Source organism: Acetivibrio sp. MSJd-27 (assembly GCF_018918095.1).
GTDB lineage: Bacteria > Bacillota > Clostridia > UMGS1840 > HGM11507 > HGM11507.
In genome coordinates, this window is record NZ_JAHLPV010000010.1 from 1 (window position 1) to 57,671 (window position 57,671).

Genomic DNA, 57,671 nt, shown 5'->3' on the forward strand with positions numbered 1-57,671 from the left:
ATTGATTACTACAACAACGAACGGATTGTTTCTAAATTGAAAATGAGTCCGGTACAATTCCGAACTCATTCTCTTGAAAGTTAATATTTATTTTTGTCTAATCTTTGGGGGGCACTTCAGCTTCCGTCCCTTTTATCTTATTCTATATAACTATTTCACAATTTTCGGCAGGCTCGCTGCAGCCGCAGACTGGCCTACACGTCTTGTCTTTTCATCCGGCACATGCAACTCTGCTTTCTTGGCCAGTTCCGGATATTCTTCGTTAAGAACCTTCTCGGCAAAGCGAATGATAATATCGCCGCCTTTTCCGGACATGACACGTCCCAGCAGAAGCAAATGCTTCAGATCATAGAAATCTGCATAGTATGCAATGGTATGACCAAGGTATACACCGATGGATTCATAGACCTTGACAGCTCTCTCATCGTCTTTTTCCATCAGTCCCTGAACAACCTTCAGCTTATTCGCAGGAGTGTCCTTTTCATCCAGCTCAATGCCTGCACGGGGAGCCAGCTTGTTGACGCTGTCCTGGGAAAAGTATTTACATCCCACGCCGATATCACCGGACCATTCGTCCACCATAGCTTCCCGCTGTGCGTCTACCGGTGCAAAGGCAAGTTCGTTCAGCCAGCCGGTGATGTTGCCGTTACCGTCAACATAGCCAACCGCTTCGGAGGTTCCCATAGCAATTCCCAAAACGTTGGTGTCCTCCAAGCTCATCGCACCTGCCAGTGCAGTTACGTCGCCATCATTTGCCACTTCAAAAGGAATATCACCAAACTCTTTGCAGGCACGAATATAGATATCTTTTACATGTTTGTTGAAGTCATCTTCCGGCACAGCCAAGAACAGGGAAGCAACCATTGTCCGATTGTCCACATAGATACCCGCGCTGCTGATACCGATCGCATCCACTCTGGGCATTTTCGCCGCCGCCTTTTTCATGGAATCCAGGATCCCCTGAAAATGATATTCCGGATCCTCGGTCACCTTCGGCAGCCAAACCGTCTCATCGCTGTAAACACATTCGCCGTCGATCACCGCCGAAACCTTTCTGTCGCTTCCACCAGCGTCGAAGCCGATCCGGCAGCCGTCAAAGTTTCTTCCCACCGATTTGGACTGAATCTTTTCTTCCGGCGTTTCAGAGAGCTCCCGGTAGAGCACTTCAAAGTCTTTTTCATAAACCTTGCTCATAAAGTCAAAATCAAAGGCGCGTTTTCCGTCCTTGGCATATTCTTTTTTGATGTGCTCGTAAATCTTTTTGTCTCCGCAGATATATACTTTATACCCGCCCATGGCCCACAGAAGGAATTTTACCATTCTTTCCGCATAAAAGCAGTCGGCCTCAAACATTTCTTCTGTGCCGTGAATTTTTGTTTTGAACACAGATGTGTAGCCTGCATTTCTTTCCACAGCGATATTCAACTCTTTTGTCGCTGTTTTCAAAAACGCCGTGTTAAACGCGTGCATCGGAATGAAGCCTTCATCCAGAACAGGCATGTTCTGAACGTCAAATTCAATCCCTAAAAAGTTAATGTGTTTCATAGGATTACCTCCAATATATTTAAAATCTTTTGTTGCCTTTTTTCAGAGCACACCGGGATTCTAAATATATCGCCGGCGTCTCCTTACTGTATCATTTCTTTTAAGCGGAGAAAACTCTGCTTTGTCTCCTCATAGACATCTTCCCCATCGCCTTCATACTCCAGTGAAATGTAGCCTTCAAATTTCTTTTTGGAGAGAAAGCCGATAATTTCTTTCAGCGGGACTTCCCCCTCTCCGATAACCGTACCGTTATACTGGGTTCCGTTCACCGAAGTATAGGTTCCGCTTTGTACCTCTATAAAATCTTTGAAGTGCACATGGGCAACATACTCATTGACCTTCTGTACCGCTTCAAATGGATCTTCATTGACCAGCATGAAATTTCCGGTATCGGTTACAGCCCTTAAATAGTCTGAGCCGACCGATTCAATAATATGACGGATTTGATCGCTTTTTCCTGCAAACAGCCCATGATTTTCCAAAACCAAAGTGACCTTTTTTTCTTCCGCATAGGGCATAACTTTTCGGAAACCCTCGATAATCCAGTCTCTTCCCTGTTCGTAGGAGATACCCTCCTTCACATTGCCGGAAAACACGCGGCACAGACCGGACTCGAAGAATACCGCGTCATCAATTGCTTCTTTGACCTTTTCCGCCGCCGCTTCCCGCTCGGCAGGCTCTGCGGACACGAAATCATTCCCGCCGGAAAAGCAGGCTGCCTTTACGCCCTTTCCCCGCATGTATGCTCTGACATCCTCTTTTTCAGCCCTGTCCGCAAACAACATGTAAACCAGTTCAGCATCTGCTCCCAGCGACGCACATAAATCAATAAAATCCCGATTGGTGGACAATCCGGCGCGCAGAGATCTCTGAACACACCAGTTACTGACAGAAAGTTTCATTGGGCACCTCCTACAGTTCCACTTCGCGTTTCTGTTCCGCAGACCGGTAGACAGCGTCCAGAATCTTCATCAGTTCCACCCCGTCTTCCACAGGGTTCCTGCACATCGTCCCATTTTCGATACAGTCGATAAAATGGGCGGTTTCCGCCTTGAAGTTATCCTCAAAGGGATCTTTGGGAATCGTGTATTTTGGTGTCAAATCCATCAGATAATCTTCCATTTTGGAATAGATCACTAAATTGGGCTCCAGCATTGCGCCGGCTTTTGTCCCCTGCAGTTCAACGGACAGAACGTCCTCTTTGATGTGCTCGTTAAAGCTGGCTTCTACATGCATCACCGCTCCGTTGTCAAAACGGATAATGGCAGTGGCAAAATCCTCCACAGAACACTCTTTGCTGGGATCCGCAGGATTATACCGGTTGTAGGCTTTTACTTCCAGCTCCGGGCCGATATTATCAAAAACAGCGCCTGAAACCGTTACCGCTTTCGGCTTGCCCATCAGATATCTGGCCAGATCAATGACATGTACGCCCAGATCAATCAGTGGTCCGCCGCCGGAACGGCTCTTGTCGGAAAACCAACCGCAAGGATTCCCGCAGCGGCGGCGGCATACTGCTTTCACATAATTAATCTGTCCCAGATAATCCTTGTCTATAAAATCCTTGAGAATATTGGCGTTTGCGCCAAAACGGCGGACAAACCCAACCATCAGCAGCTTCCCTGTCTCCTCTTTCGCTTTTTGGATCTCCTCCGCCTGCTGTGCATTCATCGCCAAAGGCTTTTCACACAGCACATGCTTGCCGGCCTTTAGCCCGGCGATGGAGATCTCCGCATGTGAATTGTTCCAGGTACAGACACTGACGGCATCCAGTTCAGGGAGTTTCAGCATTTCTTTGTAATCGGTAAAGACCTTTTCAATACCGTGGTCTTCCGCATATTTTTGGGCTCTTTCCCCATTGATGTCACAGCATGCGACGACCTTCACATTTTCAAGGGCCTGATAGCCCTTCAAATGGAACCTGCTGATATTGCCGGTTCCGATAATTCCTACTTGAATCATTTTCATTTCCACCCTTCCGGCATTTTTATAACAAGAGTAAAACGCTTTTGTGCGACAAAAGCCACCCTTTAAGCATTTCAACCCTCAATGCTCATGGTCATTATATACCCATTGCAGCAAGCCGTATTTAGTATTATTTGTGTTTTTATTTGTTCAAACTTAATTAAGAAGTTTAACAAAGTTGCTAAATCAAAAAGTGTGGAGTCGATATGAAGTTGTGAAGATGTTTGAAAAAATTCAAGCAGGCGACTTAATTAAAAAATTTAATTAAGTTCCCACAAATTTATTTTACTCTATTTTCTTTTAAAAAGCAATATTTGCAAGTTAATTTATCAGATAAATTAATATGCGTGCAGCCAATGTCTTTATGAATTGATGGATTTATACTGAGAAGGGCTCATCCCAAACCGTTTTTTAAACGCTCTGGAAAAAGCATGAATTGTCTGGTAATTTAACTTATCCGCAATATCGGTGATGGACATGTCCGTTGTCGTCAGCCAGGATACTGCCACGTCAAACCGTTTTTTATTATAATAGTCCCCGATGCTGGTTCCCATCTCCTGCTTAAAGATATGAGCAAGATAATTATAGCTGTAATCAAAGTCATCCGCGATCGAAACCAAATCCTTCAGCGTCAAAATATTGGTATCGATATAATTGATAACCTCATAAACCACTTTCTGGATATTATTCTTGAATTTATTCGGTTTATAAATGGAAAACATATTATTGTAAAAACTTCTGTATGTGCTGATGATAATCTCCTCCAAATAATTAGAGATCATCATGCTGGAAAAGTTCTTTAAGTGAATTAATTCATTAAACAGGCGGATAAAGCAGGTTTCAATATCAAAATTGTCCTCACAGCGGGGAAAAGAAATACCGTTCATTTTATCTATGATATCCTTCATCTCTCCCCCTTCCGCAATTTCCAGTCCCAGATAAAAAAAGCGGAACGGCTCAATATAGTCGGCCTGCCCGTGATGTTTTGATCCCAGCTTGGAAAGAAAGATATCCCCTGCTTTGACCTCATACTCTTCCCCGTCTATGGCGAACATTCCTTTGCCGGAATAAATATAAGTGATTTCAAAACAAATCTGGGGATGCTCTTTGACAATATAGCCGCTGTCGCAGCTTAAATCCCCAATCTGTATCAGACGAACATTTCCGAAAACGGGGGCATCTTCCGGATAATAATTTTCAAAATGAAATTTTTTCTTCGTAAAGTTTGCAAAATTGTCCATTCAGCTGCCTCCTTCCGAATTTATTCGACATTTTTACCGGCAACGCATTCTCACAAAAGCATCTCGCTTCAATAAGGGCTTGCCCCGTCATTCAACGAGGACAAGAACACTGCTTAGCAGTGCCGCACTAAGCGGGAGATTGTACTCCCGCCGACTGCGGATATGGAATCCGCCGCCTTAAGAGGCGGCGGACATCTTGCCCGCAGTTATAGTTATATTTTAATACTTCTGCCCCTGCTTGTCAATAAAATTTCCACCCTCGAAGGGCTTTGAAATTTTACGGAATAAATTTAGAAAATGGTGTAAAAATAAACAGTAGATAAAATGCTGGAATAAATGGAAATGGTTTGAGATACAAACTGCTTCCAAAAAACATCAGAAAGGTAAGAGTACCATGAAACAAACGGATAAAAGAACCCTTCTTTTCCTCCTTGCTTTTGCATTTATTTTAGGCGGAATCAAAATGCTTGCCTCCCTGGAGAGCCCCGTAGAAGCGTCCCCCGCCAACACCAGCGACACCCAGCTTTTGGCCAGATGCGTCAATGGGGAGGCCAGGGGGGAACCATTCGAGGGACAGGTGGCGGTAGCGGCCGTTATATTAAACCGTGTAAAGCACGCTTCCTTTCCCAATACCATCCCGGGAGTCATTTATCAGCCAGGAGCATTCACCGCCGTGTCCGACGGACAAATCAACGTGCCGATCGATCCCAATTCTTCGGTTTACAAAGCTTGCGAATCCGCTATGAATGGTTGGGATCCCTCAGAGGGTGCCATTTACTATTATAACCCTTCCACGGCAACAAATAAATGGATTTTTTCCCGTCCTCTCATCAAAACCATCGGAAAACACCGTTTTTGTAACTAGGAGGTACTAAATGGATTTTATAAGAAGACACAAATCAAGTATTGCCATAACAGCCGTTGCCCTTGCATTGCTCATCGGTCTGGGGACCTATACCTATAACCGGGTAGAGGCATACGAATTAAAAGTGGAAAATCAATACCGCCGCGCCTTTTATGATCTCACAGATTCGGTGAAAAATATTGACGTTGCTCTTTCCAAGGGAATCATCACTACGGAACCAAAGCATCTTGCCCAGATTGCAAATGAAATCACTCAATACTCTTCCTATGCGAAAGCCTGCCTTGGCCAGCTTCCCATCGAGGACGCCACATTAGAGAATACCCAAAAATTTCTGACACAGGTGGGGGATTATACCCGTATGCTTGCATCAAAATCCATTGACAACGTGCCAATTACAGAACAGCAGCATCAAACAATGATGGAACTTTCCAAATACGCAAACGAGCTGTTTCAGTCTCTGAATGGACTTGAAGAACAGATTCTCAGCAGCAAAAAAGGCTTTTCCGATATCGTTGCTACAGCCCATGAAGCCCAGCAGGCCGGCGGAAGCGAAGCCAGTCAAAATGCCTTTTCGGATATTGAAGCAAACTTTCTGAATTACCCCTCCCTCATTTATGACGGTCCATTTTCCGACCATATGGAAAACATCGAGCCGGAAATGCTGAAAGGCATGCCTGAAGTATCGCTGGAAGAAGCGAAACAAAAAGCGCTTGACTTTATCGGGAGTGACAAGGTAAAATCACTGGAACATGCCTCTGACGGCGAAGGCAGGATCCATACCTATGGATTTACCGCCGTCACCGATGATGAGAACCGTTCCATTTATATAAGCGTCACCAAGCAGGGCGGTTATGTCATCTCCATGCTTGACACAAAAAATGTAGAGGCAAGCGATCTGAACTATGAGGAAGGAATACGCATTTCTCAGGAATTTTTAAACACGAAAGGATTCCACAATTTTAAGGATAGTTACTATGAAGTGGTTGACGGTATCATGACAATCAATTTTGCCGCTACCCAAGATGGCGTTATCCTATATCCGGATTTGATTAAGCTGAAGATTGCCGGTGACACAAAAGAAATCATCGGATTTGAAGCCAGAGGATATCTCACCCACCATAAACAGCGGGAACAGACCGTTCCATCAATATCTGCTGAAGCCGCAAAAAAAGATATCAATAAAAATCTTTCCACCGATAAAGTAAATCTGTGTTATATTCCCTTGGAGAGCGGAACGGAAGTACTTTGTTATGAGATAAAGGGAAAATTCGACAATAAAAATTACTTGATCTATATAAACGCCAATAATGGAAATGAAGAAAAAATTCTTTTGGTGCTGGATCAGGAAAACAGTCTTCTAACCATGTGATTTCTTGAACGAAAGAAACTAAGAAAAGCCGTTGTCCTTCCCGGACCCAGCCCCTTATCTCAGCTTTTTTCTGAAAAACAGGAAATTCGTCCAACTTTTCGAATACACTATATTGAAAAAATGGTTAGGATAATCGGGACAGATTTTTATTATTCTGTTTAAATTCCAAAATAACGAACTCAACAACTTCTCTCTGTGACGGAGTCAATCCGTCCACCGAGACCATTTTCCGGCTTGTCAGCCCCAATATGTAATCCGCAGACACTTCATAGATGCCGCACAGTCTTCTCAGCACATCTAAAGAGGGGGTTTTGATATTATTCTCATAACCACAAATAGATGCTTTTGATATATTGCATTTTCTGGCCACCTGAGCTTGTGTCATTTTTTTCTTTTCGCGAAGCTCTCGTAAGCGGTATCCGAAATCATAAACCATAATAACAACTCCTCTACCATAGATTGTAATATATTGTCGTTCACTAAAAGAGTTATTTTGTCTATTTTTGTTTACTATAAGTTGACAACAATAAGGGGTTATGATATTCTATTATTAGAAATTTTTCTTTCTGAAAAGAAGTGATTTTGGCGCCATAGGCCGAGACGATATGTATCATTCAGATCATTCTTAAGATAAAAACGGCGCGATGCCGTTTTAAAGATTGGAGGAACGAAAATGACCGGCAATCTTCTTATGCTTATTGCCGAAAGGAGCAATTGCTATATATCCGATCTCCATTTTGCAGACGCACTGGAGCCTCTTTTGGAAAGTATCGACTTGGAATCTTACAGTTTAGAGGAATGGAGTTATGCAATATCTTATATCTTAGGCAGAGATATTTCATTTCATGATTACCATGAAATTTCAGCGTATATTCATTCAAAATAAAAAGCAAGCCGGAGGTCTCAAAAAAGAAACCTCTGGCTTTTCTTTAAATCAATATCATAGCGGTGTATAATTCTTTTGTTGTTTTTCATTTTATATGCAATATATAATGTATCTCTTTGAGGATACTTTTCACATGAGACAATCTTTTGCTGAATCTCTGAAATATCCTCAAAGCATGTGTTATCCATCGTACTGGATTCCACTTTCTCAATGGTGGGCAAATCATATACTATCTTTCCGTCCAGCTGTTCAAGACAGCTGTTTATTCGGTTATAGCTCTCACCAATGTATATGCTGTCTACTTCCTCTATTGGAGGAGGTGTGCTTGCCCTTTGAAAAAAATCCGCTTTTCCCAGACAAAAAACAGTGGCCAGCGCCAGGGTATAAGCCGCATAAAAGGTTACATTATTTTTGCTTTTCATACTTTCATTGAATAGCAGTTCCAGCAGAATATAGCTAAAAAGCAGACAAAAAAGAAAAATACACAGGGAGCTCTTCGCCGCAAAAGCACTGATAAAAGTCATAAGCAGGAGAGACAGCATTTCATATGCCGGCTTTAGAATGGAATAACGAACACATCCTTTTAAATTTTCGTCTTTCCACTTTGTGAAAATAAACGCAGAAGCCCAGCAGCAGCAGCAAATCACAACAAGATGAATAAAAAAACGTGGGCTTGAGAACCGGTAGAAATTTTGATTTAGCTGAACGATTGGAAATTGGCTGAAAAGCGCGTGGAAAGGATTGATTTCAATTCCAGAACGATACAGAGCTCTTTCCAGCCAGGGAGCCAAAATCAAGTCCATAAATAAAGGCAGTACAAAAATACACATGGCAATCATCAGCTGAGGAATAATCCCTTTTATCGTAACCGTCACAAAAAGGGATCCTGCAAGAAAGGATAAGCCATCCATAAAGCTTACTGCAAAAAACTCCAATAAAAAAACCTTTGGAAGCTCCACTGTAAGCACGGTGCCTGCCATTGCAATAAAAAAAGGAAGAAACAAAATCAAATATGCCGAAACCAGATTGCTGAACAGCAGTTCTTCTTTTTCCATCAGATAATAGCTGACAATTCCTATCTTTTTTTGAAGAATACCTTTAAACATGTCACTGAAAATAAGTGCGTTCACAACAATGGGAAAAACCACAACCAACAGTGCGAAGGAGAAGCGGAATTGTGGCAAAACCAGCGTCCCGCTCTCCATCATATGCTCTAATAACTTACCGCTGCAATTGGACAATTGATGGGGAAAAATATACAGAAGTACCATTGCCGCAAACAGCATCAATAATAAATTTCTTTTGAGATTTTTCAAAATAAGCACTCTATTAAGCTTCGTTTTCTTCCCTCCGCTTCTCTCTATTTTAAATACATCCTTTATTTATATACGATTTCTATTTCTATAAAAGAACTCCTGCTGACTTTTTAAATCAGCAGGAGTTTACAAACATTTAGGAAAATTTTCCAATGCTTTGAAGGTATGGACCCAATGCTATTTTGTATAGCAAAAAATGATCTTTTTGCCCGGCTCACCTGGAATATAGGTAATCTCAATATTTCTCCAGCTCTCAGGAAGCTTAAATACCACATATCCTTCCAGTACACCGCCTGGTTTCAGTATTCCGTCCAGCATAACGACATCATCCAGCGAACGTCCATTCTCTGTCAAAACCGCCATTCCATCACTAAATCCTTCAAACGATTTCTGACTGTTTACTGTGATATCTTTTTCCGACTTGTTTTCCATACGAAACTTGCAAAGCACATATTTCTTTCCGGCGGAGAGCCTGTCATTCGATGCAGGGGCCTGCTCTTCCACCGAAAGCAGTTCCATTTCGAGACCGCTCAGCCGTGCTTTTTCTTCTTTTTGATAGGTCTTTTGCTGAGATGATTCCTCGTCCGGAAGCGAAGTCTTCGCCGGTTCCGCACTGGGTGCGGCTGATACTGTGATCTTTGGCTCATCTGTCGGCTCACTCGATGTTCCTCCGCTGCAACCGCTTACTAGCAAAAGAATGGCAAGGCATCCAGTCAAAATTTTTTCCTTTCTCATAGTAGATCCTCCCTGGTTACGGAAGTAAACGGTAAGGGCGCATTCTCCCCTTTACGATTAGCTGTGTGAATGCTTCTGCATATGACACACCACATTGCAATCCCCTTAATCTGGCATGTACCCTTTGCTGTTCCACAATATCGATCCCGTCATGTTCTGACAGCCATTTTAACTGACTTTCGTGTTTCTTCAGCATTTCCTCTTTTTGATCCATCTCGTCGGTGATATCCACATATTCTGTGGGAACCGTGTTAATTCCCCTTGCCCCATCCACATAATAAATAGGTGTTACCTGCACCGGAGCGCCAAGCTCCGGATAATAATGCGGAACAGAAGCGGAGAAAGAAGCATGAAATACCAGTTTGCTCAGCTGCTGATGATCGGAGCAGTAATCATTTTCCGGATGCGTCAAAATAACATCCGGTTTTGCATATCGGATAACGCGCAACAATTTTTTCAGCTGTTCTTGATCCGCGGAATTCATAAACAAGTCATCGATATCTGCATTTATCAATTCAAAGCCGGCCAAATCGGCAGCCGCTTTCGCTTCCGCTGCCCGGATTTTGCCGAGCTTATCAGGCATGATCTCCACATGCCCCATATTGCCATTGGAAGCATGACATGCAATCACATCATGCCCCTGTTTTTTAAATTTTAAAAGTGTCCCGCTGCAGGTTAATTCAAGATCATCCGGATGGCAGCAGATAGCTAGTACTCTCATTTTCCATTCCCCTTTTTATCATTTTTCGTGTAAAATCCCCGCCATAAAGCCCTTGACAGAAATCTCATTTTATTCCATTTCCTATTTCTTTGTTCCCTATCTGAACGAAGAAGCTCTTTGCTTTCGCAAAGAGCTTCTTTTTAGTCGTTTTTATATTTCAGATATGTCGCATGTAAAATGCCTGCAACCAAACAGAAGATCCCTGCAAGCAGGAATGCTGTGTACATAATGATGATTTTTGCCGGAATTTGCTGAGCGGCATCACCGGAAGGAACCAGGGAAGTCATCAGCTGAATTCCATTAAACAATGTCCAGGAAGCAGGAATCATTAACAAAACCAAGGAAGCCTTTGCTGCTTTTTTCGGCAGAACGCTTCCGACAATTCCGCAGACAAAATAGAGTCCCATGACAACAAAGGGAATGAAATCCATAATTCCGAGCTGGGAAGCCATACCGTATTGTGCCATCATCGCATTTTGCTGAATGGTATTCATAATCAGCATAACTACGTAGTAGATGCCGTAAAGGCAACCCACAATCCCCAGAACCAAGGCTGTAATCTTTGCACCATTCTTTACCTCCTGCGGCTCTTCCTCTTCATAGTCCACATAGAATTCAGATTCTTCCGGAATACTCTGCGTATCCTCCGCTGTCTCAAAAACCGTTTCTTCGGTTTCCACTGCGCTGTTATCGGCGGTCTGTACATTTTCTTCTTCGGTCACTTCAGTCTGTTTTTGCAAACATTCTTCACATAAATCGCCTTCGCCAGTGAACGATTTGCCGCAACCGGTGCAAAATTTTTCTTCCATTCTATCATTCCTTTAACACTTATATATTGGAACCATAAAATTCCTTGTTTTATTCTATCATCATATCTGCTTATTTTCAATAGATTTTTGTAAATAGTTCATAAAAAATTAATAGATTACATATTGATTTGCAAAAACATCCATTATATAATATTCTTAAGAAAAAATATCGAAAAACTGTTCTTTCGCGTACTCCTCTTTTCTGGGGGACTTTGCTGATGGACAGGGTAAGAAATGGATGATATATCATGATCAAATGTCTGAAATGCGGAGCGGTTATGGAAGCCGGCTCCGTTTTCTGCGGCAGCTGCGGAACAAGACTGAAACCTGCACCCGCTATCATTGACGGAAAAAAGAGAAAACGCACCCGTCGTTTTGTCTATCATTCCGGTAAAACCAAGGGGAGAACCATAGTCTTTTTGACAGGCTTTGCGCTTCTCTTTCTGCTGGGACTATGGATTTTTATTGATACAATTCCACAGCTCGGCGGTCTTTTCACAGAAATCGGTCAGGCAGCAGCACAGCTAATTTTAAAATCAAAATACCTTGCCGAAGGTCTTCCCTTCCACTATATCAGCGCAAACATTGCACATCTGGCCGCTGCGATTGCTCTTCTTGCAGATCTTTTTTTCAGCGGTTTTCTGGTTTTGTTCGGCGGTTATTTTACCTATTTCTTTGGTTACAACCTGTTTTTGCATTTAAAGTACAAAGCTTACTACAGCTATCACAAACCGGTTACGCTGGAGAAGGTGTCTAACATTATTATGGTACTGGGAGCCGTTCTGTTTTTTGTGTTTTTAATTTGTTATTTGATTCTTGGATTCGTCCAAGTGATATGTTAGGAGGAACCATTATGATCAATACCACTGAGAAGCGTTCAACGCCTCGTGTATGTCCCGCCTGCGGCGCAGAAATCGGAGACAATTTTACTTTCTGCAACAAATGCGGCGCCGCTTTGCCTGGACAGGATGAAAAATCGAAGGAGGTTTTTGAGGAAACATTTGACAATGCGGAATCCATGAGGAATGAAGCCTTCCATGCGGAACCGGTCATCAACGAACCGGAAGAAAAAACTTGCCCTGTCTGTAAGACTTCTGTGAAAGGCGCCTTCCAATTTTGTAATAAATGCGGCGCTGACCTGTCCAAGCCGCATATGGAAGAAAGCAGAAAAGATCCGGAGTCCAAAACGAAAAGAATTTATGATTATTCATTGCCTGCATCACAGCCATCCTCCCGGTTCTGTCCTGCATGTAAACTGGCTCTTCAGCCCGGCGCTACAGTGTGTCCGCGCTGTGGCAGAACAATTCCTCCTTCCAGGCAACGCACACAGAAAGCGGCCCATTTTCGCACATTAGGTATTGTTGCATATTGTCTGGCCGGATTTTCTTTTTTTATCGGTTTTATTAATTTAATGTCCGTTTTGCTTTCCCGCTACAGTCTTTTTGGAAACACCAGCAGTGCATCTCTTCTCGCCGGAATGACTTCCTGTTTATTCATGGTCATGACTTCCCTTATTCTCACTGTACTCGGAAGTACCTTTCTGTTTCTTTTCCATACAAAAGGAAAATAGCAGACTTTAAACAAAAGAAAACCTTTTTACCGCTCACTGGGTACAAAAACTTACAAGAGTGCAAAAAAACAGCGGACAGTGTACCGCTTATCTATCCTAAGCTTGTCCTGATTCGCTTGGTGCCTTGTTCATGAACGGCATTTCATCTTTGTAAAGCGGGTATCGCAACCGGACTGACGAAAGCTTCTCATGGAAAAATTGTTTTGACGCTCTGAAAAGGTTGATTTAACTTGTGTACAAAAATTTAGATGCACGCAAACATAGCCGATGGAATCTAAGAGATACTATAGATCCACCGGCCTTTTGTTTCCTTTTTTCTGTTTTCAAAAATATCGGATGAACAGTGCTTTTACTCTTCATCAAATTCCAACATCTTCAAAATTGCTTCCTTATTCTGTACACCCACTTTTTGTTCTACAATCTCTCCGTCCTGCATGACTATCAAGGTTGGGATACTCATTACACGGAAAGATTCTGCCAACTCAGGCTGCTCATCCACATTGACTTTCCCTATTTTTACCCTGTCAGTCGCCTCCCGCGCCACCTCATCCACAATAGGCGACACCATTCTGCAGGGCCCGCACCAAGGCGCCCAGAAATCAAGCAAAACGGTCTCTTTGGCCTCATGTATCTCTTTTTGATAATTATGTTTTGTAATATTCAAAATATCCATAAAAATTCCTCGCTTCAAAATGAATTTCAATTGATTACATTTCAGCCCGTACACCGATAATATGCACAAAACGATATGACTGCGCCATATAATAAGTATTCAGCGGTTTAAAATCCGCGTCATTGGAATGGGCCGCCACCAGGATATCTTCCGGCCGGTTCCCCCTTTTTTCCACGATAAACGGCGTATGATAAAAAGCGCCAGCCGCATTTCCAAGCTGGACAAAGTCCCCGGGCATGACGCTCCGGATATCTGTCAGTTCGCCGTAAGGTCCGGGGCCGTTGTTTGTCACCATAAAATTATAGATATACGGTACCCCTGTCCAAGCAGGAGCCTTATTATTCGGATCAATATAGTACCATCCATATGTGGGGGTGTAGTTCATCACACCAGCTCCTGCATAGATGCATTGGGAAGTGAAGTTGGTGCAGTCTCCCCCGATATTGGAATAATCATAAAAGGCGGGATTCCTGCTGTAGGCCCACCGGTGCGCATATGCAATTGCTCTTCTTCGATTGTATGTAAGATTCACCAATGCCATTTTCAAACTTCTTTCTGTTCTGATATCCGCCAAGCAAAGTATTTCCCTATCCTATTATATGATCCATTCTTCTTTTGGATACAAGAAGAAGCCCCAGCCGCATTCCGCGGCCAGGGCTTCCCCTTCAATAAGGGACTTTCGTCCCGTCATTCAACGTTTTCAGCAGAGGATTGCAACCCCTGCTGAAAAAATGAAGTGGAACCCGCCACCTATAGAGGCGGGGGTCATCTTCATTTCATTATATAGAAACCGAAATGAGAAAGCTTAATCGAATTTTTTTATGATCTCATCAATAATATCTTTATCCGCCTCTGCATTCAGTGTCTCCGTGTCGCTGATCACGATAAGTCCCTGATCTGTGCCGGTTTCCTTCCAGAAAATTGTTTTTCCCAGACCATCCTGTACAAAAGCCCGAAGCGGGAGAAGTGTTCTGTCATTTTCATCCGTAAAAGCTGCCACATCAATCGGGATTTCCTTTCCATTGACGGTAATTTTCTTTTCCCCGATAACCGTCTTGATCTCTTTGTCATTCAGCTTGACAGTGACGGTTTCGGTCGCTTCCTCATAACCTACCTCTGCCCCGTAGCTCTCAGCGATAAAACGCACTGGAACGACAGTTCGTCCGTCAATCGCAGTTGCCTTTACCTCTCCGGAAGCATCGATGGATTTCAATTCACCTTTTACCAAAGAATTGGTTTTGCCGAGCATCAGCGCAACCGAACCCGCAAGTACGCTGTCCGCCGTCTTCCCTTCGCGGGAAAGCGGCATTTTCATGATACTCATGCCATCCTGCGCCATATAGTACAAATTGCCGTTGGTACAGATGTCAAGACCATTTGTACCGGTTTCGGAAAGCTCTTTCACCTCTTTTGTATCCATGTCAATGACAGAAATGCGGTTTCCTACATTTGTGTATAAAAGACCATCCTCCTCAATCTCCAGATCGTAGGGCAGAGCTCTTGTTTTTGTTAAAGTCAGCTGACCTCCGCCTATGGTGAGTTCCTTAGTAATCTTCAGAGTTGCGGGATCAACAAACATTACCGTTCTCTGCGCCGCAACAATCAATTCACCTGCAGGAGAGAAGACTGCTTCACCAGCATAGTACTGTGTATTTTTATCACCCGTCAGTTTGATTTCCACTTCTTTCTCCACTTTTCCGGTAGCATAATCCAAAACGAACAGCTTTGCCGGTTTATCAATCGGATCAATTCCCAGACCACCATAAATGTAAGTGGAGCCGTACAGTTTTCCATCCTTCACCGCCATGCCGCCGATACTTTGATTCTTAATCGGCTCTTCAATCACCCGTTTTTCTCCGTTTTTCCGGTTATAAATGCCAATACAGCCACCAAGCTTGCCGTAAGTCGGCATGGTTGCCCACAGGATATCATCGCCGCAATTTTCCACACAGAGCCCTCTGTCCTGCTTTTGTTCATCCATATCTGCGACAACCTTTGGATTGGATCCGCTTTTCACCTCAGCGGAGGGATTAAAAATCTGGAGACGTCCTTTTCCATATAATCCGCAGTAGTATACGCCGTCTACCACATCAATTCCCTCTATCTGAACAGAGGGAAATTCCAATTTAATTTTTTCTTTTTCTGTATCGTAGAGAACGGCCTTGGAACCCATATACGCACTGAGCAGCAGCTCGTGATTCGAACCGGCTTTCAGTGTCCGAAGAGTCGTTGCTGTAACAGGCAGAGTATCCTTTATAAATTCCACTTTTCCGGTCTCAAAATTTACAATCACCATTCCGGTTGTTCCTCCACCTGCCACAATGGATTTGCCAGGATAGTTGGTCTGATCCTTCAAAGACACCACTCTAGGACTGACCAGATATTGACGCGTGGAAAACTTAATGTTCGGAAAGTCCACAATCTCCTTGGTTTCCGGATTGTAGGAATACAAGTGCGCTTCCTTCTTATCCTCGGTTGAATTGTGGAAGTAAATCACATCGCCGTCAAAATCTGTAGCATTTTGGTGCAGCGTCCGTGGGATAGCATCCACCCATTCTTCCTTTTCCATATCAAAAACATTCAGATAGTATGAATTATCTGTCAGAAGCTTATTTCTGGCGAATAAATATTTTCCAGCAGTAAAAATCGTATAGTAGTTATTGATATCTGTTTCCGTAAATTTCCCTTTCAGAGAAGGGTTTTTCAACTCTGTGAATTTTTTTGTTTTGATATCATACTTTACAAAATTTGCCACAGGATCTCCCATAGAACCAATAAAGACTTTATCCTTGTATATGCCGATAGAGCGACCGTAATCGCCGACTACCACATCCGTCCCCAGTTGTTCCAGGGAATCGGTTTTCACATTATAACGGACAAGCGAAGCATTTGGGTAAGTTCCGAAATAATAATTTCCTTCGGAATCATAGGCTCCTTTGCTCATAACCGCGGTCTCGTCAAAAATCTGACCATAACATTTCAGCTCATCCGTCTTGGGATTGTAACGGTAAAAGTTCGCCGCAGACTGGGTTGCCATGCTGATAATGCCATCCGGTCCCATATCCACTGCGTAACAAACCTTTGCGGCGGCAGGTGCACCGGCAGCCTCATCCTTGTCCAGTAATTTTTCGGTCACAACCTTTTTCTGATCCACATTATATCCGAAGAAGATTGCAGGAGGACCTGAAGTTACCCCGTAAAAAATCGTTTCTCCATTTTCATCCACATGCACATAATTGCCCAGAATCTGCACATCGGATATCGGTTTTCCCAAAGATACCGGAGCCCCTGCAGACAGGCTGTTCAGCTTTTCCGATTTGTACTCTGCTGCCTGAGTCAGGAAGCAGCATTGGAACATCATGAAAACCGCAAGTACCACACCTAACATTTTTTTCATTTTTCTCAACCACCTTTTCTTTGTTTTGATAACTTCATTTTACCATAAAAACAAGATTATTCTTGCACTATTTTATGTTTTATTGAATAATTCAACAATTATCACTAAGCTTTAGTAGATATTTTTATGCATATATCATAATACAAAGAAATCGGCGGACAAATAGAACAGTCCGCCGATAATCTTTCTTTGTATTTGTCTGCAACTGTATTTTACAGCCCAGCTTTCTGCCGAAGCTGTCCCGCCTTATCCGTCTTTTCCCAGGGAAGATCCAGATCTTCCCTTCCAAAATGTCCATAAGCAGCAGTCTGTTTATAGATAGGACGCCTCAGATCGAAATTTTTGATGATTGCACTGGGACGAAGATCAAAATACTTGTCCACTAATTTCTCGATCACCGAAAGCTCCACCTTGTTGGTTCCAAACGTATCAATCAAAACAGACACCGGCTTTGCCACTCCGATAGCATAAGCCAGCTGGATTTCACACTTGTCCGCCAAACCTGCCTTTACAATATTCTTTGCCACATACCTTGCCGCATAAGCCGCGGAACGGTCAACCTTCGTGGGATCCTTTCCTGAGAATGCGCCGCCTCCGTGCCGTGCGTAGCCGCCGTAAGTATCCACAATGATTTTTCTCCCGGTTAAACCGGAGTCACCCATTGGTCCGCCTATTACAAAACGCCCGGTTGGATTGACATAAATTTTTGTATTCTCATCCATCAAATGAGCTGGAATAATCGGCTCAATCACCTGCCTCTTCAGATCTTCACGCAGAATATCCAGCGAAACAGCGTCGTCATGCTGGGTAGATATGACGATGGTATCAATCCGTACCGGCTTATCATCCTCATACTCAACCGTCACTTGGGTTTTTCCATCCGGCCGCAGATAATTCAGAGTATTGTCCTTGCGAACCGCCGTAAGCCTTCTTGCCAGTTTATGAGCCAGATAGATCGGCAGAGGCATAAGCACATCTGTTTCATTGCATGCATATCCGAACATCATACCTTGATCACCGGCACCGATATCTGCGGCAGCCTCTGTTTTTGTCTCATAGGAGTTATCCACTCCCATGGCTATATCCTTTGACTGCTCATGAATAGAAGAAATCACACCACAGGTCTCGCAGTCAAAGCCAAATTTTGCTCTGTCATAGCCAATTTCTTTGATGGTATCACGCACAATCTGCTGAATATCAATGTAACAATCTGTTGTAATCTCTCCCATAACCAGTACCAAACCGGTAGTGATTGCCGTTTCACAGGCAACTCTCGCCTCTTTGTCCTGTGAGAATATCGCATCCAATACTGCATCGGAGATCTGATCGCAGATTTTATCCGGATGCCCCTCGGTAACCGATTCGGACGTAAAGAATTTTCGCTTCATCTTTTTCACCCTTTCCGTGAATATTTCCATTTAAAACATTTGTATAAAGTTTACGATAAGCCCCAGAGATCCGGTCGTAATAAAAGTGGCGATGACAGATCCCAGCAGAATAACGGGCAATGCATATTTCATACGCATATTCAAAAGAGCAGCTACCATGGAACCGGTCAGCGCTCCGGTGCCGGGAAGGGGCAATGCCACAAAAATCAGCAATCCCAAAGCCTCATATTTCTGAACCTGTGCCGCTTTTTTTACCGTGCGCTGTTCAATCTTTTCCGCAAACTTATGCAAAAATTTTGTCTTCTTCAGCCAGTTGAGAATCGGGCGGAAGACCAATATAATAATCGGAACGGGAATCATATTTCCTAAAACGCTCAGACAGAATAATTGCCAGAAAGGCATTCCCATATCCGTAAAAAACAGAATTGCATATCTCGCCTCCACAAAAGGAATCATGGAAGCCAGCATAATTTTCAGCCACAAGGGGACTGGTATCGCCAACAAGAATTCTTTTACTGCGTTCAAACCCTTTTCTCCTTTTGAAAAATTTCTTTTTGCATGCCTTCACGGCTATTTTCTGCTGACTGTAAAAAGTTTTTCATTCTGAAAAACACAAGCCTGCTTCATGCGTTATTTTTTGGAACATGCAATTGCGTATCATTCTGCATATTTTCCTGTGTTGTCAAAAAGAACGGGCGGGAGTGTATCCCCCGCCCCTCTGTTACGGTTCGTCACTATTATAGCAAGATAAAAATAATTTTGCAAGAAAAAAACTTCCATAAAAACATTTCAGCCTTGCGAAACCGGATAGATCAGCAAGGTTATGTCCAGCTTATTGCACTATTGCAAGGCCTCTTTGATAATCGATGCGATGGTATCCATTTTTACCGTCAAATCACTGCGGTTCAAATAGAATTGAATTTTTCCATTGACAGAGATAGCAATCCGGCGTTCATCCGCCTGAAAATACTGTACCGTGTCCGAGGTTCCGTCGCGGAATGTAAAACGGTATTCCAAAATCGGTTCTCCCGGTGTTACACCGCTAATCGGTCCTTTCAAGGTAAGGCTGATGATCTCAGTATACACTGCTTTAAAACGTGCTTCATCCATCGCTTTGCCGTTAATGGTAATCTCATGGCTCTCCTCGTCCAGCTTTTTAATCCGGAAGACGGCGCTGACCTGATTCAAAGGATCCCGGTAGTCGATGCTTTCTACCGTGTCAAGGTTTTTGATATAAAACATGGAGGAGATAAATTTGATCGGCTCGGCCTGTAAAAATGCAAACGGTGCTTTTTTTATACCGTAAATATTCCGGCTGTCATTGATACGTATATAAATTTTGTCGCCGTATTCATTTCCGAAATAGAGACGATCGGTCTGCTCTCCCTGTGTGATATGAATCGCGTATTGATCAAAGCCGTATTTTGACAAATCCTTCGCATCGTCTTCCACATATTCTTCAATGGTAAAACTGCTGACAGCCTCCAGAATGCTGCTGATTTCACTTCCCTCAGCATCCGCCTGATACGGGGTTGTCATGCTGAATACAGAAAAAGTGTTATGGGCACCCTCGGCAACATTGTTTCGTAAAAAGGACAGTTCCATATTCTTATTTTTTCCTGAGATATCAATCCGGGTGACCTTTTCCGTATCCACGGCAATGGAGGTTCCCTTCCTGTAATAATCCAGCTTGCGGAGAAATATTTCCCCCTTGTATTCCGGAAGGATATAAACCGCTTTGGCGCCTTCTATCGCAAAATAGTATCCGCCGCCTGACGGGGATTTATCTCCCAAAAGAAATTTGGTTGCCTTTCCCGTATGATCCGTCAAGACCACATTTGCCTGAGGGTTAGAAAGACCAAATTTGGCGAACTCCTCCGTCTCTTCAAACACGGTTTCATCCGCCTTGAGGCTGGTGAATTCCAGCGCAGTGGAATCCAGTTTAAAGCTGTCCACCTGAGCAAAATCACGATTCAAAATCTTTGCTTCTTCCCCCTCATATGCGAACGTGTAGGCATCATCCGGGTTCTGAACCGCAATGGTTTTAATGTCTTCCCGCGCAACCGAGAAAATCTCCTTTTGTTCCCGGGGAACAATGGTATTCTGAGGCTCATCGCCGGAGGGCTTTAAATATTTCATTCCAAACACAGCCGCCAGAAGCACGGCAATGACCCCCAGAAACAGCAGCGCAGTCTTATACTGTTTTATCATAAACGGCGCCTCCTTACCCAAATCACAATTCCGAGAATCAGGATTCCGAAAGCCAGGATCACAATGATCACTGCAACCGAGACAACTGAAGCGGTGCTCATAGTAACAGCCTTTACATCCGCCGTTTTATCAGGAATATTGATAAAGTTTTCCGATTTCAATGTTTTGGAGAGTACCGTACTGGCAATCTGTTCATTTCCCACATACTGCTGCTGGTATTCCGTTGTCAAATTCAACGGTGTGCCGCAAAGATACATGGTAACCTCACTCTGATCGTCCAGTATACGGGTCGTCAGAATGGAAATATTGAAGGTATTGGGCTCACTTTTTTGATCACTGCCCGCAGGTGTTGCCGTACCGTTTGCGGAAGTTGTCAGAACCGGCTCAGAGGTGACACTCTTGGTGTTGGAATACAAAATATCCAAACGGAAGGAAGGCGTGCACAGGATATTGCTGGTTACGCTGCTGCTGTAATCCGCTTTTGCCAACGTTGGGATAAAGCCGTTGTACTGTTTTACAACCTTACTGCTATCCTCCTCATTGACGGTCTCGTTTTTGACTTCGACACCCCATTCCTTGATATATTCACAAAGATTTGTGAGGTAGGGTGCGGAAGGATCCAGATAAATCTGCAGACTGCCTCCTTTTTTGACAAAGCTGTCCACCATGTCAATCTCCGCCATGGTAAAGTCGGTTTTTGGCCCGCCGATGATCAGCATGCTGGTCTCCTGAGGCACTTCCTGCCTAAGATCGATGGTTTTGGTTTCAAAAAACTTCTTGTCCGCAATGCCCTGCAGTGTTTTATATTCCGGCTCCTCATGTCCGGTGGTAAAATAAATCGTCTGTTTTTCATCACTGGTGACAGAGAGAATCGCATTGGTCAGCGTGTTTTCAGCGGTCTCGAACCGGCCTGTTTTTCCGTCAACCTCTGAGCTGGCCACAATTTCAAACCGCTCTCCGCTCTCGATGACAAAGGAACCAATTGGATTGAGCTGACCGCTGTATTTCTGCAAAAAAGAAGGATCTTTCGTTGCATTGACATAGGAATAATCGATATGGGGCGACAGCTCTTTATATCTGTTTAATATTTCATTGTACAGAGGATTTTCACTGTCAGAGCTCTGTACCAGAAAGATTTTCACGTCCTGATCCAGCTTTGAAACAGCCTCCCTTGTTTCCTGACTGATACTGAACATATTGTTGGAGGACAGATCGATTTTTAAGCTGGGAAAACGCTCCACCAGCATTCCTACAGCGATGTTGAGCACGATCACGATCACAATAAACAGCGCTGTGAGTATGGTTGCATTGGTACCGTATCTGATTTTTTTTGATTTCATAAATTTTTTCATCTTCCTACCTCCTATGCCCAACGCCGTTTGTCGATCACCCGGATGGTCAGAAAAATGAATATTCCCATAAAGGACAGGTAATAAATCACATTCTGCGGGCTCAGCAATCCCATGGCAAACCCCTGGAAATTATACTGAATCGACAGGAAATCCGCAATGGTCGTCATAATCTTACTGCCGGAAAAAACAGCATACAGGATATCGGTATAAAAATATGTAAAAATCATCGCGCCATAAGAAAACAGTACAGAGGTCACCATGCTGTTGGTCAGAGAAGAGACCAGGAGTCCAATGGACACAAGAGAGCCGCCCAGCAGCAATGCCCCGATATAAACCAAAAGCACTTCCATGAAATTAACCGTTCCCGTCGCCGCCATAATCAGCACATAAAGCAATGTGAATGCAATCAGGATTGCATACACCGTAAAGGCAGAAAGAAATTTCGCAAACACAACGGAGGTGATACTGACCGGAGAAGTCAGCAGAAGCTGTTCCGTGCGCAGCATTTTCTCCTCGGTAAACAGGCGCATGGTGATAACGGGTACCAGCAAAAGCATAATGAAATTAATACCGATGAATCCTGAGCCCATAAACAGCGCCGCCGCTTCCGGCGAACCGGTCATCAGATTGTTGATGACAAAGCTTCCCAGCGAAAACAGCAAAAATACGCCGATGATACAATAAATCAAAGGGGACTGAAAATAGCTTTTCAGCTCTTTTTTATAGAGTGCCTTCATTTTGTTTTACCTCCCTTTTGACAGCTTTTTTTGCAGCGCCGGCAGAATCCTGCGTCAGCTTGATAAAGATATCCTCCAAAGACATATCGTTGGATTTCATCATATAAATGGGAAGGCCTTTCTGCGCCAAGACATTGAACAGAGGCCTGCGGAAATCAAAGCTCTGATCGCCGGTCACAACCACATCGATTGTTCCCGGTTCTTTGACACCAAGTTCTTTGGCCTGTTTCACACCTTCCACAGAGGAAACTGCGGAGAGGATCGAACCTCTGTCCCCGCAGATGCGGATGGTATATTCCATCTTTCCGGCTGTGGACTTAGACAGGTTCTCGGTGGTGTCCTCCGCAACAATTTTCCCCTTGTTGATGATGACAACCCGTTCACAGACGGCGCTCACCTCAGGAAGGATATGAGAGCTCAAAATAACCGTGCGCTGTTTTCCCAATTCCTTGATCACGTTTCGGATCTCAATGATCTGTTTCGGATCCAATCCCACAGTAGGTTCGTCCAGAATCAGGATTTCCGGATTGCCGATCAGCGCTTGCGCCAGCCCGACTCTTTGTTTATATCCCTTGGAAAGATTTCGGATCAGACGTCCCCTGACATCCGTGATCCGCACCATATCCATCACTTCTTTTAAATGCCGGTTCTTTTCCGCTGTTACCTTTTTCAGCTGATAGACAAAGTCCAGATACTCTGTAACCGTCATATCCAGATAGAGCGGAGGCTGCTCCGGCAGATACCCAATCTTTTTTTTCACTTCATCCGGATGTTCCACCACCTCAAGCCCATCCACCTTGATGCTTCCCTCGGTGTAGGAAAGAAATCCGGTGATCATGGACATGGTTGTCGTTTTACCTGCCCCGTTGGGGCCTAAGAAGCCTACAACCTCACCTTTTTCCACACGAAAGCTGATGTCATCCACTGCTTTGCGCTTTCCAAAGGTCTTTGTCAGGTTTGTGATTTCAATCATTCGCTCTTTCCTCCTTGATACATGCAATTTGGAGTTCTTCCAGCTGTTTTTCATCCACATAGCCCGGTGCGCCGGACATCAGCTCAGACGCATTCTGTACCTTCGGGAAGGCTGTCACATCCCGCAGACTGTCCGCACCACACATCAGCATGGCAAGACGGTCAAGACCAAATCCCATGCCGCCGTGAGGCGCCGCGCCGTATTTGTAAGCCTCCACTAGAAAGCCGAATTTCGTTTCAATTTCCTCGTCGCTGAGCCCCAAAGCCCGGAACATTTTCTGCTGCAGCTCCGCGTCCGTGATACGGATGGCACCGCTGGAAAGCTCAACGCCGTTGAGCACCAGGTCGAACGCTTTTGCAGCCACCTTGCCCGGATCAGAATCCAAGTATGGAATACATTCATCCATCGGCATAGTAAAAGGGTTGTGCATGGCTACCCAAGTATCGGAATCCTCGTCATACTCAAAGAAAGGAAACTCCGTAATCCATAAGAAATTGTAACCCTCCGGAATGATATCAAGCTGCTTTGCAATCTTCAGGCGAAGCGCCCCCAGAACCGGAAGGGTCACCTTGTTTTTGTCTGCTACAATTAGAACAACATCGCCTTTCTGTGCACCCGTACGGGAGAGGATCTTCTCCAGTTCCCCTTCCGCCATAAACTTGGCGAAAGAACATGCCGGCGTGTCTTCCACCCACCGCACAAAGGCCAGTCCCTTTGCGCCGATACCGCGAACATACTCGGTCAGCTTGTCGATTTCCTTTCGGGTCAGCACGCCTGCCGCATCCTTTGCCACGATGGCGCGGACGGAACCGCCCGCTTCTATCGCGGAGGAAAATACACCAAAGCCGCTGTCCTTCACCAGATCGGACAGATCGCAGAGCTCCATGCCGAAGCGGGTATCCGGCTTATCCGAACCATAACGCTCCATGGCCTCCCGGTAAGTCATTCTCGGAAGGGGAAGCGGAATGTCCACATTCAGCACTTCCTGGAACAGCCGTTTCACGAATCCCTCGTTCATGCTCAGTATATCATCCACGTCCACAAAGGACATTTCCAGGTCGATCTGGGTGAATTCCGGCTGCCGGTCCGCCCGCAAATCCTCATCCCGGAAGCAGCGTGCCAGCTGGATATACCGGTCGTAGCCTGCAATCATCAGCAACTGCTTATATATCTGGGGCGACTGGGGCAGCGCGTAAAAATTCCCCGGATGCACCCTGGAGGGAACCAGATAGTCCCGCGCCCCCTCCGGCGTGGATTTCATCAGCATAGGAGTTTCTATCTCAATAAAACCGTTTTCATAGTAGTAGTCTCTTGCCACCTTGGCAAGCTTTCCCCGCAGAATCAGATTGTCCTGCAGAACTTTTCTCCTCAAATCCAAATAGCGGTATTTCAGTCGAAGCTCCTCATTGACATTGGTATCGTCAGTGATCTCAAAGGGAGGTGTCTGTGCTTTTGCAAGAATGCGCAGATCGTCCACATAGATTTCAATATTGCCTGTTTTGATGGCAGAATTTTTGCTTTCCCGCTCTCGCACAACACCCTTTGCCATCAACACAAATTCACTGCGGCAGGAGGAAGCTTTTTTGAAAATTTCTCGATCGGTTCCGTCGTCGAAAGCCAGTTGAACAATTCCTTCCCGATCCCTTAGATCAATAAAAATCAGGTTCCCCAGATCGCGTATTTTCTGAACATAGCCGCCCACCGTCACGGTGGTTCCAATCCCTTCCACGTCACCGCAATAATGGGTACGTTTTAAGCCTTGCATGGTATCCATAATGTCATCAAGCCTTTCTGTCCGCTATAAAAAGTTTTATTGTGCCATATGCGGACATATACAGCACAGCGTTGAAGCGAGGCAGGATACAGATTCCCTTTCCCAGCGCTCGCAAAATTTCTTATTCTGTTTGTTTTTGAAGCGGTTTTATGAGAGAAATTTTTCTTTCAGTTCATCCAGGCAAACTTCCTGGCTCTCGCCTGTTTCCATCTGTTTGAGCTGTGCTTTGTTTGCGGCAATCTCATCGTCTCCCAGCACAAGGGTATATTCCGCCTTGATTTTGTTTGCATATTTCATCTGTGCCTTCACCGAGCGTTCCATATAGTCCTTTTCAGCGCGGATCCCTGCACAGCGCAATGTGTGGACCAATTTTGCTGCTTTTTTATCCGCTTCCTTTCCGATCGCCGCGATATACAGCTGCGGTTCCTTTGGTTCCGGCAAAGAGATTCCCGCGTTTTCCAGAACCATCAGAAGCCGTTCGATTCCCATAGCAAAGCCAATTCCGGGGCAGGGTTTTCCGCCCAGTTCTTCCACCAGGTAGTCATACCGTCCGCCGCCGCAGACCGTGCCCTGGGCGCCGATATCGTTGGAGACAAATTCAAACACCGTTCTGGAGTAATAGTCCAGTCCGCGGACGATGGATTTATCAAGCTGATAAGCGATTCCCATCTCGTCCAGATAGGAGGTCATTTCCTCAAAATGGGCTTTGCACTCGGGACAAACGCAATCGTAAATTCTGGGGGCATCCTTGAGAACCGACTGACATACCTCGCTCTTGCAGTCAAACACCCGCATCGGATTGCGCTCCAGCCGTTCCTGGCAGGTTTCGCACAAATCGTTTTTCCGGTCGGTTAAAAATGCTTTTAATTTATCATTGTAAGCCTTACGGCAGGAGGGACAGCCGATATTGTTCAAATTTAAGGTCAGGTTTTGAATCCCAAGCTTGTCGAAAATGTGCTTCACAAGCGAAATTACTTCCGCGTCCGCCGCCGGGGAAGCCGCACCGAACATCTCTACACCGAACTGCCGGAATTCCCGAAGCCTGCCTGCCTGGGGTTTTTCATAACGGTAACAGGAAATCATATAGTACAGCTTGGTGGGCTGGCTGTCCGCATAAAGCCCATGTTCCAGAAAACTGCGTACAACACCTGCTGTACCTTCCGGGCGAAGGGTTATGCTTCGTTCGCCCTTATCGTTGAAGGTATACATTTCCTTGGAAACCACGTCGCTGGTTTCCCCAACGCCCCGGACGTAAAGCTCGGTGTGCTCAAACACCGGAATCCGAATCTCTTTAAACTGAAAAGAATCACAGATATCTCGCAGCGTTTTTTCAACAAACTGCCATTTGGCTGAATCCTTCGGCAGAATATCAATCGTGCCCTTTGGCGCTTTTAAACTCATTTTACCATAACTCCGTTTCTTACTTTATTCCGCAAAATCATTTCATTGTTTAAGACGACTTCCACCCTGTCTCCCTGCATCATAGGGCCGATGCCGGAAGGTGTCCCCGTGGTAATCACATCCCCTGGATACAGTGTCATTGCTCTGGATACAAAGGAAACCAGCTCTTCTGCCGGAAATAAGAATTCCCGCGTGTTGGAATGCTGTTTTACCTCTCCGTTTAAAATGAGTTTGATATCCGTTTCATAAGGGTTGAGGGAATCGTCGATATAAGGCCCGAACGGTGCAAAGGTATCATACCCCTTGGCTCTTGTCCACTGTCCGTCCAAGGCCTGAATATGTCGCGCTGTCACGTCGTTTAAGCAGGTGTATCCCAGGATATATGCCTCTGCATCCTCCTTTCGGATATTCCGGCAGGTTTTTCGGATTACCAGGGCAAATTCCGCCTCATAATCGACCTGCCCCACATTCTCCGGGATTTCAATAAAGCCCTCTGGTTCCAGCACTGCGGAGGAGGGCTTTAGAAAGATAACCGGCTCCTGCGGCGTCTGAAACTCCATTTCCCGGATATGCTCTTTATAATTCAGCCCTACCGCCACAATCTTGGAGGGACAGGAAGGCGCCAGCAGGCGGATCTTGTCAAGGGGATAAGTATTTCCGCTATACTCCATTTCTCTGAAATAATCGCCCTTGCATTCCTGCACCGTATCCCCGTTTAAGATACCATATTTCTCCTGCCCATCGGGCGTATAAAATCTTACATATTTCATGGGAGCAATCCTTCTATCTTGTCTAAAATTTCGTCCCGACCGGTACCGTCTTTGGACGAAAAAACAAACACTTCCTTCAGATCCAACAATTCTTTGACGCGTGCCACAGACTCTTCTATTTGATACTTCTTCAGCTTGTCTGCTTTGGTCAGCACCACAAAGGGATCATAGCCGTTGGACAGAATATACTCAAACATTACCATATCGTCCTTGGTGGGCTTATGGCGGATATCCAGGAGCAAAATAACCGCTCCCAGATTTTCCCGCTGCCCCAGATAAGTCTCCATCATTTTTCCCCAGGACGCTTTTTCCGCCTGGGATACCTTTGCGTAGCCATATCCCGGCAAATCCACCAGACAGAACTGATGGTTTACCTCGTAGAAATTGATGGACACCGTCTTTCCCTGCTCCTTGGAGACACGGGCCAGACTCTTGCGGTTGCACATTTTATTGATAAAGGAGGATTTACCCACATTGGATCTCCCCACCATAGCGATCTCCATAAAGTCGTGGCTGGGATAGTCTTTTTTGTGATAAGCTGATTTGATAAATTCAGAGCTCTTGATAATCATTGCACCACATCTTTCTCCAGCGCATTTTCCAGAACCTCATCCATGGTTTTCACTGGGATAAAGTGAAATTCTTCCGGCAATTCCTTTTCGATCTCCAGCGTATCCTTTTGATTGTCATAAGGAATGATAATATTTTTGATATTATGCCGGTGCGCTGCCAGCGATTTTTCCTTCAGTCCGCCGATGGCAAGAACCCTCCCGCGGATGGTCACCTCGCCTGTCATGGCAATATCACTGCGGATGGGGCTTCCTGTCAAAGCGGACACCACCGCTGTTGCCATGGTAATGCCGGCGGAGGGCCCATCCTTGGGCGTTGCCCCTTCCGGCACGTGAATATGAATATCTTTTGTCTTGTAAAAATCCTTTTCAACACCAAGTTGTTCTGCTTTGGAACGAATATAGCAGACCGCCGCACTGGCGGATTCCTTCATGACATCCCCCAAGTGTCCGGTCAATTCTATCTTTCCGGTACCGTCCAGCACATTGACCTCGATATTTAGCAGGGTACCCCCGTATGAGGTATAGGCCAGACCGGTTGCCACCCCGGCCTCATGGTTTGCAATCTCAATCTGATCGATGTATTTTCTCGGCCCCATATATTTGGACAGATTCTTTCCATTGATGCGGACGTTTTCCTTTCCGTCCAGCTCCATATCACAGATGGCTTTACGGATCAGAGTTCCGATTTCCCGTTCCAAATTCCGAACACCGGATTCAATCGTATAATAGTTGATCAGTTCCCAGAGAGCAGATTTGTCTACTGAAATTTCCTGACGGCTCACCCCGTTCTCCTTCATCTGCTTGGGAAGCAGATGCTCCTTCGCAATATGCATCTTTTCATAGCAGGTATAGCTGGAAAGTTCAATCACTTCCATTCTATCCAGCAGTGCCGGTGGAATGGTGCTTGTCGTGTTGGCTGTTGTGATGAACATCACCTTTGACAGATCAAAGGGAATCTCCAGAAAATGATCCCGGAAACTGTGGTTCTGCTCTTTATCCAGCACTTCCAGCATAGCAGCTGCGGGATCCCCCCGAAAGTCGGAAGCCATTTTATCAATCTCATCCAGCAAAATCAAAGGGTTTGATGACTTTGCCTGCCGCACTGCGTTGATGATGCGCCCCGGCATGGCGCCGATATAGGTTCTCCTGTGACCTCGAATATCCGCCTCATCCCGTACTCCCCCCAGAGACAAACGCACGAAATTGCGGTTCACCGCCCGAGCAACCGAGCTGGCAATGGAGGTTTTCCCTACGCCGGGAGGTCCTACCAGACAGAGGACAACACTCTTAGCGTTCTCATTTTTCTTCCGCACAGCTAGATACTCTACAATACGATCTTTTACCTTTGACAATCCGTAATGATCCTTGTCAAGGATTTTCCGGCATTTCTTTAAATCAATGGTTTCCTTCGTAAAATCATTCCATGGAAGTTCAAAAACCGTGTCCAGATAGGTTCTTACCACGGTTGCTTCATGGGAGCCCGACGGCATCTTATACAGCCTGCCTATTTCTTTTTCAATCTTCTGCCCGTTCTCCTCGCTGACCTGAATATTCTTTAGCTTTTCCCGGTATTCATCCACCTCGGAAGCGATATCCTCCCGGTCTCCCAGTTCCGACTGAATGACCTTGAGCTGTTCCCGCAGGAAATATTCCTTCTGGTTCTGATCAATATTCTCCTTAACTTTTTTTTGTATCTGACGCTCAATATTTGTGATCTCAATTTCCCGAATCAAAATTTTAATCAGACGTTCCAGCCGTTCTTTTACCGTTTTTGTCTCCAGCAGCTGCTGTTTCACTTCATTCGGAACATTCAAATTCGCACAGATCACATAGGAGAGCTGTTCCATATCCTGATTCATCGCAGTGATGGAAAGCAGTGTATCCGGCGCAATATGATTGTTCAGCGCAAAATAGTCCTCAAACAGTTCCAGAACACGGCGCACCAATGCCTCATAATTCTTGGTAACCCGTTTCGGTTTTTCTGTTTCAATCCATTCCAGTTCACACCGGAAGTAAGGCTCCGTTGCCACAAAGCTGTTCAGACGCGCGGTTTGCAAACCTTCCACCAGCACACGGATGGTATTGTTCGGAAGCTTTAACAACTGCTTAACCTTTGCGATCGTTCCCACCTTATAAAAATCGTCGAACCCCGGCTTTTCCACATTGGCCGCAATCTGGGAAACCAAAAAAATGTTCTGATCCGTCACCATCGCCTCTTCGATCGCTTTGACGGATATCGCCCTGGAGGCATCCAAATGCAGTATCATATTCGGAAAAACCACCAGCCCCCTCAGGGGAAGGAGGGGCATATATATAAACTTTTTGTCTTCCTGCAATGTCTTTTTCGGCATTCTTTAAGCTCCTTCTCTTTTTCTATCCCCGGCGGACTTGATTTCATCCGCTTGTTCCCTACTTGTTGTAAATTACAAATATACTATTCTATTCTAATACACTTGTCCCGGTTTTTCAATAGGAAATATTCAGGATTTACAATTTGTTCATGTCGTTTTCCAGAAGCATAGAACGCAAAAAAGCTGCGGCAAAATCCAAGTTTTGCCGCAGCCCTTTCCATCCGTGTTCAGAAGGTCTTAATCGTCTTTTTGTCTCGCTGTTTTTATCGCCTTATGAATCGCCTGAACCAGTTCCGTTTTCTCCTCAGGCGTTCTTTCCATCAGCTGCTGCAGTTCCGCCACATGGTGCTCGGAACCAATTTTCCCCAGATTGTTCACAGCAACCAGCTGTATTTTCTCCTCCGGATCCCGGATGAGAATCCCCAGCACATTGCCCGAGACATCCGTCTTCACCTTTCCGCAGGCCTGTGCCAAGGCAAGCCGTGTATCGCTGTCGGCATAAAGGTATAATTTTTCGATTTTATCCCAATTTCCTTTCTCCAGATACTTTTGCATTTTTTCTTCTTTACTTCCAAACATGATAAACTTTCTTCCCTTCTTGGAAACGTTTTTACGTTTCTTTGTGTATTCTGATTGGAGACTATTTTAATCCTACTTTATGAACAAATATCATGAAATTGAAAAACAAATTGTAAATAAAGCCAAAATGCTTGTTTACAAATTAACAATCCCCTGTTAAAATGATATAGAAATAAAAAAGTTTTTCTTTTCAAAAAAGGAGAAAAGAGATGGGAACTCTACTGGAAATTGTCAAAAATATCAACAGCGTACTATGGAATAGTATCCTGCTGTTTGTCCTGCTGGGAACAGGCTTCTACTTTACCTTTAAACTGAGATTTATACAAGTGCGGAAATTAAAGGACAGCTTTCGCCTGACTTTTGGAAATATAAAATTAAAAGGTGGAAAAGCGGGAAAGGATGGTATGAGCTCTTTTCAATCGCTTGCCACAGCCATCGCATCCCAGGTGGGAACTGGCAATCTGGCAGGTGCGGCGACTGCTATCGCTTCCGGCGGACCTGGAGCCGTTTTCTGGATGTGGCTGAGCGCTTTCTTTGGAATGGCAACCAATTATGCAGAGGCAACGCTTGGCCAAAAATTTAAGACAAAAGATGAGGAAGGTCACGTTGTCGGCGGTCCGGTTTACTATATTACACAGGGGATCCAATCCAAATTTGGTAAGTTTCTCGCGGTGTGCTTTGCACTTTTTATCGCAGTCGGCTTGGGATTGTTCGGTAATATGGTACAGTCCAACTCCATCGGAGCAGTGTATGCAAACACCTTTCATATACCCCCGGCAGTTATCGGCGTTATTACTGCCATTATCGCTTTGATTGTCATCCTGGGAGGCGTCAAACGAGTTGCCTCTGTCACGGAAAAGATCGTGCCGGTGATGGCTGTCGTGTATCTGCTGTGCGCGCTTGTTATCATTTTTTCCAACATCATTCGGGTGCCGGATGCTTTCCGCCAAATTTTCGTCTGTGCCTTCCAGCCCCAGGCTATGATGAGCGGAGCGGCAGGCATCACCGTAAAGGAAGCGATGCGTTACGGATTTGCACGGGGATTGTTCTCCAATGAGGCGGGGATGGGTACAACGCCTCACGCCCACGCGCTGGCGAAAGTGGAGCACCCCGCGAAGCAGGGTACCATCGCCATGATGGGCGTCTTTTTTGACACCTTCGTTATCCTTACCATCACCTCCCTTGTGCTGATTCTCACAAACCCTTTTTCCTCCGGCGAAACAGGGATCGCTTTGACACAACTGGCGTTCCATCAGGTGTTCCCCCATCTGGGGAACCTTATCATCACCGTATGCCTGACCTTCTTCGCCTTTTCCACCATCATTGCATGGTATTTCTTTGCGGAGGTCAATGTGAGATATCTGTTTGGCAGGAAAGCGGTTGCCGTCTATGCCGTTACCGTGGCTGTATTCATTGTGATCGGCGCCACTCTGGACGGAGGTTTGGTGTGGGAGCTGTCGGATATGTTTAACGGTCTTATGGTAATCCCCAATGTCATCGGTTTGCTGGCTCTACGGAAGGTCGTTTCAGCCCTCAGCCGGGATTATGATGAAATAAATTCCGGAAATGGAAAGTAACAAAACAGTTACTCCTAGATATTAGCGGTTTTTCCTTTTCAATGGCAATGTTTTTTTCTTGCGTTTTATAGTTATCTGTAGTATAATAATTAACGTTTATGGAGGTGTCTTACAATGTATAAGATCATCAAAAAAGAAGTGCTCAACCCACAGATTACACTGATGGAAGTAGAAGCACCCTATGTTGCAAAAAAAGTTCAAGCAGGTCAATTCATTATTTTAAGAGTTGACGAGTTGGGAGAGCGAATTCCGCTGACGGTCGCTGACTACAATCGGGAAAAAGGCACGGTTACGATCATCTTCCAGGCCATCGGAAAATCCACAAAAATGCTGGCTCAGCTGAACGAAGGGGATTCGATTCACGATTTCGTCGGCCCTCTTGGCGTCGCCACTCATCTGGACGGCGTGAAAAAAGCAGCGGTGATCGGCGGCGGTCTTGGAACCGCGATCGCGTATCCCTCCGCAAAGGCACTGCATGAAAAGGGAGCCGAGGTGGATATCATCGCCGGATTCCGGAATAAAGATCTCATTATTTTAGAGAAGGAACTGGCACAGTCCTCCTCCAGAGTGTTCATCACCACCGACGATGGTTCCAACGGGAGAAAAGGCTTTGTCACAGACATGTTAAAACAATTGATTGAAGAAGGGAATCAATACGACCTTGTGATTGCCATCGGTCCGCTGATCATGATGAAATTTGTCTGTCAGCTGACCAAGCAGTACGGCATCAAAACGATTGTCAGTATGAACCCTGTTATGATAGACGGCACGGGAATGTGCGGCGGATGCCGTGTCACAGTAGGCGGTGAAACCAAGTTTGCCTGCGTGGACGGTCCCGACTTTGACGGACATCTGGTGGACTTCGACGAAGCGATGCGCCGTCAGCAGATGTATAAGGATGAAGAGCGGAAAGCTTGTGAAGACTGCAGATTGAGGAGGCATGAATAATGGCAAACATGGCGCCGAAAAAAGTAAAAATGCCGGAGCAGGAGCCAACCGTCCGGAACAAAAATTTCAAAGAGGTTGCCCTCGGCTATACCGCTGATATGGCCAAAGAAGAGGCGGAAAGATGCCTTCACTGCAAGCATATGCCCTGCGTGAAGGGATGTCCGGTCAACGTGCAGATCCCCGATTTCATCGGCCTGATCAAAGAAGGCGATTTCAAGGGAGCCTATGAAAAAATTTCGGAAACCAGCGCTCTGCCTGCAATCTGCGGAAGGGTTTGCCCTCAGGAAAGCCAGTGTGAAAAATACTGCGTCCGGGGCATCAAGGGCGAGCCGGTTGCTATCGGCAGGCTGGAACGCTTCGCGGCAGACTGGGCAATGGAGCATATAAAGGAGGGCGTAAAAAAACCGGAATCCAACGGCAAAAAGGTTGCCGTTGTGGGCGCCGGCCCCGCTTCCCTGACCTGTGCCGGAGACCTGGCGAAGCTTGGCTATGAGGTGACGGTTTTCGAGGCCTTCCACAAAGCGGGGGGCGTGCTTGTCTATGGAATTCCGGAATTCCGGCTTCCGAAAAAAGAGATTGTGCAGAAAGAGATTGATAAATTAAAGGAACTCGGCGTGAAGATCGAGCTCAATGTCGTGGTGGGAAAATCCATCAATATCGACGAGCTGCTGGGAGAAGAGGGCTATTCCGCCGTATTCATCGGATCCGGCGCGGGCCTTCCCAAGTTTATGCACCTGCCGGGAGAAAACTTAAACGGCGTTTACTCCGCCAACGAATTCCTGACTCGTATCAATCTGATGAACGCATACCGCTGGCCGGACGCGGACACGCCGGTCAAAATCGGAAAAAACGTCGCCATTGTAGGAGGCGGAAACGTGGCAATGGACGCCGCCAGATGTGCAAAGCGTCTGGGTGCGGAGAACGTGTATATCGTTTACCGCCGTTCCGAGGAGGAGATGCCGGCGCGTCTGGAAGAAATTCATCACGCCAAAGAAGAGGAAATCATCTTCAAAATGCTGACCAATCCGGTGGAGATTGTGGGCAGTGAGGACGGATGGGTTACCGGCTTGAAATGCGTTGAGATGGAGCTGGGCGAACCGGATGAATCCGGCCGCCGCCGTCCGGTTGAGAAAAAAGGCTCTGACTTCGTGTTGGACATGGACACCGTGGTGATCGCCATCGGGCAGTCCCCCAACCCGCTGATCAAAAACACCACCGAAGGTCTGGCTACCCAGCCCTGGGGCGGAATTATTGTAGATGAAGAAACCGGCGCGACCAACATCGAGGGCGTGTATGCCGGCGGCGACGCTGTCACCGGAGCCGCTACCGTCATCCTGGCGATGGGCGCCGGCAAGACAGCTGCAAAAGCCATCGACGAGTATATCAAAAGCAAAAAATAAAACGAAACGCTTCGTTTCAATACAAGGAATCGTCATGAAATCTTTCGATCTTCATGACGATTTTTTGCTTTTATAAAAATTCAAAATTTCTATTGACTTTTTGGGGTTCAATTAGTATAATTAATTTGTGGAGTTCAGAAAGTGAGGTGTTACCGTGAGTCCACGTACCGGCAGACCAAAAGCAGACAATCCCAAAAAATATGACATCAAGGTTCGTTATGACGAAGAAACACATAAAGCACTCTTAGATTACTGTAAAAAGCATAACATCACACGGGTTGAAGCATTCAGAAGAGGATTACAACTGCTGTTCGGTCAAAAATAAAAGGAAGCAGCGCTCCCCTCAGAAAGGCACGCTACTTCCCCCAACACACAGCCGTCTCGCAAGACAGCGATGCAAAAATATTGTACCATTTGTATCCGCATTTTGCAAGGGGCTGTGATGAAATAACCGAAAGGATTGATGGAAGCTAAAAATAGAAGTTGACTTTTATGGGTAGGTATGTTATGATATTAGTGACCCATAAAAGTGAGGTGAAACCATTGGGCAAAAAAAAGATGGGGCGACCTACAGACAATCCCAAAGACATTTCGCTGAAAGTGCTCTTGGATAATGACACGGCGCAAAAACTTGAAGAATGTTCTCAAGTTTTAAAGGTATCAAAAGCAGAAATTATGCGGCGGGGTGTCCATGAGATACATAAAAGGTTGCCAAATTAAAAAGGAAGCAGTGTCCCCTAAGCAAAAAGCACACTACTTCCCCCAACACACAGCCGTCTTACAAGACAGCGATGCAAAAATATTGTATCATTTGTATCCGCATTTTGCAAGGGGCTGTGATAAAATAACCGAAAGGATTTGATTTTTATGATCATCAGACAGCTCAAACCAAACGATTTCAAGTTTATCTTGAAACAGCTTATCGAGAAAGCACAGCAAAATCCGCTGGACGCCAGCTTCAATGTAAACATGACGGTAAACAGCACGGAGTACTGTATAAAAATCCAGCCGGAGGGCTGCAATAAACTGGCCGTTCTTCAAGCATATCAGATCGAGCGGGACGAGTACGGCCACCTGCACGAGCTCATCACCGACAACAATATCCTCTCCGCCCTGCTGGAGCTTCTGCTGCGGCAGAGGATGTATTGATTTTTCCCGCAAAAAGCGCCTGCAGCCAGTTTTCCATCTGGCCGCAGGCGCTTCTTTATCCTGAAAATTTATCAGCTATTTTCGTTCGTACTAATTATTGACAATATCTGTTGTGGTACAAAACCAAAGATATCTCAAAAGCTCTTCAGGCAATGTGTCCCCCTTCTGCGGCAATTTTGCCTCATCCCTGTTGATGACAATCAAACCCCTGTCATCCCAGAACACCTTTTGTCCCAAAGCCTCCGCCAGTGCGCGAAGGGGAAGCAAGGTGCGGTCATTCAAGGTCTGAGCCGCTACATCCAAGGTGATTTCCTGATCATTGACCATCATTTTGTCACTTCCAATCACGATGACAACCTTGGTGTCCGGCAGTGTCAGAGTAACGTTCTGGGTTTCCTCGTTCCATTCCACCTCAGCGTTCAGGCTTTCCGCGATGAAACGGACGGGAAGCAGAGTGCGGTCATCCACGGTTATGGCCTTGACTTCCGGATTCTGCGGATCAATCATGACCGTTTTTCCGTTAGCGATAGCATAAGCATTGTCAATCATAAGCACCAGGGAATCGCCAATTCTTTCATAAAGTTCCCGAATCTGTGCCTCCGTCAGCGGCTCCATGCTGTTGGCAATCCGAAAGATTTCCGTTCCGGACGTGTAATAAATATTGTCCTGACTGTCGAGTGTCAGCGTACCGGTGGTATTGTTCATATCGCTTGACAGATCGATACATTCCATGGTCTCGGTATCAATCACATTGATCCGGCTGCACTGGGTGGTGTAGAGCAGCCCGTCGCTTCCGAATTTTAAATACACGGGACGCCACTGATGACCGGTTCCCCATTTTGTAGGGCCGACGGTCAAGGTTTTTTCCATCTCGTATGTCTCGGGGTTCATCGCGAACAGCAGCCCATTGCAGGCGCCCCAGACAAGACCGTCAGGTCCAATCTCCAAATCGCCGATAAAGCGGACAGGCGTAGGCATATCCGACGGAAATTCCGGAACCCACTCCCTGATCACCTTTTCCTGTGCAGGGTCAAATACAAACATCTTAGCCGATGCCTCGGTCGGGTCAATGCCCAACCCGCCGGAGATGGAGGTGGAGCCGTAAATCAGGCCGTCCTTGTAAGTGAGCCCCACAACGCTTTGATTCTTCACCACGTTCCGGTAAGTTTTGTGCTCGCCGATCGCCTCGTCGGTGATAATCAAGGCGCCGCCCAAAATATTGTATTCCGGGATCGTCCCGGAAAGAATCTTTCCGTCATAAGCTTTCATAGCAAAAGGCCTTTGCTGTTCCTCCCCGATTTTAAACAGCATTTTGGGATTGACATCCTTGACAACCTCTTCGCTCAAGTCAAACCGATCGATCTTCCCATCCGGATAGATTCCCGAATACAGATTTCCATTGGATATCACCATGCCCTCCGGCTGACCCATGGGAAAATAACGGGTATACTTGCCGGACGCGATATCGTACTCTGCTCCCTGGGAGGCCATATAGCCGCCGGCATAAAGCCGGTCGGTCTCCTTGTCGCAGATGATATTCTGCAAACCGATGCCGGTGCCCTTCGTACGGACGTCCTCCATTTTGGAGGCGACCCCCGTCTCCAGGTTCATCACCATGGGGCAGCCGCTGTAATCGGCGGTCACAAGGCATTTCTGCCCATTTAACGTGGCGCCGTAAACGCCCCGCATGGAATAGCTTGCCTTCATCTGTGTCTGTTCTGCCTTCCCGGTTTTCAGATCGAATTTCTGAAGATATCCGTTGGCATTATAATAAACAAATCCGTCCACCTCATGGGAAGCATATAACTGGGACAGGCCGGTCTGTGTGCCGACAAACTCCCCCTTGTCCAAATCATAGATCAAAAGCGTCCAGCCGGGCGTTTCAAATTTTCCGGTTATGCTGGCAAACAGATAGTGATCCACGACAATGGAACAATAGACGGATTCCGGTTTGACTGTCTTTCCGTCCACCTGGGGAAACGGAATCTCTTTGCGCTGTTTTGTGCTTAGATCAAACTCGATCAGCTTGGCCTCAACAGCGTTTGTTCCGGCATAGAGCTTTCCGTTATAGTAATTCAAAGCCTTACAGTACTGATGACCGGGGTAAGCTTCCCCCAGATTCTCATATTTTTTTGCCGCAGCATCGTATTTCACCATCAAACCGCTGGGATAGGTTCCAAAATAAATATTGTCCTTTTCATCCGCGGACAGGTTGTATACCGCTTTTTCCGAGAATACAGCGCCCAGATCGGCGACTTCCTTTGTCTCGGGGGAATAGCGGTAAATGTGCGCCGCGCTTCCGCAGCCCGCTATGTAGACGTTTCCTTTGGAATCCACCAGATGGGACCAGCTGGAATCGACCTTGTCCAGTGAAAAATAACGCTCCACCTTTCTGTCGTCCAGGTTTACCACATTAAAGGTCGCCGGTGTGCCGGACGAGGTGGTGTACAGCATGTTTTTTCCATCCTCTTGCGCAACCGCCCCGTCCAGGTTGATGGACTGCTCCAGGGGCGTACCGAGAGAGACCGCCTCCCCAAAGCTTCTGCTGTTTAACCGCTCCGACTGGTAAGCACCCTCCGCGCTGACCGAAAAGCCCCCCAACAATCCGGCGGTCATTGCGCTGACTGTAAGAATTCCAATGATTTTTTTCACATTCCTCATAAAATTGCTCCTTCCGCATTTTTGAGACTCCGGCAGAATTGTGCATATTCTACAGAATCCTATGGATATTATACTATTTTATTTGTCTGATGTAAATGTTTTTTCTTGTGAGGCATCCCTCTTTCTTTTGCAATTTTTGAAAAAGAAGAGGCTGCGGCAAACGCAGTTTGCCGCAGCTCTTTATTCAAGATTTATCCATGCCACATTCCAACGTTGTTGATTCTGCGGTTTCCGTCGGTGGCCTTCAGGGTGCGGTCATTGTGCAGGATATAGCTTCCGCCGCCATCCAGCTTGACTGCATTGCGGATACCCAAAGCCAGCAGAATCCATGCCATCTGACTATATTCGCACCGGGCGCCGACATACACCAAATCGCTTTCCCGGATTCCCAGGAAGCCATGCCAGGTGTAATACAGCTCATTGCCCTCATAACCCTCTCTTTTGATGTCTTCCATGGAGATTTGCCTTCCATCGATGACAATGGGAATGCCGGAAATCGCCGTTTTGAAATTTTTATTTTCCAGCGTATTGGTCTTCTCGAAACCAAATTCCCCGTCATTCTTCACATATAAGGTGGTCAGTGCTTTTCCCGCCACGTTAATCCAGCTGGGATTGTCCTTGGATTGCGCATAGATTATCCCGCTGTCCATCAGATTGCCGACCGGGATCGTCCCCTCCTCGGTTTGAGCGAAAAAGCCGGCGTTGAAATAATTTGCAACCTCCACATCCTGTTTGGGCTTGTTGCAGACATATATCCCAAAATAGGGCGGATAAATTTCCTGGACATAGATATCGCTGAGTTTCTGTACCGTTAAAGGCATATCATTTTCCTCCTTTCCTCTGCCCTTTATTGTATGCGGACTTTTTGCCGGTGTCCCACTTGATTTTTTGGCAACAAAAAACGGCAGGCCGGGAGCCTGCCGTTTTGGTGGGCGAGCAAATCGTAAGCCGAGTTCTGTCGTGGGTAATCATCTATCTGGGACGCACATCGCTGCGCGCCTCAAGCCGCCACCCGGGAGATTGTCGGGCCAACTTAATTCTCCGCTTTCGGCGTTGCTCCAGGTGGGGTTTACACCATCCCTTAGTTACCTAAGGGATCCGTGAGCTCTTACCTCACATTTTCACCCTTACCATAAAATATGGCGGTTCTTTTCTGTTGCACTTTCCTTAAAGTTACCTTCACCAGACGTTATCTGGCACCCTGCCCTGTGGAGCTCGGACTTTCCTCACCTTTTAAAAAGGCGCGATTACCTGATTTACTCTGCTTTTATTTTAACATGAAAAAACGGTCTGAGTCAACAAAAAAGTTTTTCCTTGGCCAGCAGAAAATATGCATTCTCAATACATAAAAGCAAACAAGCCCTCTTTCAAGAACTTGTTTGCCTCTTATGTATTTCCGGAAAATTTAATCATTCATTTTAAAAACAGATTTTAGAATTTTCCCGATAAACTTCGGCACCTTCAGTACTACAATTTTCATCTTTACTCTCCCTCCTAAAAACGTGTTAGAATAATGAAACCCAGATAAATGAGAAGCACAGTCAGTATAAATAGGATGAATTTGACAGGCAAGATAAGCGTCAATAATAGCGCGGCGCCCAATATGAAAAGAAACTGGACGATATTGCCGTTGTGAAAGCACCTCATATAACCCCGCCTAACTTTTTGTCTTTCACTACCAGTATATTGGAAACCTGCAATTTGGTGATTGTATTTCTCTTTCAGACATCTAATATTTTTCTCTTTTTTGCGTTTTGCAAAGAATGCCGCTAATATTCTCCACGCTTCTCTCATAATTATAGAAAAGTGTTAAAATAATTTAATCATTCGAGTGAATAGATTTTCTATATTATGAAAAGCACGGGAGACACCTCTCATGCTTCGGATGGGAGGATCGGAGAATGATCAGCAAGAAAGCCGTCTTTTACAGCGCAATGGTATTGACTTTTTCCAATACCCTGCTTCAGATACTTGGATTCATATACCGCATTATCATCAGCCGGATGGCGGGTGCGGAGGGAATGGGCGTCTATCAGCTCATCTTCCCCTATTATAACATTATCATGGGGATCGCTGTATCGGGGCTTACCACGGCAATCAGCCGTCTCTCCGCGGAAAAGCACGCTCTTCTGGGAGATAACGGAGTGCGGCGGCTGGTTTTTCTGTCCATGAAAGTGTTTCTGGCATTCTACCTGTGCATTTTTGTGTTCACCTATACCTGCTCGGACTGGATCGCCGGCGATCTTTTGGGGGATATCCGCACAAAATGGGGGGTTCTCCTGCTTTTACCCTGCCTGTTCTTCACCGGCTTCGAGAACATTTTCAAGGCCTCCTTTTACGGAACAAACCGTGTGATTCCCCCATCGGTGTCCGAGCTTCTGGAACAGACGGTACGAATCATCGCGGTAGCCCTTTTTCTGTATGCGGTTTCCTCTCAGGATCCCTCCGTCACCACTGCTCTGATTGTGGCGGGTATGATCGTCAGCGAGCTGTTCAGCAGCGGGATTCTTACCTTTTTCTTTCAAAAATACATCAAAAAACAGCCCTCCAGCCAAAAAGTTAAGGGCCTGCTCCGCGACATTTTCTCCATCGCCGTCCCCTTGTCGGCCGGAGGACTTATCATCAATTTTCTCTCCTCGGTCAACAAGATCATCATTCCACAGCGGCTGATGCTGTTGGGGCTTGGACAGAAGGAGGCTTTGGAATCCTTCGGCATCCTGTTCGGCATGACGCTGCCGCTTCTGATGATGCCCTCGGTGTTTATCGCCTCCCTGTCCACCACCATCATGCCCCGCATCTCCAAAAGCCTTGCCCTGCGGAACTACGGCGATGTGCAGCGCAAAATCACCAAGACGATTCATGTGACCAGCCTGCTTGTGATGCCCATCATCGCCATCATGATCCCTCTGGGGGACACTCTTTGCGGGCTTCTGTACCGCCAGCCCCTTGCGGCACGACATATTGTCCCTCTGGGTATCTCGGTCATTTTCATGTTCTATGAGATGATCTCCATGTCCATCTTAAACGGTGTGGGATTACAGCGCAGAGGCACCGTCAACATGGTAGCCGGTTCGATTGCCGAACTGATTCTGACCTATGTGCTGGTCGCCAGATACGGGATGAATGGATACATGGTCGCCTTCTTTGCCAGCACTGTCATCACTGCCTTTCTCAGCATGCGGGATCTGGTCAAAAAGGTTTCCCTGAGGATCGAGTTCCGGCTTTGGTTCCTGCACCCTCTGCTCTCCTCCCTGGTGACCGGACTGTTCGTCAACGCGGCGCACGAGTATATCCTCCGGCGCTATATGGACCCCTACACCGCCCTAATCTGTTCCCTCCTCTTCGGATTTGTCATCTATGCCTCTATCCTGAAACTGCAGGGTATCAATATTCTGCGCTATCTGCGCACTCTTGTGCCCATAAAGGAGCGGCAAAACAGCTTTCTTTACACCTTCGGAAGGAAATAGCCTTCTTTCCGCTGTGCAACCCTCTTTTCTTTATGGACAAATATAGTTCTTGTCACTGCCTTATGTGCTTCAATACAAACATTCTTTCCACATCGAAGTCTTTTTCTGTTGCCAGCGGGCGAGCTGCGTTCGCCCGCTGCAATCTGCAGAAAAACAGGAGCGCAATATATCCGCGCTCCTGTTTCCTCAAATCAATTATTTTCCGTCTGTGTGCTATCCTGCCCTTTTTGGAAACCTGCCTTTTCATCCGGTGAGCCGGCATGTCTGCCGCGTCCGCCCTTCCCGTTTTGAATCCGGTCCGCTTCCTCCTGGGTCATTTCGCCGGAGGCAACCTTTTCATCCAGCTCCGCCTTTTTCTCTTTCATTCGCTGTTCCATCTTCTGCTGCCGTTCCTCAAAGGCGGCGCTCTTCTCATCCGCCTCGGCCTGGGTTAACTCTCCCGCGGCAACCTTTTCGGTTAAGGACGCTTTATATTCGTCCAGAGACATGTGCTGTGTCCGTTCGCCTTTTTGGCCGATATCACATTCGATCTCCGTGCCGCAATTGGGACAAGTGACCGTGGGCTTGGAAAATGCGCCTGCCAGCGCTGTGGCGGTGGCGGCCGTCGCAAGAATGCTGACAGCGGCGATAACCGCAATGGCTTTTGACTTCTGCATCGGAAACATTCCTTTCGCAGACTGTATTTGGAAGAAATCTTTTCTTCCTGTCTGCATCCTTATCCTATCCCATTTATGTGAAAAAACGGTGACAAAAATATGAATTTTTGCGCAAATCAAAAAAAGAGTCTTATTGTTTTCATGGAAAAACAGAAATTTTGTTTTGTCCAGAATTTATCACTGTATCCGCCTCCCTCCGCTCTATTGTTCCGTCCAGATAGTGGATTTCCTGCCGGATACGGCTTTTCCACTCCTGCTGTCCCGCCGTCTCAAGGCTTACGTCAACCGAATAAGTCATCACATGCCACCAATTGGTGTTAAAGTGCCCGAACTCAATTTCTATGTCCGGCAATCCTTCTTGTTCTCCCAGATGAAAAGTGAATGCATTCATTCCGTATACGCCCCTTTTGAACCGGAAAACCCCATCGTTCAAAACCGTTTCTTCAATCCGGTCTCCGCTCTCATGAAGAAAAGAAATCCCTGTGCCGTCCAGATTCAGCGCTTCTTCATCCAGTTTAACCGCAATGGTTCCCGCATTATGATACCGTGCAATACGCTGGGGAAGTTCCGGCAAATAGCCTCTTAAGCCAAGGACAGCCCCCGCCAAACCTATCAAAATAAGAACCGCTGCGATCGCTTTTTTCATTTCTCTTTCCTCCACTTCATTGTTCGGAATCTAAATTTTTATTTATGAGAATGAATTTTTTATTCAGCTTTTTCTATCATTGTCGCCAGCAGAATCTGTATGCCCAGACGGAAGCCCTGCGCAAAAGCGGAGGTCAGTTCTTCCACCGTGATCTGGCATCTTGCGTTTGTATATTCCGCATAGAGCTGTTCCTGTTTTTCATCCAGACTGCTCTCAAAATCCTGTCCTATCTTAATGGATTTCTCAACCGCTTCCTTATATTCTACGCTGGCCGGATGAAGCTGTTCAAAGGGCAGAACTTTCCCGAAAAATAATTCTCTTAAAATGTTCATTTGATCATCTTCCTTTCTTTTTTGTGCACAAACTGCTTGAAAGAAAGGGATACATAAGGTATAATATTTCATGTACCTCTGCTTTTGCAGTTGGTGCAGTGGGAAGTTCGGACTTGCTTTGCCGAGGAAGCCGGACTTCCTTTTCATTTGTTTTTGAGGCCGTCAATCGCATCCCTTATTCCATCCGCTCTGCCTATCTGTTTTTTCTCACAGTAGTCGTCTAGTGTTTGTAAGCTTTCATCGCTTACTCTGACAGTCAGTTTGTTGGGTTTCGGATTATCGGTTGGTCTCCCCATTTTTGGTTTGTCGCTCAAATAGCCACCTCCTTTTGTCGACAAAACTATTATAAACCATATGTCGACAAAAGTCAATGTTTATTCTGATTTATTAATAAAATTAAGTTATCGTATAAAAGCATTTATTTATTCTTGCTTTTAAGCACACCATATAATTTTCAAAACGGCACCGATTTTTCAACCGGTACCGTCTTGTTATTTCTTTATTCTGATTGCCGATGCTTCGCCTCGAACTGCTCTTTGAGCATCATATCCTTGACCTTCATCAAACGGGTTAAATTTCCCCGCTCGTTCTCGTCGAGCTTCATGGTGATGCTCTTGATGGTCTCGGTCAGCTGGGGAATCATGACATACTCCAGCGAGTTGACTCTTCTTCTGGTTTTCTCGATCTCGGAGGCGAGAAGCTCCACCGTTTTTTCCATCTCGGACAGGCGCAGAAGCTCCTGAAAGATGGAACTCAGGGACAGAATGCTGTCGTCCAGCTGGGCGGAGGTGTCCAGAAATCCATAGGGGAACACCGAATCGGACCGCTTATGGGTTTCAAAGGAGAAGGAGGGGACGTTGACGCTCATGATGTTTCGGGTGTCCACCGTCAGGCGGATGGTCTGATTGCCCAGCACCAGGGCGGTCTCCATGCTCTCCTCGCTCATCAAAGCCTTTGCCACCGAAAAGTTTTTATAGTATTCCGCCATCTTTTCCTCGACGGCTTCCCGCAGGGTTTTGCACTCCCGCACGATATCCAGAAACTGCTTCATCAGCTCGTCGCGCTTATCCTTGAGCAATTTATGTCCCCGGGTCGCCACCGCCAGCCGTTTTTTCAGGCGGCTCAGCTCCATGCGGGTGGGGTTTACGTTCATCACTGCCATACGGTATCACCTAATCCTTTTTGGGCAGGTATTTGTCCAGATATTCGTCCTTGATCCGCTTCAGTTCGGAGCGGGGCAGGATGGACAGCAGTTCCCAGCCCAGATTCAGGGTTTCCTCGATGGTGCGGTCGGTGTGGAAGCCCTGGGACACGTACTTTTCCTCGAACTGCTCGGCAAACTTGGCGTACAGCAGGTCGATCTCGGTCAAAGCCGCCTCCCCCAGAATGGTCATCAGCTCTTTTGCCTCCTTGCCGCGGGCATAGGCGGCGAACAGCTGGTTCATGGTGTTGGCGTGATCCTCACGGGTCTTGCCCGCGCCGATCCCCTTGTCCTTCAGACGGGACAGGGAGGGCAGCACGTCGATGGGCGGCATGACATTCTTCCGGTACAGCTCACGGGACAGGATGATCTGCCCCTCGGTGATATATCCGGTCAGGTCGGGAATCGGATGGGTTTTGTCATCCTCCGGCATGGTCAGGATCGGAATCAGGGTGATGGAGCCGTCGGAGTACAAATTCCGCCCCGCGCGCTCATAGATGGTCGCCAGGTCGGTGTACATATAGCCGGGGTAGCCGCGGCGTCCGGGCACCTCTTTCCGGGCGGCGGACACTTCACGCAGCGCTTCGGCATAGTTGGTGATATCGGTGATGATAACCAGAACGTGCATGTTTTCCTTAAAGGCCAGATACTCCGCCGCGGTCAGCGCCATACGCGGTGTCGCGATACGCTCAATGGCGGGGTCGTTGGCCAGGTTCAGGAACATGACGGTACGCTCGATGGCGCCGGTTTCCTTAAAGTCGTTGACAAAGAAGTTGGCTTCCTCAAAGGTGATACCTACAGCGGCAAACACAACCGCAAAGTTGGAATCCGCATTGAGCACCTTGGCCTGCCGCGCAATCTGCGCCGCCAGCTGGGCGTGGGGCAGACCGGATCCCGAGAAGATCGGAAGCTTCTGTCCTCTTACCAGGGTATTCAGTCCGTCGATGGCGGAAACCCCGGTCTGAATGAACTCGGAAGGATAGTTCCGCGCCGCCGGATTCATGGGAAGGCCGTTGATATCCATGGTGTCCACCGGAATGATCTCCGGTCCGTTGTCGATGGGGTGACCCATGCCATCGAACACCCTGCCCAGCATATCGCCGGACACGGGCAGTTCAATGCTCTTGCCCTTGAAGCGCACCTTGGAGCTTGCCAGATTGATGCCGGCGGAGCTTTCAAACAGCTGCACCAGCGCCTTGTCGCCGTCCACCTCCAGCACGCGGCAGTTGCGGACTTCGCCGCTCGGCAGCTCAATCTCGCCAAGCTCGTTGTAGGTGACGTTCTCCACGTTGCGGACCACCATCAGCGGTCCCGCAACCTCCTCTATGGTTTTGTATTCTTTTAACATTTCTTACGCCCTCCCTTTCAGATCTTTGAGCTGTGCGGAAACCTCAGAACGGATAGTTTCATAGGCGGCGGCAAATTCCTTTTCGGGAATGAACTTGGCGCGCCCGATCCGCTCCCGCACAGGGAGGCTGGTCATTTTGTCAATGCTGACGCCGTCGTCGATCAACGGCCTTGCCTGATCCTCGAACCAAAAGATCAGCTGCAGCATTTTGTACTGTTTGTCCATGGAGCAATAGCAGTCCACCTCGTTGAACGCGTCCTGCTGTAAAAAGTCCTCGCGGATGGAACGGGCGGTTTCCAGCGTCAGTCGGTCCGAACTGGAAAGAGCGTCGATTCCCACCAGCTTCACGATCTCGTCCAGCTCCGCTTCCTCCTGCAGAATCCGCATCATGCGGGTGCGCAGTGCCGGGAAGTTGTCGCCGATGTTGTCCTCCTGCCAGGAATGGATATTGTCCAGATACAGCGAGTAGCTGTTCAGCCAGTTGATGGAAGGGAAATGCCGGCGGTATGCCAGCTGGGAATCCAGCCCCCAGAACACCTTCACGATACGCAGGGTCGCCTGGGATACCGGCTCGGAAATATCGCCGCCGGGCGGGGAAACCGCGCCGATCGCGGTGACAGAGCCGGTGCGCTCCTCCCCGCTCTGGGTGACAACCTTTCCCGCGCGCTCATAGAACTGTGCCAGACGGGAGCCCAGATAAGCCGGATAGCCCTCCTCGCCGGGCATTTCCTCCAGCCTTCCGCTCATCTCGCGGAGCGCTTCCGCCCAGCGGGAGGTGGAGTCCGCCATGATGGCAACATTATATCCCATATCGCGGAAGTATTCCGCAATGGTGATTCCGGTGTAGATACACGCCTCACGCGCCGCAACCGGCATATCCGACGTGTTGGCGATAAGCACCGTCCGTTTCATCAGGGATTCGCCGGTTTTCGGGTCTTTCAGCTCGGGGAATTCCCGCAGAACGTCGGTCATCTCGTTTCCGCGCTCGCCGCAGCCGACATAGACCACCACGTCCGCGTTGGCGAATTTCGCCAGCTGATGCTGCACGACCGTCTTCCCGCTTCCGAAGGGGCCCGGGATCGCCGCAACGCCGCCCTCCGCTATCGGAAACACCGTGTCAATGACTCGCTGTCCGGTGATCAGCGGCACATCCAAGGGTAATTTTTCCTTGTAAGGACGCCCGACACGGACCGGCCATTTCTGCAGCATGGTCACGTCCTTGATCTCGCCATCCTCCGTCTTTATACGGCACACGGTGTCGGTGACACGGAAGGAGCCCTCCCGTATCTCGGTGATTTCCCCGGCAATGCCGTGGGGAATCATTACTCGGTGGGTGATGATGACCGTCTCCTGCACCTCGCCGATGATATCGCCGCCGGAAACCTTGTCTCCGGCCTTTTTCAGGGGTTTAAACTCCCATTTTTTATCGTGGTCCAGCGCGGTGACCTCCAGTCCCCGTTTCAGATTGGCGCCCGCCATCTCGCGGATGGTCTCAAGGGGACGCTGAATCCCGTCGTACATGTTGGAGATAAGCCCCGGCCCCAGCTCAACCGACAGGGGAACGCCGGTGGAAATCACTTCCGCGCCGGGCCCGAGCCCCTGGGTTTCCTCATAGACCTGAATGGAGGCTTTATCGCCCCGCATCTCGATGATCTCGCCGATGAGCTTGTCAGAGGAAACCTTCACCACGTCGAACATGTTGGCCTCTTTCATGCCCTCGGCAACCACCAGAGGGCCGGCCACTTTGGTAACTTTTCCTGTAACCATATATCTAAGTATCCTTTCTTTTTCTTTCTGGGTATCCCGCCTAATCCTCTCCGAACAGGATATCCGCGCCCACTGCCTTCTCCACCGCTTTTTTCAGGCGGCCAACCCCGGCGCGGTTTCCTCCGCCGATTCCCGGGATGGGAATAATGGCGGGCGTCACCGTCTCCTGATAGGACGATAGATCCATGTGGACATACAGATCCTCGATGACATAGACAACCGCGCAGTTCTCTTCCAGCAATTCCGAAAGCTTTTCCTCCGCTTCCTCCGCCGTCGCCGCATAGGCAAGGGTCAACCCCAGCGGCAGAAAGCCCATGATGCTCTCCTTATCGCCGATGATTCCGGCTTTTCCTTCTCTATGCATAAGTCAGACGCAACCTTTCTCTGATGGATTGCGGGCTCAGCCCGCTTAAGATGCCGTTCATCACAATCCGCACCGACCGGATTTCATTCTCCATATACTTTGCGTAGACAAAGATGGGCTCCGGTCCGAACATGATGAAGCGCGCCGGTTTCAGCTGCTCGATGAGCAGGTCGTCCATCCCTTTCTCCAAAGCTGTTATGGAACTCTCCTTGAAGAAATCTTCCAGCTGTGCGGACAGCTTTGCTCCGATTTCCGTCGTCAGCAGGAACGCCTTACACTCCTCCGGCGAGGCGGTCAGCTGTGCCTCCAGCCTGTCCAGCCCAATGCTGCCACCCTTCAGAAAAACTTCCCTGAGCTTGGCGGGCTCCTCGCTGATTTTGCGGATTCGAAGCAATGTTTTGATATTGACGCTATCGATCTGCGCTCTCAGATAACGAAGTATAAAAGCGTTTTCAAAAGCCTCCGCATGCTCCAGAATTTCCAGAATACAGGCCTCGTCCAGAATCAGATCGATCCGCTGGGGATCCTGCTTTTCCAAGAACTCGTCCCGTGCGCGGAGGAACGCCCCAAACATCCGTTTGGTGAGCGCCCCCTGCTCCCGTTCCGTCAGGCTTTTTACCAGGGCAGGGACAGGGATTGTGCCCCCCTCCAAAAACAGTTCTCCGTGAATCGGATTGCCTGCCAGCTCCTGCTTCAGAAAAGCCTTGATGTTCTGATAATCGGTATTCAGCAGAAGCAGTTTCAGCAGGTTTTCCTCCTCCACCGCCTCCCGCAAAAATTCAAAAACCCATTGCTGCTGGTCGGCAAGAATTTTGGACGGCTCTTTCTCCTCATAAGAGAAATGCCAGTTGGCGTCCGCAAGCGTCTTGTAAATCTCGTCCAGATGCCTGCTTTCACACATCTTCTCCAGCGTCTGCCGGCTCAGCATATGTTTCTCAAATACCCTGATTTTAGCAATGGTTTTGGAATAGTCGGTATCTTTCAAATGCTTTGCCAATCAAACCACCCTTTCCTATTTGCTAAAAAGGATATCTGCAATCTCTTTTTTGTGATCCTCCAAAACGGATTTTAAAATCTCGTCAAAGGTGCAGTTGATGCTGGTTTCCCCCATATGAAGGAGAAACCCCGCCTCAAAATTTCCCGCCTCCTCGCTCACCTTGAGATGGAAATCCATCCACTTTACCTTCAGTGCGTGGAAGCGTTTTTTATCCCGCTCATTGAACTGAATAACAGCCGCCTGCTGCGGATTGATCCTTTTGACCATTTTCTTTAACAGTTCAAAATATTCTTCCTCTTCCATGCCGGCGATCTTGTCAAGAGCCAGCCGGTAAACATGGTTAATACAGTCCTGTTTCGCCTTCAGAATCTCTTTTTTGCCCTCCAGATCGGCGAGGCTCTGCGTTTTTTTGATGTTCGCCTCCGCGTTTTTGCGGGCAAACTGCAGAATTTCCTCCGCGCCGCGCGCCGCGTCCGCACGGGTATGGGCAAGCAGCTTCTGCTTCTCATCCCCGGCACGCACCAGAATTTCCTCCGCGCGTTCCCGGGCATCGTCCAGAATTCTGGACGTTATCTTCTCAACACTCATGTGTGTTCCTTCCTTTCTGCAATTCTACAGCTGGATGCCAAAGAAGATAATCAGGATCGAAACCAGAAGTGCCAGAACGGCATAGGTCTCCACAATCGCGGCATAGGTGATACCCTTTGCCAGCTCTTCCGGACGTTTCGCGATGATACCGATGGCCGCTGCAGCCACTCTGCCCTGGGAGATCGCGGAGAAATATCCCGCAAACGCGATCGGCAGGGAGGCCGCCAGGAACTGGAAGCCCTGTACCGTTGTCAGCGGAACCGGATTGCCGCCGATCATGCCGGTTTTAAACAGAATCAAAAACGCCGCCACAAAGCCATAGATACCCTGGGTACTGGGCAGAACCTGTAAAAGCAGAGCCTGACCGAATTTTTCCGGTTCCTCCGCTGTCAGGCCGGAAGCCGCTTCACCGACAAGGCCGGTTCCTCTTGAGGAGCCGATACCAGGCATGAATACCGCCAGCGCCGCTCCCAAAATTGCCAGAAATGTGCCGTTCAAAATCATATCGATTATTTCCATTTTGATAACCTCCAATAAATTTATTTGTTTTCTTTTGTAAGCTTGACATATTTTGTTCGGATTTGAAGAGGTGAGAAGGCTCTTCCTCCCCCTTCAAAAAATTTGCCGAAAAATTCAACATACTGTAGTCTTGAGGTGTGTACGTAAGCGCCCAGCAGATTGATCGCCAGATTCAGAGTATGCCCGACCACGAAAATAGCCGCGAACAGAATCCACCCGTACCACGATCTTCCGCCCAGAGAGCCCATGATATTGACCACCATGGCAATAACGCCGGTGGAAAGCCCCAATGCCAGAAGCCTGGAGTAGGAGAGGATATCCGAGAAGTAACCGGTGATATCCATCAGACCGGAGATCCCCTTGAACAGCTTTTTGAACAGGTTTTTCTCCTCCCAGCCGTTGGTCAGAATCAAAGCGGCTACGCCCGCGATGGCAACCCATTTTCCAAGCTCGCCCGCGATACCCGCTCCCAGCAGGGACCCCGCGAGCAGCGCTACAAGGCCGCTGATGATCAAGATCCAGCTGAAATGGGCGATTCCCTCCGCATAAAGCTTTCTTTTGAAGCAGAGATAAACCTTTGCGCCGATTCCCACAAAAATGTGGACAATGCCCAATCCAAAAGAGATCATAAGCAGCGTCATCGGATCGTCCAAAGGATTGAACAGCACGGGGGGAATGTTGAACGCCCCGTTGCTGACCACCGAGATGGTATCGCCGAAATAACCGCCGAACATGATGCCCCAGAACATGGTGGAAAGACCGCCGAAGCCGATCATGGTGAACATTCTTCCCATCATCCCCTCCGGCTTGTACTTCCATACCAGATAGAAGCAAACCAGCGCGGTCAGCAGACCGTATCCCGCGTCGCTGACCATCATCCCGAAGAAAATAAAGTAGAAGGGCGCCATCATCGCGTTGGGATCGATCTCCCTGTAGTTGGGGGTAGAATACATTTCCGTGATGGTTTCATAGGGCTGAACCAGCTTGTTGTTCCGCAGCATGGTGGGAACATCCTCCGTCTCCGGATCCGCCTCACGCACCGCGGCGGAAACCGTAAATTTCTCTTCCAGCTTCTTTTTCACGCCCTCGGCTTTCTCCGAGGGCAGATAGCCGTCCAGAACAAACATATTTTTTGTGGAGAACAGATGTTCCGCCGCGTTCTCCCGGTCAATCCGGTAGCTTAAATAATCGCACAGCAGCTGCAGCTGTTCCTTCCAGCCGGCCTGCTCTTCGATCTCGCTCAGAACGCCCTGCGTCTGTTTTTCGTTTTCCCTGAGCTGTCTTTTGATTTCGCCGGAAACCTCTTGGTAAGTTCCCTTTTGCTTTTCAAACCGTACCCTGTTGAAAGAGTATTTCCGAAGCAATTCCTTGATCTGCCGCTCAATCGCGCGGTGAAAAACCAGATACACGAAATAGCACTCATTGTTCTCAGACAGCGTATCAAAAGAGACCAGCTCCAAGAGATCCAGTTCTTTTTTCAGTTCCTCCAGATCAATCGACCTTAAGAAGGTGCCTGCATAGCTCTTGGTTGTCCGGGTTCCTCTGCTGTCAAAGGCAAAGGGGAGCTTCTCCCAGGGTTTTATGCTTTCCAGCTGATTTTCCAGCTGGTTCTTTTCATTTTTCAGCCTGTTCATCCGGCGGCCCAGCTCATTGATGGCTTCCGCCGCGCCCCTGGCGCTTTTCTCCGCCATCAGTTCCTCGGAAAAGAAACGTTCCTGCACCTGCCGTTTCTGATAAAATAATCCCTTCTTTTTCTGCTCCGGCGCGTATTCCTTTAATATTTCCAGCGCATTTTTGGAGCTTTCACGCATTTCACCATAACGGATACCGCCGCCCTTTGCCTGCTGATATTCCTGCTGTTCTTCCTTGGAAAGGAAGGCGGACGCATCACTGATGTCGGTAACCTCCACACAGCCGAAACGCATCAGCTGCCGAAGCAGCGCTTCCTTCTGCGATGACAGCCCCAGCAGGGTAATTTTACTCATTGGGACAATCATTCTTCACCAACCGCCTTTTTTATCATGTAATCCACCGCCTGCTGATACCCGAGCTGTGCCCTTTTTGCGGTATCTCCGCTCTTTTGTCTGTAAGAGTCCAGACGGTGCTCAAAGCTTTTTTTCGCCTCTTCCTCCCCCTCTTTTAATATGGTTTCCTTCTTTGCCTTTGCCTCATTCAAAATATCAAGTCTCAGCTGCTCCGCTTCCCTGCGGGCGGCCTCCATGACAGATTCCGCTTCCGCCTCCGCCTTTTTGATGATCTCGGAAGCCATTTTTTCAGTCTCCACAACCGACTTTATGATATCCTGCATGCTGTTACCACCACCTTTTCTTTTTAGTATTGTTATATTATAGAAAAATTATAATATCAAAGACTGTGATTTCAAAAAACTTTTTCTTTTGGGATTCCTTTTTCCCTGTTCTAAAGAAAATACAGACCATTGCCCGCTCCGGATTTTTCTGTTCTGGCACGTCATCGTTTTTTCGTTCTGAAAACGGCAAGCTCACCTGATTGCTTCTTTTTTGTGCCGCTCTGCAGACATTTTCCTGCAAGAAAAAAGAATGTGAATATTTTAACAGAATGAAAAAGAGACAACATAAGGGAACACAAATGGTTTTGTGCAAAACCCTGTTAGTCAAATGCAAAATTGCTCCTGCACTTGACTAACCGGGCTTCTGCCCGCTTTTCATTTCTGTTAAAATCCACATTCTTTTGGTATCGCTGAGCCGCAAAAGCAGCTCAGCATATCATTCTTTTTTTCAGCAAGATTTCATTCGACGCTTTTGCGCGCAGCAAAACCGTTTCAAACAATATAGTCCTCCGGCCGTTTCTCAGAAATGCCAAAGGCGTACAGAATCGCGTCCACTGTTCTTCTGGAAGCGTTGCCGTCCCCATAGGGATTGACCGCCTTTGCCATCCTGTCGTAGCTTTCCCTGTTTTCAATCAGGTCGACCGCCATATCCAGAATGTCCTGTTTGTGAATGCCGGCTATCTTTGCCGTTCCGGCTTTGATCGCCTCAGGGCGCTCCGTCTCATTCCGCAGCACCAGTACCGGCTTTCCGAGAGAAGGTGCTTCCTCCTGCAAGCCGCCGGAGTCGGTCATCACCATATAGGCCCGATCCATCAGATTGTGCAGCTCCGCCACATCCACCGGCTCAATCAGAAAGACATTGGAAAGTTCACCGAGAATACCGGTTGCCGTCTCTCTCACCGCAGGATTCAAATGCATAGGATAGATAATCTGCACCTCGTCCGCGTACCGCTGCGCAATCTCCTTCAGCGCAGAACAGATATTTCTCAGCGGCTCTCCAAGATTCTCGCGCCGGTGAGCGGTTACCACAATCACCTTTTTCCCGAAATCCACCTGTTCGATTTCCTTTGTATAGAATCGATAATTTTCCGATACGGTGGTTTTCAATGCGTCAATCACCGTGTTACCCGTGATAAAAATATCCTCTTCCTTGACATTTTCCAAAAGCAGGTTCTTTTTGTTGTTCACCGTGGGAGAGAAATGCAGATCGGTAAGCCTGCCAGTCAGCTGACGGTTCATCTCCTCGGGAAAAGGGGAATATTTGTCATAGGTGCGCAGCCCGGCTTCCACATGCCCGATTTTCACCTGATTATAGAAAGCCGCCAGAGCCCCCGCAAAAGTTGTGGAGGTATCTCCGTGAACCAGGACGATATCCGGATTAGCATCCTTGATCGCCTCGTCAATGCCTGCTACGGCACGCAGTGTGATGTCCACAAGCGTTTGGCGGGACTTCATGATATTCAGATCATAATCCGGTTGGATATCGAATATTTTTAAAACCTGATCCAGCATTTCCCTGTGCTGGGCGGTCACCGTGACGATGGATTCCACTTCCTCACGGGATTCCAGTTCCTTTACGAGGGGTGCCATCTTGATGGCCTCCGGCCTTGTCCCAAAAACGGTCATTACTTTAATCTTTTTCATTCTCGTTTTCCTCTTTATTCTCTTCTTCGTTTAAATTGTCAATATACTCTTTGGCAATACTCTTGTTTTTCGCATAAATGCCGCTGCAAAAGCCGAACAGCACCATGGCGATGATCAACACAATCGCACGGTTCAGCCCCTTTGTGATCAGCACAACTGCTGTAAAAGACAGCATGCTGGACAGCGTGCAAAGCATGGTCACTGTCTCTCTCTGTGAGAAACCTTTGTCGATCAGCTTATGGTGCAGATGCCCCCTGTCGGCATGCATAATCCCCTGTCCTTTCGCCAGCCTTCTTAAAATGGCGAAGGAAGTATCAAACAGCGGGAGCCCCAGTACGATAATGGGGATAATCAGAGAGACCAGCGTGTAACCCTTGAAAAATCCTTGAATGGACAGAGTGGACAAAATAAATCCCAGAAACAGCGCTCCTGTATCTCCCATAAAGATCTTGGCCGGATGTTGGTTAAAAGGGAGAAATCCAAAACAAGCTCCTGCAACTGCAACCAGAACCACTCCGATATGTGGAATATCCATCACGATCGTTAAAAATACCAGTGCCAGAGCGGAGATCCCCGAAATGCTGGCTGCCAATCCATCCAGGCCGTCAATCAGGTTCACTGCATTGGTGATCAGAATAATCCACACGAAGGTTACCGGAATCGACAGAAAGTCCAGATTGATCAATTTTCCTCCCATTGCAAAAGGAATGGTAAAGAAATCGATGCGCACGCCGCCCCAGATTACCACAATCGCAGCCACAATCTGTCCGATCAGTTTTACAACAGGCTTGAGCTGATAGATATCGTCCAGTATTCCGACAATGACAATGATAAGCGCTCCCACCAGAATCGCAATCAGTTCATGATCAATAACGCCGGTGAAGCAGGCCACACTCACAATAAATCCCAAAAAAATAGCTGCACCGCCCATACGCGGAATTGGTTTTTTGTGCATTCTTCGGTTGTCCCTCGGAACATCCACCGCATTCAGCTTGAATGCGATCACCCGTACAATCGGTACGGATGCGAAGGTGATTAAAAATGCCAGTGCAAAACCAAATATCAAATTATAATCAACCATACCGTTTCACCTATTTCATCAGGTTCTGTCGACAAAGCCCAGCTTCCTGTATACCTTTCTGAGTGTTTTTGATGCAAGCCGGCTGGCTCGCTGAGCTCCCTTCGTATATACTTCCTTCAGATAGTCTTTATTGTTCATCAGTTCGTTGTATTTCTCACGGATTGGCCGCAGCCCCTCAGCAACTGCTTCGCCAACGGCCAGTTTAAAGTCTCCGTATCCCTTGCCCTCAAATTCCCGTTCAATTTCCTCAAACGTCTTATCTGTCATAATCGAATAGATAGACATTAGGTTTTCAATGCCGTCCTTGCCTTCCCCCCGACAGATTCTGGTGTCCGAATCGGTAACCGCGCGTTTCAGTTTGCGGATAATCACTTCAGGCTCGTCCACAATGGAAACATACCCATTGGGGTTACTGTCCGACTTTGACATTTTCTTTGTCGGATCCTGCAGGCTCATGATTCTTGCACCCACTTCGGGAATATAGGGTTCCGGAATGGTGAACACATCACCGTACAAGCGGTTAAAGCGCTCCGCCAGCACCCGGGTAATCTCCAGATGCTGCTTCTGATCCGCCCCCACCGGCACCAGATTGGCCTGATAAAGCAGAATATCCGCCGCCATCAGAACCGGATAGACAAACAATCCTACTCCCACACCGGTATCCTTCGCATTCTTGGATTTATCCTTAAACTGTGTCATGCGGGACAGTTCTCCCATGTAGGTGGTACAGGTCAGCGCCCAGGACAATTCCGCATGTTGCGGAACATGAGACTGGAAAAACAGCGTTGATTTTTCCGGATCCAAGCCGCAGGCCATATACAGGGCAAGAACCTCATAGCACCGTTTTCTCAAATTGACCGGTTCCTGCGGTACCGTGAGTGCATGCATATCCGCAATCATAAATAGACAATCGTATTCATTCTGCAGCTTCACCCAATTTTTGACCGCTCCCAGGTAATTTCCGAGTGTCATGATCCCGGAAGGCTGCAAGCCGCTTAATATCATTTTTTTATCCATTAATTCAAATCCCTCTTTGCTAGATATTTTTCAGTGCTTCCGCCATTAGATGGATCCCTTTCACGATATTCTCGTCGGAGGAGGTGGAATAATTCAGGCGAAAGAAAGGCGTTGGCGCGTCAATATCCGTCATAAAGTTGCAGCCGGGTACAAACGCCACATTCTGATCAATCATCGGCTTGACCAGCTTCGCAGAGTCCACATCCTTATGAATGGTGCACCAGATAAACAGACCTCCCTCCGGTCTTGTATAGGTCACATATTCCGGGAAGGTTTCATCCATCTCCTTTAACATCAGGCTGCATTTATGCCCGTAAAGCGCTCTCGCTTCCTGCACGTGTTCGGAAAAAGAATAATTTTTCAGCCATTCATAGGCCATCGCCTGGGAAAGCAGATTGGTATGTACATCGTTTACCTGTTTTAAAACGGTAATCTTCTCGCAAATCTTTTCATTGGCCACCACAAACCCGATTCTCAAGCCAGGGGAGAGAACCTTGGAGAGGGAACCGACATAAATCACATGTTCCCCTGATTCATCCATCGACTTGATGGTGGGCACGTCCTCCCCTGCAAAGCGCAGCTCGCCGTATGGGTTATCCTCAATAATCAGCACATTGTGCCGGATACAGATTTCAAGAACCTCCCTGCGTTTCGCCTCGCTTGCCGTGATTCCGGAAGGATTCTGAAAGGTGGGGATGATATACAGTAATTTGATATTCGGATTGGCGGCCAGCGTGTCCTCCAGCATTTTCGTGTCAATGCCGTCGGGCTGAAGCTCAATGCCGAAAAGCGGCGCTTCAT

Annotated in this window: 56 protein-coding genes and 1 other RNA gene (1 of these 57 running past the window's edge); 13 read left to right on the top strand and 44 right to left on the bottom strand. The window is 47.2% G+C overall.

The genetic code is table 11. From position 1 onward, the window contains the following. Nucleotides 1-84, top strand: coding sequence for an IS3 family transposase (locus KQI32_RS13620; RefSeq protein ID WP_374197056.1), 84 nt, complete (start codon nucleotides 1-3; stop codon nucleotides 82-84). 66 nt (nucleotides 85-150) lie between these two features. Here the strand turns inward: KQI32_RS13620 and KQI32_RS05275 are convergent, their stop codons facing one another. The 4 genes from KQI32_RS05275 to KQI32_RS05290 all read right to left on the bottom strand — a co-directional run bounded on the left by KQI32_RS05275 (nucleotide 151) and on the right by KQI32_RS05290 (nucleotide 4,751). After that, a complete protein-coding gene (locus tag KQI32_RS05275) occupies nucleotides 151-1,545 on the bottom strand; it encodes an ROK family protein (RefSeq protein WP_177691933.1) in 1,395 nt (464 codons plus the stop codon). Nucleotides 1,546-1,628: 83 nt separating this feature from the next. Continuing rightward, nucleotides 1,629-2,447 carry a sugar phosphate isomerase/epimerase gene (locus KQI32_RS05280; RefSeq protein WP_216424213.1) on the bottom strand — a complete coding sequence of 273 codons (819 nt, stop codon included), beginning with the start codon at nucleotides 2,445-2,447 and terminating at the stop codon, nucleotides 1,629-1,631. Between the two features lie 10 nt (nucleotides 2,448-2,457). Further along, nucleotides 2,458-3,507, bottom strand: coding sequence for a Gfo/Idh/MocA family protein (locus tag KQI32_RS05285; protein ID WP_216424214.1), 1,050 nt, complete (start codon nucleotides 3,505-3,507; stop codon nucleotides 2,458-2,460). Between the two features lie 365 nt (nucleotides 3,508-3,872). Beyond that, on the bottom strand, nucleotides 3,873-4,751 hold the full coding sequence (locus tag KQI32_RS05290; RefSeq protein ID WP_177691930.1) for an AraC family transcriptional regulator: 879 nt from the start codon (nucleotides 4,749-4,751) through the stop codon (nucleotides 3,873-3,875). A gap of 394 nt (nucleotides 4,752-5,145) precedes the next feature. Between KQI32_RS05290 and KQI32_RS05295 the strand changes: the two genes are divergently transcribed. After that, nucleotides 5,146-5,616 carry a cell wall hydrolase gene (locus KQI32_RS05295; RefSeq protein ID WP_216424215.1) on the top strand — a complete coding sequence of 157 codons (471 nt, stop codon included), beginning with the start codon at nucleotides 5,146-5,148 and terminating at the stop codon, nucleotides 5,614-5,616. Between the two features lie 10 nt (nucleotides 5,617-5,626). Next, nucleotides 5,627-6,985 (top strand): germination protein YpeB, encoded by a 1,359-nt coding sequence (gene ypeB / locus KQI32_RS05300; protein WP_177691928.1) that lies wholly within the window; start codon nucleotides 5,627-5,629, stop codon nucleotides 6,983-6,985. A gap of 124 nt (nucleotides 6,986-7,109) precedes the next feature. Here the strand turns inward: ypeB and KQI32_RS05305 are convergent, their stop codons facing one another. Further along, nucleotides 7,110-7,421, bottom strand: a complete 312-nt coding sequence (locus tag KQI32_RS05305; RefSeq protein WP_177691927.1) for a helix-turn-helix domain-containing protein — start codon at nucleotides 7,419-7,421, stop codon at nucleotides 7,110-7,112. Between the two features lie 237 nt (nucleotides 7,422-7,658). On the opposite strand from KQI32_RS05305, the gene KQI32_RS05310 reads away from it, so the two are divergent. Continuing rightward, entirely contained in the window at nucleotides 7,659-7,871 is a 213-nt protein-coding gene (locus KQI32_RS05310) for a hypothetical protein (RefSeq protein ID WP_216424216.1), read from the top strand. A 17-nt stretch (nucleotides 7,872-7,888) separates the two neighbouring features. On the opposite strand, the gene KQI32_RS05315 is transcribed toward KQI32_RS05310, so the two are convergent. From KQI32_RS05315 to KQI32_RS05330, 4 genes are all read right to left on the bottom strand, one after another. Next, the gene (locus tag KQI32_RS05315; RefSeq protein ID WP_216424217.1) at nucleotides 7,889-9,187 is read right to left on the bottom strand and encodes a hypothetical protein; all 1,299 of its coding nucleotides are present in this window, start codon (nucleotides 9,185-9,187) and stop codon (nucleotides 7,889-7,891) included. 177 nt (nucleotides 9,188-9,364) lie between these two features. Further along, a complete protein-coding gene (locus tag KQI32_RS05320) occupies nucleotides 9,365-9,922 on the bottom strand; it encodes a DUF4352 domain-containing protein (RefSeq protein WP_216424218.1) in 558 nt (185 codons plus the stop codon). Nucleotides 9,923-9,938: 16 nt separating this feature from the next. Then, complete coding sequence (locus KQI32_RS05325) at nucleotides 9,939-10,643, bottom strand: PIG-L deacetylase family protein (RefSeq protein ID WP_216424219.1); 705 nt, start codon at nucleotides 10,641-10,643, stop codon at nucleotides 9,939-9,941. Nucleotides 10,644-10,783: 140 nt separating this feature from the next. Continuing rightward, nucleotides 10,784-11,452 (bottom strand): hypothetical protein, encoded by a 669-nt coding sequence (locus KQI32_RS05330; protein ID WP_216424220.1) that lies wholly within the window; start codon nucleotides 11,450-11,452, stop codon nucleotides 10,784-10,786. Nucleotides 11,453-11,700: 248 nt separating this feature from the next. Between KQI32_RS05330 and KQI32_RS05335 the strand changes: the two genes are divergently transcribed. Together KQI32_RS05335 and KQI32_RS05340 are read left to right on the top strand one after the other, a co-directional pair. Beyond that, nucleotides 11,701-12,294, top strand: coding sequence for a zinc ribbon domain-containing protein (locus KQI32_RS05335; protein WP_177691922.1), 594 nt, complete (start codon nucleotides 11,701-11,703; stop codon nucleotides 12,292-12,294). A gap of 11 nt (nucleotides 12,295-12,305) precedes the next feature. Further along, nucleotides 12,306-13,022: a zinc ribbon domain-containing protein gene (locus tag KQI32_RS05340; protein WP_177691921.1), complete on the top strand. Its 717-nt coding sequence runs from the start codon at nucleotides 12,306-12,308 to the stop codon at nucleotides 13,020-13,022. A gap of 349 nt (nucleotides 13,023-13,371) precedes the next feature. Here the strand turns inward: KQI32_RS05340 and trxA are convergent, their stop codons facing one another. From trxA to KQI32_RS05415, 15 genes are all read right to left on the bottom strand, one after another. Next, nucleotides 13,372-13,695, bottom strand: a complete 324-nt coding sequence (gene trxA / locus KQI32_RS05345) for a thioredoxin (RefSeq protein ID WP_177691920.1) — start codon at nucleotides 13,693-13,695, stop codon at nucleotides 13,372-13,374. Nucleotides 13,696-13,729: 34 nt separating this feature from the next. Continuing rightward, nucleotides 13,730-14,236, bottom strand: coding sequence for an amidase domain-containing protein (locus tag KQI32_RS05350; protein WP_177691919.1), 507 nt, complete (start codon nucleotides 14,234-14,236; stop codon nucleotides 13,730-13,732). A gap of 264 nt (nucleotides 14,237-14,500) precedes the next feature. Beyond that, nucleotides 14,501-17,092 (bottom strand): stalk domain-containing protein, encoded by a 2,592-nt coding sequence (locus KQI32_RS05355; protein WP_216424221.1) that lies wholly within the window; start codon nucleotides 17,090-17,092, stop codon nucleotides 14,501-14,503. 212 nt (nucleotides 17,093-17,304) lie between these two features. Continuing rightward, nucleotides 17,305-18,480 carry a methionine adenosyltransferase gene (gene metK / locus KQI32_RS05360; RefSeq protein ID WP_216424222.1) on the bottom strand — a complete coding sequence of 392 codons (1,176 nt, stop codon included), beginning with the start codon at nucleotides 18,478-18,480 and terminating at the stop codon, nucleotides 17,305-17,307. A 30-nt stretch (nucleotides 18,481-18,510) separates the two neighbouring features. Next, nucleotides 18,511-19,005: a small multi-drug export protein gene (locus KQI32_RS05365; protein ID WP_177691916.1), complete on the bottom strand. Its 495-nt coding sequence runs from the start codon at nucleotides 19,003-19,005 to the stop codon at nucleotides 18,511-18,513. Between the two features lie 315 nt (nucleotides 19,006-19,320). Continuing rightward, complete coding sequence (locus KQI32_RS05370) at nucleotides 19,321-20,691, bottom strand: DUF4340 domain-containing protein (RefSeq protein WP_216424223.1); 1,371 nt, start codon at nucleotides 20,689-20,691, stop codon at nucleotides 19,321-19,323. Then, a complete protein-coding gene (locus tag KQI32_RS05375; protein ID WP_216424224.1) occupies nucleotides 20,688-22,043 on the bottom strand; it encodes a GldG family protein in 1,356 nt (451 codons plus the stop codon). The genes KQI32_RS05370 and KQI32_RS05375 overlap by 4 nt, the downstream gene beginning before the upstream one ends. 11 nt (nucleotides 22,044-22,054) lie before the next feature. Next, nucleotides 22,055-22,780, bottom strand: coding sequence for an ABC transporter permease (locus KQI32_RS05380; RefSeq protein ID WP_177691913.1), 726 nt, complete (start codon nucleotides 22,778-22,780; stop codon nucleotides 22,055-22,057). Further along, nucleotides 22,764-23,753 (bottom strand): ABC transporter ATP-binding protein, encoded by a 990-nt coding sequence (locus KQI32_RS05385; RefSeq protein ID WP_177691912.1) that lies wholly within the window; start codon nucleotides 23,751-23,753, stop codon nucleotides 22,764-22,766. Before KQI32_RS05385 ends, KQI32_RS05380 begins: the two co-directional genes overlap by 17 nt. Then, nucleotides 23,746-25,518, bottom strand: a complete 1,773-nt coding sequence (gene aspS / locus KQI32_RS05390) for an aspartate--tRNA ligase (protein ID WP_177691939.1) — start codon at nucleotides 25,516-25,518, stop codon at nucleotides 23,746-23,748. Before aspS ends, KQI32_RS05385 begins: the two co-directional genes overlap by 8 nt. 156 nt (nucleotides 25,519-25,674) lie before the next feature. Further along, a complete protein-coding gene (gene hisS / locus KQI32_RS05395; protein ID WP_216424225.1) occupies nucleotides 25,675-26,928 on the bottom strand; it encodes a histidine--tRNA ligase in 1,254 nt (417 codons plus the stop codon). Continuing rightward, a complete protein-coding gene (locus KQI32_RS05400; RefSeq protein WP_216424226.1) occupies nucleotides 26,925-27,698 on the bottom strand; it encodes a fumarylacetoacetate hydrolase family protein in 774 nt (257 codons plus the stop codon). Before KQI32_RS05400 ends, hisS begins: the two co-directional genes overlap by 4 nt. Then, a complete protein-coding gene (gene yihA, locus KQI32_RS05405; RefSeq protein WP_216424227.1) occupies nucleotides 27,695-28,270 on the bottom strand; it encodes a ribosome biogenesis GTP-binding protein YihA/YsxC in 576 nt (191 codons plus the stop codon). Before yihA ends, KQI32_RS05400 begins: the two co-directional genes overlap by 4 nt. Further along, entirely contained in the window at nucleotides 28,267-30,621 is a 2,355-nt protein-coding gene (gene lon / locus KQI32_RS05410) for an endopeptidase La (RefSeq protein WP_216424228.1), read from the bottom strand. Before lon ends, yihA begins: the two co-directional genes overlap by 4 nt. 237 nt (nucleotides 30,622-30,858) lie before the next feature. Further along, nucleotides 30,859-31,200: a HEAT repeat domain-containing protein gene (locus KQI32_RS05415; protein ID WP_216424229.1), complete on the bottom strand. Its 342-nt coding sequence runs from the start codon at nucleotides 31,198-31,200 to the stop codon at nucleotides 30,859-30,861. Nucleotides 31,201-31,409: 209 nt separating this feature from the next. On the opposite strand from KQI32_RS05415, the gene KQI32_RS05420 reads away from it, so the two are divergent. The 6 genes from KQI32_RS05420 (at nucleotide 31,410) to KQI32_RS05445 (ending at nucleotide 36,274) form a co-directional block, all read left to right on the top strand. Then, the gene (locus tag KQI32_RS05420; protein ID WP_216424230.1) at nucleotides 31,410-32,777 is read left to right on the top strand and encodes a sodium:alanine symporter family protein; all 1,368 of its coding nucleotides are present in this window, start codon (nucleotides 31,410-31,412) and stop codon (nucleotides 32,775-32,777) included. 114 nt (nucleotides 32,778-32,891) lie between these two features. Beyond that, on the top strand, nucleotides 32,892-33,725 hold the full coding sequence (locus KQI32_RS05425; protein ID WP_216424231.1) for a sulfide/dihydroorotate dehydrogenase-like FAD/NAD-binding protein: 834 nt from the start codon (nucleotides 32,892-32,894) through the stop codon (nucleotides 33,723-33,725). Then, on the top strand, nucleotides 33,725-35,125 hold the full coding sequence (gene gltA, locus KQI32_RS05430; RefSeq protein WP_216424232.1) for an NADPH-dependent glutamate synthase: 1,401 nt from the start codon (nucleotides 33,725-33,727) through the stop codon (nucleotides 35,123-35,125). Before KQI32_RS05425 ends, gltA begins: the two co-directional genes overlap by 1 nt. A 154-nt stretch (nucleotides 35,126-35,279) precedes the next feature. Further along, nucleotides 35,280-35,450 carry a CopG family transcriptional regulator gene (locus KQI32_RS05435; RefSeq protein WP_216424233.1) on the top strand — a complete coding sequence of 57 codons (171 nt, stop codon included), beginning with the start codon at nucleotides 35,280-35,282 and terminating at the stop codon, nucleotides 35,448-35,450. A gap of 182 nt (nucleotides 35,451-35,632) precedes the next feature. Next, nucleotides 35,633-35,845, top strand: coding sequence for a CopG family transcriptional regulator (locus KQI32_RS05440; RefSeq protein ID WP_253291078.1), 213 nt, complete (start codon nucleotides 35,633-35,635; stop codon nucleotides 35,843-35,845). Nucleotides 35,846-35,992: 147 nt separating this feature from the next. Then, nucleotides 35,993-36,274: a hypothetical protein gene (locus tag KQI32_RS05445; protein WP_216424234.1), complete on the top strand. Its 282-nt coding sequence runs from the start codon at nucleotides 35,993-35,995 to the stop codon at nucleotides 36,272-36,274. A gap of 90 nt (nucleotides 36,275-36,364) precedes the next feature. Here the strand turns inward: KQI32_RS05445 and KQI32_RS05450 are convergent, their stop codons facing one another. The 3 genes from KQI32_RS05450 to rnpB form a co-directional block, all read right to left on the bottom strand. Beyond that, on the bottom strand, nucleotides 36,365-38,935 hold the full coding sequence (locus KQI32_RS05450; RefSeq protein WP_216424235.1) for a copper amine oxidase N-terminal domain-containing protein: 2,571 nt from the start codon (nucleotides 38,933-38,935) through the stop codon (nucleotides 36,365-36,367). Nucleotides 38,936-39,126: 191 nt separating this feature from the next. After that, entirely contained in the window at nucleotides 39,127-39,756 is a 630-nt protein-coding gene (locus tag KQI32_RS05455; RefSeq protein ID WP_216424236.1) for a phosphodiester glycosidase family protein, read from the bottom strand. A gap of 108 nt (nucleotides 39,757-39,864) precedes the next feature. Beyond that, an RNA gene (rnpB, locus tag KQI32_RS05460) (RNase P RNA component class A) lies at nucleotides 39,865-40,198 on the bottom strand. A gap of 638 nt (nucleotides 40,199-40,836) precedes the next feature. Here rnpB and KQI32_RS05465 point away from each other — a divergent pair. Next, nucleotides 40,837-42,402: a polysaccharide biosynthesis protein gene (locus KQI32_RS05465; RefSeq protein WP_216424237.1), complete on the top strand. Its 1,566-nt coding sequence runs from the start codon at nucleotides 40,837-40,839 to the stop codon at nucleotides 42,400-42,402. A gap of 191 nt (nucleotides 42,403-42,593) precedes the next feature. Here KQI32_RS05465 and KQI32_RS05470 read toward each other — a convergent pair whose 3' ends face one another. From KQI32_RS05470 to KQI32_RS05550, 17 genes are all read right to left on the bottom strand, one after another. Continuing rightward, nucleotides 42,594-43,058, bottom strand: a complete 465-nt coding sequence (locus KQI32_RS05470; RefSeq protein WP_216424238.1) for a hypothetical protein — start codon at nucleotides 43,056-43,058, stop codon at nucleotides 42,594-42,596. Nucleotides 43,059-43,197: 139 nt separating this feature from the next. Then, the gene (locus KQI32_RS05475) at nucleotides 43,198-43,704 is read right to left on the bottom strand and encodes a hypothetical protein (protein WP_216424239.1); all 507 of its coding nucleotides are present in this window, start codon (nucleotides 43,702-43,704) and stop codon (nucleotides 43,198-43,200) included. Between the two features lie 59 nt (nucleotides 43,705-43,763). Then, nucleotides 43,764-44,036, bottom strand: a complete 273-nt coding sequence (locus KQI32_RS05480) for a DUF6809 family protein (protein WP_216424240.1) — start codon at nucleotides 44,034-44,036, stop codon at nucleotides 43,764-43,766. Between the two features lie 143 nt (nucleotides 44,037-44,179). Beyond that, nucleotides 44,180-44,350 (bottom strand): hypothetical protein, encoded by a 171-nt coding sequence (locus KQI32_RS05485; RefSeq protein WP_216424263.1) that lies wholly within the window; start codon nucleotides 44,348-44,350, stop codon nucleotides 44,180-44,182. Nucleotides 44,351-44,535: 185 nt separating this feature from the next. Then, nucleotides 44,536-45,198, bottom strand: coding sequence for a V-type ATP synthase subunit D (locus KQI32_RS05490; protein ID WP_216424241.1), 663 nt, complete (start codon nucleotides 45,196-45,198; stop codon nucleotides 44,536-44,538). 10 nt (nucleotides 45,199-45,208) lie between these two features. Next, the gene (locus KQI32_RS05495; protein WP_177691464.1) at nucleotides 45,209-46,585 is read right to left on the bottom strand and encodes a V-type ATP synthase subunit B; all 1,377 of its coding nucleotides are present in this window, start codon (nucleotides 46,583-46,585) and stop codon (nucleotides 45,209-45,211) included. A 3-nt stretch (nucleotides 46,586-46,588) separates the two neighbouring features. After that, the gene (locus KQI32_RS05500; RefSeq protein WP_216424242.1) at nucleotides 46,589-48,352 is read right to left on the bottom strand and encodes a V-type ATP synthase subunit A; all 1,764 of its coding nucleotides are present in this window, start codon (nucleotides 48,350-48,352) and stop codon (nucleotides 46,589-46,591) included. Between the two features lie 40 nt (nucleotides 48,353-48,392). Beyond that, the gene (locus tag KQI32_RS05505; RefSeq protein ID WP_216424243.1) at nucleotides 48,393-48,716 is read right to left on the bottom strand and encodes a V-type ATP synthase subunit F; all 324 of its coding nucleotides are present in this window, start codon (nucleotides 48,714-48,716) and stop codon (nucleotides 48,393-48,395) included. After that, a complete protein-coding gene (locus KQI32_RS05510; RefSeq protein ID WP_216424244.1) occupies nucleotides 48,709-49,713 on the bottom strand; it encodes a V-type ATPase subunit in 1,005 nt (334 codons plus the stop codon). Before KQI32_RS05510 ends, KQI32_RS05505 begins: the two co-directional genes overlap by 8 nt. A gap of 15 nt (nucleotides 49,714-49,728) precedes the next feature. After that, nucleotides 49,729-50,301 (bottom strand): V-type ATP synthase subunit E, encoded by a 573-nt coding sequence (locus KQI32_RS05515; RefSeq protein ID WP_216424245.1) that lies wholly within the window; start codon nucleotides 50,299-50,301, stop codon nucleotides 49,729-49,731. Nucleotides 50,302-50,325: 24 nt separating this feature from the next. Further along, nucleotides 50,326-50,820, bottom strand: coding sequence for a V-type ATP synthase subunit K (locus tag KQI32_RS05520; RefSeq protein ID WP_177691459.1), 495 nt, complete (start codon nucleotides 50,818-50,820; stop codon nucleotides 50,326-50,328). Between the two features lie 20 nt (nucleotides 50,821-50,840). After that, nucleotides 50,841-52,805, bottom strand: a complete 1,965-nt coding sequence (locus tag KQI32_RS05525) for a V-type ATP synthase subunit I (protein ID WP_216424246.1) — start codon at nucleotides 52,803-52,805, stop codon at nucleotides 50,841-50,843. Nucleotides 52,806-52,813: 8 nt separating this feature from the next. Further along, nucleotides 52,814-53,128: a hypothetical protein gene (locus KQI32_RS05530; RefSeq protein ID WP_216424247.1), complete on the bottom strand. Its 315-nt coding sequence runs from the start codon at nucleotides 53,126-53,128 to the stop codon at nucleotides 52,814-52,816. A gap of 492 nt (nucleotides 53,129-53,620) precedes the next feature. Next, entirely contained in the window at nucleotides 53,621-54,772 is a 1,152-nt protein-coding gene (gene wecB / locus KQI32_RS05535) for a non-hydrolyzing UDP-N-acetylglucosamine 2-epimerase (RefSeq protein ID WP_216424248.1), read from the bottom strand. After that, nucleotides 54,759-55,853, bottom strand: coding sequence for a glycosyltransferase family 4 protein (locus KQI32_RS05540; protein ID WP_216424249.1), 1,095 nt, complete (start codon nucleotides 55,851-55,853; stop codon nucleotides 54,759-54,761). The genes wecB and KQI32_RS05540 overlap by 14 nt, the downstream gene beginning before the upstream one ends. Before the next feature lie 18 nt (nucleotides 55,854-55,871). Next, nucleotides 55,872-56,870: a tryptophan--tRNA ligase gene (gene trpS / locus KQI32_RS05545; protein WP_216424250.1), complete on the bottom strand. Its 999-nt coding sequence runs from the start codon at nucleotides 56,868-56,870 to the stop codon at nucleotides 55,872-55,874. 19 nt (nucleotides 56,871-56,889) lie between these two features. Next, on the bottom strand, nucleotides 56,890-57,671 hold the 3' portion of the coding sequence (locus tag KQI32_RS05550; protein ID WP_216424251.1) for a PLP-dependent aminotransferase family protein. It continues 403 nt past the right edge of the window; the window shows 782 of its 1,185 coding nt (coding positions 404-1,185); its start codon lies off the right edge, out of view — the gene reads right to left on this strand; its stop codon occupies nucleotides 56,890-56,892.

Coding starts and splice junctions, on each gene's coding strand:
- KQI32_RS05275 (WP_177691933.1), bottom strand. CDS start 1,545: ATGAAACACATTAACTTTTTAGGGATTGAATTTGACGTTCAGAACATG.
- KQI32_RS05280 (WP_216424213.1), bottom strand. CDS start 2,447: ATGAAACTTTCTGTCAGTAACTGGTGTGTTCAGAGATCTCTGCGCGCC.
- KQI32_RS05285 (WP_216424214.1), bottom strand. CDS start 3,507: ATGATTCAAGTAGGAATTATCGGAACCGGCAATATCAGCAGGTTCCAT.
- KQI32_RS05290 (WP_177691930.1), bottom strand. CDS start 4,751: ATGGACAATTTTGCAAACTTTACGAAGAAAAAATTTCATTTTGAAAAT.
- KQI32_RS05295 (WP_216424215.1), top strand. CDS start 5,146: ATGAAACAAACGGATAAAAGAACCCTTCTTTTCCTCCTTGCTTTTGCA.
- ypeB (WP_177691928.1), top strand. CDS start 5,627: ATGGATTTTATAAGAAGACACAAATCAAGTATTGCCATAACAGCCGTT.
- KQI32_RS05305 (WP_177691927.1), bottom strand. CDS start 7,421: ATGGTTTATGATTTCGGATACCGCTTACGAGAGCTTCGCGAAAAGAAA.
- KQI32_RS05310 (WP_216424216.1), top strand. CDS start 7,659: ATGACCGGCAATCTTCTTATGCTTATTGCCGAAAGGAGCAATTGCTAT.
- KQI32_RS05320 (WP_216424218.1), bottom strand. CDS start 9,922: ATGAGAAAGGAAAAAATTTTGACTGGATGCCTTGCCATTCTTTTGCTA.
- KQI32_RS05325 (WP_216424219.1), bottom strand. CDS start 10,643: ATGAGAGTACTAGCTATCTGCTGCCATCCGGATGATCTTGAATTAACC.
- KQI32_RS05330 (WP_216424220.1), bottom strand. CDS start 11,452: ATGGAAGAAAAATTTTGCACCGGTTGCGGCAAATCGTTCACTGGCGAA.
- KQI32_RS05335 (WP_177691922.1), top strand. CDS start 11,701: ATGATCAAATGTCTGAAATGCGGAGCGGTTATGGAAGCCGGCTCCGTT.
- KQI32_RS05340 (WP_177691921.1), top strand. CDS start 12,306: ATGATCAATACCACTGAGAAGCGTTCAACGCCTCGTGTATGTCCCGCC.
- trxA (WP_177691920.1), bottom strand. CDS start 13,695: ATGGATATTTTGAATATTACAAAACATAATTATCAAAAAGAGATACAT.
- KQI32_RS05350 (WP_177691919.1), bottom strand. CDS start 14,236: ATGGCATTGGTGAATCTTACATACAATCGAAGAAGAGCAATTGCATAT.
- KQI32_RS05355 (WP_216424221.1), bottom strand. CDS start 17,092: ATGAAAAAAATGTTAGGTGTGGTACTTGCGGTTTTCATGATGTTCCAA.
- metK (WP_216424222.1), bottom strand. CDS start 18,480: ATGAAGCGAAAATTCTTTACGTCCGAATCGGTTACCGAGGGGCATCCG.
- KQI32_RS05370 (WP_216424223.1), bottom strand. CDS start 20,691: ATGATAAAACAGTATAAGACTGCGCTGCTGTTTCTGGGGGTCATTGCC.
- KQI32_RS05375 (WP_216424224.1), bottom strand. CDS start 22,043: ATGAAAAAATTTATGAAATCAAAAAAAATCAGATACGGTACCAATGCA.
- KQI32_RS05380 (WP_177691913.1), bottom strand. CDS start 22,780: ATGAAGGCACTCTATAAAAAAGAGCTGAAAAGCTATTTTCAGTCCCCT.
- KQI32_RS05385 (WP_177691912.1), bottom strand. CDS start 23,753: ATGATTGAAATCACAAACCTGACAAAGACCTTTGGAAAGCGCAAAGCA.
- aspS (WP_177691939.1), bottom strand. CDS start 25,518: ATGCAAGGCTTAAAACGTACCCATTATTGCGGTGACGTGGAAGGGATT.
- hisS (WP_216424225.1), bottom strand. CDS start 26,928: ATGAGTTTAAAAGCGCCAAAGGGCACGATTGATATTCTGCCGAAGGAT.
- KQI32_RS05400 (WP_216424226.1), bottom strand. CDS start 27,698: ATGAAATATGTAAGATTTTATACGCCCGATGGGCAGGAGAAATATGGT.
- yihA (WP_216424227.1), bottom strand. CDS start 28,270: ATGATTATCAAGAGCTCTGAATTTATCAAATCAGCTTATCACAAAAAA.
- lon (WP_216424228.1), bottom strand. CDS start 30,621: ATGCCGAAAAAGACATTGCAGGAAGACAAAAAGTTTATATATATGCCC.
- KQI32_RS05415 (WP_216424229.1), bottom strand. CDS start 31,200: ATGTTTGGAAGTAAAGAAGAAAAAATGCAAAAGTATCTGGAGAAAGGA.
- KQI32_RS05420 (WP_216424230.1), top strand. CDS start 31,410: ATGGGAACTCTACTGGAAATTGTCAAAAATATCAACAGCGTACTATGG.
- KQI32_RS05425 (WP_216424231.1), top strand. CDS start 32,892: ATGTATAAGATCATCAAAAAAGAAGTGCTCAACCCACAGATTACACTG.
- gltA (WP_216424232.1), top strand. CDS start 33,725: ATGGCAAACATGGCGCCGAAAAAAGTAAAAATGCCGGAGCAGGAGCCA.
- KQI32_RS05440 (WP_253291078.1), top strand. CDS start 35,633: ATGATATTAGTGACCCATAAAAGTGAGGTGAAACCATTGGGCAAAAAA.
- KQI32_RS05445 (WP_216424234.1), top strand. CDS start 35,993: ATGATCATCAGACAGCTCAAACCAAACGATTTCAAGTTTATCTTGAAA.
- KQI32_RS05450 (WP_216424235.1), bottom strand. CDS start 38,935: ATGAGGAATGTGAAAAAAATCATTGGAATTCTTACAGTCAGCGCAATG.
- KQI32_RS05455 (WP_216424236.1), bottom strand. CDS start 39,756: ATGCCTTTAACGGTACAGAAACTCAGCGATATCTATGTCCAGGAAATT.
- KQI32_RS05465 (WP_216424237.1), top strand. CDS start 40,837: ATGATCAGCAAGAAAGCCGTCTTTTACAGCGCAATGGTATTGACTTTT.
- KQI32_RS05470 (WP_216424238.1), bottom strand. CDS start 43,058: ATGCAGAAGTCAAAAGCCATTGCGGTTATCGCCGCTGTCAGCATTCTT.
- KQI32_RS05475 (WP_216424239.1), bottom strand. CDS start 43,704: ATGAAAAAAGCGATCGCAGCGGTTCTTATTTTGATAGGTTTGGCGGGG.
- KQI32_RS05480 (WP_216424240.1), bottom strand. CDS start 44,036: ATGAACATTTTAAGAGAATTATTTTTCGGGAAAGTTCTGCCCTTTGAA.
- KQI32_RS05490 (WP_216424241.1), bottom strand. CDS start 45,198: ATGGCAGTGATGAACGTAAACCCCACCCGCATGGAGCTGAGCCGCCTG.
- KQI32_RS05495 (WP_177691464.1), bottom strand. CDS start 46,585: ATGTTAAAAGAATACAAAACCATAGAGGAGGTTGCGGGACCGCTGATG.
- KQI32_RS05500 (WP_216424242.1), bottom strand. CDS start 48,352: ATGGTTACAGGAAAAGTTACCAAAGTGGCCGGCCCTCTGGTGGTTGCC.
- KQI32_RS05505 (WP_216424243.1), bottom strand. CDS start 48,716: ATGCATAGAGAAGGAAAAGCCGGAATCATCGGCGATAAGGAGAGCATC.
- KQI32_RS05515 (WP_216424245.1), bottom strand. CDS start 50,301: ATGAGTGTTGAGAAGATAACGTCCAGAATTCTGGACGATGCCCGGGAA.
- KQI32_RS05520 (WP_177691459.1), bottom strand. CDS start 50,820: ATGGAAATAATCGATATGATTTTGAACGGCACATTTCTGGCAATTTTG.
- KQI32_RS05525 (WP_216424246.1), bottom strand. CDS start 52,805: ATGAGTAAAATTACCCTGCTGGGGCTGTCATCGCAGAAGGAAGCGCTG.
- KQI32_RS05530 (WP_216424247.1), bottom strand. CDS start 53,128: ATGCAGGATATCATAAAGTCGGTTGTGGAGACTGAAAAAATGGCTTCC.
- wecB (WP_216424248.1), bottom strand. CDS start 54,772: ATGAAAAAGATTAAAGTAATGACCGTTTTTGGGACAAGGCCGGAGGCC.
- KQI32_RS05540 (WP_216424249.1), bottom strand. CDS start 55,853: ATGGTTGATTATAATTTGATATTTGGTTTTGCACTGGCATTTTTAATC.
- trpS (WP_216424250.1), bottom strand. CDS start 56,870: ATGGATAAAAAAATGATATTAAGCGGCTTGCAGCCTTCCGGGATCATG.